Consider the following 57,671-nt stretch of genomic DNA (forward strand, 5'->3'; position numbering starts at 1 on the left):
GTCAAAACCGATCTTAAAACTAATGCTTGCAGCCATGTAATTCTGTTTTCTAGCGCAACACCACCGCCACCGCCCGTTTCTCGGTGAGGTGCAGAAATTCCAACACGCTGTCAACATTTGGCTCAATACCAGTCATCGCCACAAAAAATTTCCGCAAATCTTTCTGGTATTCGCGCCGGGTGCTGGGTGCGCGAATATTGGCGAGCATCAAAGCAATGACATCCTGTTCGTCCTCCCTTGCAGCAAAATACCGTCATGGTTTGATTTTTAATTCCCCTTTTTACTAAACTTTTGGCATATTACTTACTGAAGAACCTGAAACTCCAGTAATAAATATGAGATAATTTCTCAATAAACTTGAGAATAAACTTATATTAATTAAAATGACAAAAATTTATACAAGTTCCGAGTGGGATGAGATGTGGGAAGAGGGCTTACAAACTGGAGAGATTACCTACCATTGTGATGATGTTGAAAGCGTTTCGATCTGGCATCATCCACTTAAAAAAGGTTTATTTAATGAGACTTCACTGTGTCTGGGACTCCGAACAGAAATCTTTAATTTTGAAAATCCAGAGATTCACGCTTATGATTCGCTCAATAGCGGTTACCGCACTGTGTCTATGGTTTTTCGGAGTTTAGGGGTATGGAGAGAGCAAATCTTTGGTGTGAATGAAGATGCTTGCGAACAACCTGGAGAAAGCTATTTATTTTCCTTTGAAACAGGAACACGAGAAATTGAAAAATTTATGGCAGGACGAGATATCAATGTTAGAATCCGTCTGGAACCGCAGCTGTTGAGATTATTGAGTAAGGGTCAGGAAGTATATTTACCCTCCCTACTCAAACCATTCTTGGAAACTGATACACCGCCTTCATTTTATCAATCACTAGGCAAAATGACCCCGGAAATGCAAGTAGCATTGCAGCAACTGCTTCAGTGTCCGTTTCAGGGAATCATGCGACGTACTTATTTAGAAGCTAAAACACTGGAATTAATCACCTTACAATTTGCTCAACTGTTTCATAATGGTACACCATCCTACCAGATGATTAATTTGAAGAGCAGTGATGTTGAGCGCATCTATCTAGCGAGAGATATTATTACCCAAAATATTACCAATCCACCCTCATTGATTGAGTTAGCACGACAAGTGGAGTTAAACGATCGCAAACTCAAGCAGGGATTTCGTCAACTCTTTGGTACGACAGTGTTTGGATATCTGCATGATTACCGTTTAGAGAAAGCTTGTCAACTCCTCATGGAAGGAAAGATGAATGTCGCTCAGGTGTCCTACGCTGTGGGATTTGCCAATAGAGGTTACTTTGCTGCTGCATTCCGCAAGAAATTTGGAATCAATCCTAGCGATTATCAAGCACAGTGGCGAAAAAAGTCCGCCTAGCGATCGCAAATGACCCTGTAGAGATCACCTGAAATCAGAAAATGCTCTATTGTACCTAAAAGTTATTGAAATTTACTTGCAACTGTTGTGGGGACTTCGTGATTTTGGTGTCTAGAGCTATGGGTCAAAAATCTCACATTCTTTTCGCTATAGGTGTGATCTCAATTCTGAGAATTCAACCTGCTCAAGCAGATTCAGATATTTCTCGCCTTCAGGATATTATTCATCCTCAGAGAAGTACTGCACTACTGGCTCAAGACTCTGGTGTAACGGTAGTACAGGTAACAGAAGTCAAAGCCAATCCCACCGATAAAGGTGTGGAAATAATTTTACAAACGGCTCTGGGACAACAGTTGCAAGTCGTAAATCGCAGTGCTGGTAATAGCTTTATTGTTGAAATTCCCAACGCACAATTACGTTTACCGAGTGGTGATGCATTTACATTCCGTTCGGAAAAACCAGTTGAGGGTATTACCCAGATAACGGCAAGTAATCTGGATGCCAATACTATCCGGGTAACAGTAACGGGTGAGGCGGGTCTACCAACCGTAGAGTTGTTTGACAGTCCCGACGAGGGTCTGATCTTTGGGGTGGCAAGTGTAGCTTCCACACCACCACAGCAGCAACCTCCAACGCCACAAACGCCAGAACAAGAGCAGTCAACGAGTGAAACCCAAGCGGAGCAAGAAGTATCAGCAGAAGATGATCAGCCAATTGAGTTGGTGGTGACAGGGGAGCAAGATGGGTATCGCGTCAGAGATACCTCAACGGCCACCAAAACCGACACCCCTCTGCGCGACATTCCCCAGTCAATTCAAGTGATACCTCAACAAGTAATCCGCGATCAAAATATCACCCAACTGCAAGATGCCATTAGAAATGTTCCCGGTGTGAACGTGTTTACTCCTCCATCCTTCCCAACCGTTAATGTGAACATCCGGGGCTTCCTTGTTGGTGCTTACTCCGGAAATTATCTTAGGGATGGTCTGAGAGAGCCTTCACAAACCACATTTGACTTCGCCAATATCGAGCGAGTGGAAGTTCTCAAAGGTCCCGCTTCAGTTCTGTTTGGTCGAGGACTTCCTGGTGGCACAGTCAATTTGATTACCAAACAGCCCCTACGTGACCCTTTCTATGGTGTTGATGCCATGATCGGCAGCGATGACTTCTACCGTGGTGCAGTCGATCTGTCTGGACCATTGAACGACTCTGGAACCATTTTGTATCGATTAAATACTACTTACAAAAATGCAGGTAGTTTTGTAGATTTTTTAGAAAACAGACAACTACTCATTGCCCCCGTTCTAAGTTTGGCAATCGGCGAGAAGACAAAATTGACTCTGGAAGGAGAGTACATCGATTCTACGACTAACTCAAGTAACTTGGGTATTCCAGCTGATGGTACTATACTTCCTAACCCGAATGGGAAGATACCGCGCAACCGCAATATCAATGAACCTTCCGCTTTCTATAAACTGACGCTTGGTAGAGTTGGATACAGGCTGGAACATAAGTTTAGCGACAACTGGTCACTCCAAAATGCTTTTCGAGCAGTGTTTGAGCGTAACGAACAAGAACTCTTTCTCCCTACTAGCCTTGCGGACAATAATCAAATCGTCAATCGTCTAGCCATTAAAGACCGAAGAGTGGAGTCTGATTCCTATGACTTGGCTGTTGATTTGGCTGGTAAATTTTCAACTGGCTCAATTGAGCATCAGTTACTAATCGGCACTACCCTTAGTTTTGACAGAACGACAGACCAAAGTTTTCGGGGTACTGCTGCACCGCTTGATCTGTTTAATCCCGTATACAACAGCACAGTTGGTTCTCTTAGCAGGGCAAGCGATGCCACCAAAACAGATTCACTGGGTATTTATATTCAAGATCAAATCAAGCTGGTGGAAAATCTCAAACTGCTGTTGGGTGTTCGGTTTGATACCTTCAAGCAAACCACAGAGAACCTTGTGGCTAATACAGCGCTAGAACAATCTGATAATGCCTTCAGCCCCCGTGTTGGTATTGTCTATCAACCTGTTACGCCAATTTCGCTCTATGCTAGCTATACTCGCTCGTTCAGTCCAGTGACAGGAATTGCTTTTGGTGGCAACTCATTTCAACCAGAGCGCGGCACGCAGTATGAAGTCGGGGTCAAAGCAGATTTAAATGATCGGCTATCTGCAAGCCTTGCCTTCTATGACATCACTCGCTCCAATGTCACAACAGAGGACAATAGACCAGGTGTACCACCAGGCTTTTCCATCCAAACAGGTGAACAACGCAGCCGGGGTATTGAACTGAGTTTTGCAGGCGAAATATTACCAGGGTGGAGCATTTTTGCTGGCTATGCCTACAATGACGCTCGTATTACTAAAGACAACACGTTTGCGGTAGATAACCGGGTGAATAATGCACCAGAAAACTCTTTCAACCTGTGGACAACCTACGAAATTCAGCAAGGTTCATTCCAAGGCTTTGGGGTTGGTGCGGGATTCTTTTTTGTAGGCGATCGCCAGGGAGATTTAGCCAACACATTTACTGTGCCCAGCTATTTCCGCACAGATGCTGCCCTCTTCTACAAGCGAGATAGATTCAGGGCACAGATCAATTTTAGAAATCTATTCGATGTGGACTATTTTGAGTCTGCCGCAAATAGGGTGCGGCTTTTTGCAGGTGAACCGTTGACGGTACAAGGAACGATTTCGTGGGAGTTTTAGGAGAATTTAAGAGATGAAAAAGGGGTGATGATGTGTTGAAGCGTTTGTATGCCCACAGGGTTTTGAAGTGGTGTGTAAGGGACGGAAATTTAAACTAAGACACTTTAGAAGTCTCCATCAACTTCAACTTAAGCCCCTAATTCTTTTTTGTAAATCTCTAATTGCTATTAATTAAGAGGATTGTATTTTGGCATTAAGACTTACAATAACTTAGCCGCAATGAAAAAGTTTCTTACCGGGGTTTATGCTCAATTTGTGTGGTTTACATTATCAATATCAATGGTTATTGCAATTGTAGCTTGTAGTAATACCCTTGTTGATCAAGTTGAAAACGTGGTTTCTACAAGATTAGGATCATGCCGAGTGATTCAGCACTCAGTGGGAGAAGCCTGTATTCCCGATCAACCCAAACGTCTTGCCACCCTTTCTCACTTAACTCTGGCTAATGCAATTGTCCTCGGTGTTAAACCAATTGGTAGTGCTTCAGCATTAAACAATGAGCAAGATAATTTCCCTGCATATTTAAAGGATAAAACAGAAGGAATCAAGCAATTAGGTGAACAAACTAACCCTAATCTAGAAAAAATATTGCTACTTAAACCTGATTTAATTCTAGGTTGGCAACCTCTGAGTAAAATCTATCCTCTTCTGTCTCAGATTGCCCCTACGGCACTGGGTAAATGGCGAGGCCCGCCATCTTGGCGAGAACATTTTAATTTTGTAGCTGAGGCATTAGGGAAAAAAGAAGCAGCACAAGAAGCTTGGGATAATTATTATCAGCGAATTGAGCAATTGAAAATAGCATTAGGTAGTCGATGTCAAGATCAAACAATATCTGTTATTTCTGTTAGTGATGGTCGGGGAATTATCGTCAATACAAAAAATTCCTTTGCTGGTTCTATTCTTGATGATATTGGACTGCAACACCCGAAAGCACAAAATGTTATTGCACCAGTTGGCCGATTTAGTCTTTCTGAGGAAAAAATAGGAGAAATAGATGGTGATATTCTATTCATTTCAATTTTTGATAGTCGTGGTAGAAAAAGTCTTGAAAAACTGCAATCAAAGCCTCTTTGGAAAACACTCAAAGCGGTTCAGCAAGAAAAGGTATACCTTGTAGAACAGCTAACTTGGGGCGGGTCAAACTTGCTTGCTGCCGATGCTGTAATCGATGACTTATTCAAATACTTAGTCAACACACCCTAAACTTATGCCCAAACACGTTTTATTCGTCTGTCAATCCTGCCACTGTTCATTCAAAGAACGACCAGAAAATCAGCCTGCCGATGGTACTCTTTTACTTGACCAACTAAATACTTTGTACACTGAACAATTCCAAGCCGATGAACTTGAAATTCAACCTGTTGGTTGCTTGGGGATATGCGATCGCCCTTGTGCCGTTGCGTTCTCTGCACTTCACAAACCTACCTTCTTATTCACTCACCTCCCGTGTGCCGAAAGCGCCGTAGCCCTGCTCCAGTTTAGCGAAGTCTATTTGAGCAGCAAAACTGGCAATATATCGGGGAAGCACTTTCCTGATGTGCTGCGATCGGCAAGCATTGCCAAGATTCCACCCGTGATTTAAGAGTAATAGAGAAAATACTTGTTCCTTGAGCAATTCAACATAGAGAGCCGATACAGTAGAAGCAATTGACGTAAAATCTACAATATGCGTCTTGTTTTAACCAATCATTTAGACTTCAGCTTAAATGCGATCGTGTAGCGTCTCGTGGAGAAGAGAAGGAGAATCGCTAAAAACCAAACCTAAATATTTAGCCCAAAATAGGCGTTTTTTTCTCTCTACACATACTTTCATTTTTTTCAATACTAAGACTAGCCCTTTCAAGGTGGCCAACGAAGATACGTTGTTTCAGTGCTACCATCTTGAATCCTTCGCTCAGATTTTGGGCTTTTTGAAGGTTGAAATAACCAATTCTCGTTCTAAATCTCACCACCTTGAAAGGGCTGATAGATATTAGTGAACTGACTCTCTAGTACAACCACTCTAGTAAATGAAGATCTGACGATTGGCATCCTTAAACCCCAAAATAAGACTTTCCACCTGTGCATACCTTCATCATCATTTGGTTCGGTCAACTGATCTCCACCATCGGCAGTAGCATGAGTGGGTTTGCCCTTGCCGTCTGGGCATGGGAAGAAACAGGTCAAGCAACCACCTTCGCCCTTTGGGGCTTTTTCGACTTGCTGCCTCGCATTATCATCACCCCCTTTGCAGGCGTGATTGTCGATCGCTGTAATCGAAAATACCTAATGATGGTTGGCGATACCGTTGCCGTGCTGACAACCATTGCCCTGCTCTGGCTTTTCCTAACTAAGGACTTACACATTTGGCACTTATACCTGACAGCAGCAATTGCCGGAGCCTTTATCCAAATTCAAGAACTTGCTTACTCCGCCTCAATTTCTCTGATGGTATCTCAGCAGCAGTATGTGCGGGTTAGCAGTATGAGAGCTTTATCAGGACGCATCGCTCAAATTTTGGCTCCCCCATTAGCAGGCTTCCTCTACTATGTCATTGGGTTTACCGGACTAGCCCTGATTGACATCATCAGCTTTGCCGTAGCGATCGCCACCCTGACATTGGTCTCCATTCCCCAACCAGAGCCCCATTCTCCAGCCTCAAAAGCATTTTCTCATCCTCTTAGGGACTTCTGGGAAGATTTGCAATTTGGCTGGCGCTATATCCTTGAGCATTCTCAACTGCTGGCATTGCTGATCGTCACAACCTTGTTTTGGCTATCCCACGATATTGGTAATTACTTATATACACCGATGATTCTGTCTCGCACCAACAATGATGCGAAGGTACTGGGTATGCTTGCTGCCGCAGCTGGATTGGGTGGAATGACCGGAGCCACATTGATGAGTTTATGGGGTGGTCCTAAACGGCGAATTGATGGAGTTTTGCGCGGTATGATCGGCGCAGGAGTTAGCAAACTTGTATTTGGACTGGGGCGAGTTTCCCAAGTATGGATTCCAGCTCAGTTTTGTTCCTCCTTTCACTTTCCATTCTTGGGCAGTTGTAACACCGCAATCTGGATGAGTCAAGTAGAACCGAGTATTCAAGGGCGAGTGTTTGCAACCCAATCACTGATGTTCCAGATCGCAGGCGCAGTTGCCACCCTCATTGCCGGACCTCTCGCCGATGGCATTTTTGAACCCCTGATGATGAAGGGAAACAGGATAGCAAATGTCCTGAGCAACGTTGTTGGTAGCGGTCCAGGCGCAGGGATAGCGATTCTCTATATCATAAGTTCAGTTGGCTTGATAGCGATCGGTTTAGCTGGCTATGCGATTCCCGGCTTGCAAGCGCTTTTTGTAAGGAGCAACGCCAAAAAGTGAGATCAAATCAAAAAGAGCGATGTCTACGACGGGCTACGCCTACGCAAAACAACTCGAAGTAAGGGACTTCCAGAAAATAAATTATCATTCTTAAATAAAGCCTGTGGAATCAGGGCTATTTCATTCTAAAAAGTTGTTTGAGTGTGTCTAAACCAAAAGAGCAGAGTCGTTGGGCTTGTGCCATATTTTTAAACATCTGATCGCGGTATAAATTGAGTGTAAAATTGCGAGCGATCGCAAAATTTTGAGGGAGGGGGGTAGTGCGAATTCTAGATTTATCTTCGCCTTGGGTAACATCTCTAACATAGTGGACTTTATTTTCAACACTCCAATATCCTCTAATTCGCTCAGCTAATTCTTGAGCAGTTTCATTTAAAGATGAAATATAATAACGGGTTTCATGAGTTACTTCAATAACATTGTGTGTGAAAACCTGACGTTCTGATTTGACTTGAATCAAAGTGCTAAGTCCTGGCCAAGAGCGAATACCATCAAGATTTTGACAAATACTGACATGACGCTTTTCAATTCGACCATGCCCTTTGTTTATCTGTTCATAAGTGAATTCTGGTATAAAATTGGCTTTAACATCTTTGAATAGATTAGGTTGATTGCCTTTTAAGGCGGCAACATAATCATTTCCACTATTTATAATCAACTCACAAGTTTTTTTGAGTATTAATAGCATCAAAGGCAAAAACAACTCCCTTGAGAGCCAGTTTTGAAATCAACTCAGGTAAAGCTTTGATTTCATTAGTTTTGGCATCGACTTGAAATGGCTCTAAAATTAAGCCTCGCTCAACAATATAAGAACTAACTAACATAATCGCTGGATGCGAATCGGATTTAGGGTTATCATTTTCAATCAGATATGAACCTTTGAGAACTTTGCCATCTAACCCAACAGTTTCTCCAGTATTTGGTTGTACATTAAAGAATTTGCTCAGACACACGGAATAATCTTCGTAATCCACGTGTAATAAGGCACGACGCACAGTGCTATAAGATGGTAGTCTATTTTTCGGCGGTTGAAAAAGGTCAATCAACGGCTCACGGTAGCTTGAAATCCAGTCTCCAATTGCTAAAAATCCTTTGTTCCCTGCTGCGATCACCAATGTGAAAAGTGCCAAAGATAATGGTAGATTATGTCTCTGTCCGGCGCGGCGACGGGGGTCTTTTAGACCTGCAAAAGCTTTGATAATTTCGATTTCAGACACGGTAATAGATGCTTGAAGTAGAACTGGCGCTGCATTTTACCATATCGCGTCTACATTTAGAATGAAATAGCCCTGTACTTTCCCATTGTTGCCATATTGTCACCTCTTTGAAAATTTTGGGAAACCATCATTTTTTAATGATAAAAAAGTTCAAAAATCATCAAGCTATTTTTTAGATAACTGATAATTTGTATCATTCATCTTTCAGCTTACTTAAATTTTGAAATTCTAAAATGGTTAAGACAAATACTATAAACATAAATATGATATCTGCAATAAGTATTCCATAATATATGCCTTTTAATCCATATATTCTTGAAAAGAATAACACCATTGGTACATTTAAACCCATAGCTCTTAACAAAAGAACCACGATGACAGTTTTACCTTTACCTAGAGATTGAAAAAGAGTATTACTAAAGAATGCTAAAGGCAATATGGGTGTTGATATGCTGAGAATTCTAAAATTTAATACATCATCTTCTGTAAAATTAACATCTGGTAGAATTAGACCCAAAAATATCCTTGGAGATAGTTGTAAAGGTAGCCAAATTAATAGTAATAAAATAGTACCAATAATTGCAAAAGTTAAGTAGACTTTTTTAAGTCTCCTATAATTTTTTGCGCCATAATTCATTCCAATTATAGGTTGTAATGCATGTGCTAAACCAATAATGGGAATAAATCCCAATAAAGTCACTTTTACTGTTGCTCCAAAGAAAGCAATATCATTGTTTGTTCCGTAGTAAGAAATTGAGTTAAAAACTACAAAATCTTGAACAAATACCATAACTGGATGAAATAGTGCTGAGATTCCCACTGATAATATTGCAGGTAGTAAATCTATTGCGATCGCTAACTTTTTTAGATTAACTGGTATGGAGCTTTTACCAGACATAAAATAAGTTAAGTTTAAAATAGTGGAAACAGCCATTCCAATAACTGTAGCAAGGGCAATTCCTTGAATACCCCAATGAAAGACACTGATAAATGTATAATTTAATAAGATGTTAACAATGATATAAATAAAGGCAAATATAGTTGATAGCCTTATATTACCCTCTGATTTTATGAGTTGGCTAGAAGCTCCCGCAAGGATATAGAATAATGAACCCAGTATATAAGTCTTAAAATATGCCGTACCAGCAGAAGCAACTTCACCACTTCCTCCCATGAATACAATTAGTTTTTCACCAAAGCTATAGCCAAGGGTTGTGATTACAAAAGCGATCGCGACACCCATAACTATCAAGTTGCCAAAGATTTTCGACTGAGTTTTGATATTTTCAGAACCAATGGCTTGACTGAGAACAGAACCAGAACCGACCCCAACTAAGAGAGAAAATCCCTCAGCTATACTAGTGAGCGGCAATGCAAGGGTGATACCAGCCAGAGCTGTTTTACCAATAAATTGCCCTGCAAATAAAGCATCAAGAAAATCATTCAAGCTAAATATCAGTACTCCCAAAGTACTGGGAATTGATAATTTGAATGTTAGCTTAACGAGATTGCCTTGAAGGATTTCGTTTGTGATTTGAGATTGTTTTTGAGCAGTCATTTGTTTACTCAACCTTAACCAAACGGCTAACGCGATACTGCTTTACTGCTTCTAATTCCATCTCTTTTGCTGAGTTCAATGCACTCATAACCTCACCACAAACTTCAATTCTGGCTTCATAAGCACCTGCTGTACTGCCATCGGTCGTAATATAATCAATGCGAACTTCTGCCCAATCAACATCCTGTCCTTGGGTAACTTCTTCCATAGCAAGCACTTTGCCCGCTTTCAAGTATTTGAGCCAAGTCCAGCCAGACTGCATCCAAATTTCACGTTCAGCAATCTGCTCAAATTTGCTTAAACCAGTCTATCCTCGATAGTATTGGCGCAAACTAGAAACTGAACCATTTCGCTGCACTAGTAAATCCAATATATCTGGCTCCAAATGTCCCCAAAAGAAGCCTTGGGGTAAATCAACTAAGGTAGGAGCAAATTGATGTCCCCCAAAGTGAGTTGTTTGCCAAACTCTTAACTTTCCCTTAGGAGCATATTCCTTACGTAATTGTCGATATATAGGAGTTCCAAATCTGCCACAGGCAAGATCTACTTGAGCATGGGTACAAACCATGAGTTCACGAATGTGACTCGTTTGTTGTTGATATTGCTGAAATTGCGATAAATCGTTGGGTTGTTGGATTAACTGCTTGAAAATTGCTGTCAGTAAAGCAGCGGCTTTGTTTTCTGGAACAACAAACTCTTGTTTCTCAAACTGAGAAAACAGCTTTGCAGGTCGGTAGTAGTAAAACACACGGATAAAGCCAGGATGAGAATACTCTCGGTCAAGAGCAATTAGCATTGGTTTTAACTTAATCCCATGCTTAAAAACTAACTCTTGGAATAAACCCATCAATGATTTGATAGTTGGATTTTCTTGAAATATTTCTTGCGGCCAAGGTTGTGGAACTTCCATAATCAGCCAATGGTCGCAAGTACCTGCTGTACCAATTGGATCTTCTCCATTAGCTTTAGAAACCAATGAGCAAAAATGACAATCTCTTGTGATAAGTTGGTGAATCGCCTGATTCATATTTTCATTCAGCAACGCCTTATTTTTAATTACTTGGTTTTTTATTTGCTCAAGCTTGTAATATCTAAGTATTCAAGATGCTGACCGGATAAGACAGATTAGATAAGTCAAAAGTCCAATTATCACTATCTATCGGCATACTCTTCAACACTTCAACAATTGCATGAGTAAGTTCTTGAAATTTTTCCCTTTTAAGAGATGGAAAAGCAGTAATGGCTAAATTCTCTTCTACATGTTCTGGGGCTTTCATTCCCACAAGGGCAGTGAGGAGACCAGGGGCACTCCGGGTATACTGAAGTGCGCGTTGGCAGTCTGTTCGGAAGTTTTTACCAAAGGCGGAGGAAATCTTTTCTGGGATCTGACCCACGACTTGCGCTTGATAGATTGAACCACTAGCTATAGGGATAATGCCTAAGCGATAAGCAGCTTCCAAGAGTGATACGTGTTCTCCTTTGACATTCTGAGTTGGTGCAAGAAGTGCTTCTGGCATGACCATGTTCAAGGGAAACTGAATGAACCGGAAGCTATCTTCTTTGTTTCCAGACACTTCCTGAGCAATAGACTTCACTCGTGCTAAATCTAAATGCTCGCGTGAAGTAGGAGGTACACGGAAGCCCTCCCAAGTTGCTAGACCGTAAGCAGCAATTTTTCCAGTATCGACAGCATCTTCCATTACTTCAAAGGCCGCCCGTAACCGCTCATATAAAATATCTGGTGTAATTTCAGAGAGATGTTTTTCTGGGTTGTGGATATAGTAAACGTCGATTGTTTGCACTCCAAGATTTTCAAGGCTCCAATTGAGTTGATCTTGAAGGTATTCTGGATGTATGCAGTAACGCCTATCAATTAGGTCTGTCACGCTAATTGCAGAGATGCTTTGCTCAATGTAATGCTGGCAAAACCAATCTGCGGGATCTGAAGTTACATGTGGAAGAATGCCGCCTTTCGTACAGATGATTAATTCATCCCTCAACACTTCTCCCGACTCCAATAAATGCCTGACAGCCTTTCCTACACTACGTTCTGCTTGCCGGTCGCGATACACGATTGCGGAGTCAATCAAATTTACACCACGCCGAACCGATTCGATCACAGCTTTCGTCACGAGAGCGTTGGTCTGCTCATCGTTTTCACCAAGGTAAGTTCCTAGCCCAATAGAGCTTACAATTAACTCACCAGCTTCTCGGAAGTGATCTGGCGCACAATATTTTCTGTGCTTTTCCCTGTAACGTCGTGTTCCTTCTGCTGTAGCCTTGTATGGAATTATATTCATTGTATCTCCATATATTCTGAATTTCACTAGTAACATTTAATCAATGTTTGTAAATTTAATATATGACTGTTTTTGGTTCACCAAAAATACATCTTTTTCAGCTATTTTTTATCCAAAAAACCACTACGAATTAGGTATGAGAAGTAGGTACTCAGTAATTTGCTATCGAGTGGCGGGCAGGTTATTGAAGTTCCTGTTAATCCAGTGATAGTATTTTGGCAGTCGTACTGGTAGGTTGTTGAATCCTCAGTTGTTGTTTGCTCGACAGATTTGCTTTCAGAAAAAATTGCTATCAACGGATACAATGCATTGTCAGTTGACATCAGAGTTGCATTGATCAGCTCCTCTTGCCACTGCTCGTAGGGAATTTTCCGCAGTGGGTAACCAAATGACTGAATCCAGTTGACAAGCTCACTCCAATGAAGAGGCTGAGGATTGAGAATATGAAAAACTTTCCCTAAAGAAGATTTATGTTGCGATAAATGAACGATCGCTTTACTCATATAATCTACAGGGATTAAATTCACCATTGTGTCATGATTGGGGACGCTTCCAAGTTCGATACAGCCTCGAATCATTCTGAAAGTGTGGTCGTTAGCATTGCAGACACCTGTCTGGCTATGTCCTGAAATACGTCCTGGTCTATAAATAGATACAGGAACACCCCGCTGACGAGCAATTGTAACTAACTTTTCTGATACCCATTTACTTTGTGTGTAGCCGTTAGCGATCGCTTCCCAATGCTCTGGGTTATCTTGTTCGCAAACTATATATCCAGAGCCTTCAGCAGCAGCAGCTACGCCAATCGTGGAAATGAAATGGACTGGTTTTACTTTAATTTGAGTGGCTAATCTCAACACTTCTTGAGTTCCCAAAACATTCGCAGCTTTGAGTGCAGAGTAAGGGTAAGTAAAATTAACTAGTGCGCCATTATGATAGATAAGATCAATTTGAGTAGCCATCAAACGAAACTGCTCATCTGACAATCCCAAAAGTGGTTGAGATAAATCTCCAACAACTGGGATAATTCGTTGAGCGAAACTGTCATCCCAAAGTAAATAAGATTCCAAGCTGTCTTGCAGTCGCTGTTTGGCATCTGCGGCTGTTTCGGCACGTACCAAACAGTAAATATCTGAGTCAGGCGTTTGTTGCAGTAGTTCGGAGAGTAAAAAAGCTCCCAAAAAACCGGTTGCACCAGTCAAGAAGATAGAGCGTGGTTCACTTTGATGTCCTACAGGTACAGTTGTAGGGTGAATTGCAGGATCTAGGACAGCTTCTGCATTGAGATTAACACTTGTGGCATCATCAGCATCCAAATCTACCCCCTGTTTCTTCTCAACTGTCTTAGCTAAATTGGCTATAGTAGGGGTATCAAAGAAATTACGCAAAGACAGCTCCACCTGAAAAGCTTTTCGTACCTTGGCAAGTAATTGGGTGACTAGCAGCGAGTGTCCCCCCAAGTCAAAGAAGCTATCGTGGATACCCACCTGTTCCAAACCTAAGACTTTTGCCCAAATTTCAGCTAGCTGTTTTTCTATTAGAGTGCGTGGTGCTACATACAGCTGTTCTAACTCAGGACGAGTGTGTTCAGGTGCGGGTAGTGCTTGGCGATTAACTTTGCCATTAGATGTCAATGGTAGCGCTTTCAAGAACACGAAAACTGAGGGGATCATGTACTCAGGTAGTTTCTGCAAACAAAAACTGCGTAGTTCACTTATAAGTGTTGAGTGAAGATTTTGTTTGAGGACTTGGAACTTAGAAGTGAGAACTATATATGCTACTAAGCGCTTGTTATCAAGAGCCTCTTGTGTTACTAAGACTACAATTTCCTGCACTGCTGAATGTTGCTGTAGTGTTACCTCAATTTCTCCCAATTCGATACGGAAGCCGCGAATTTTTACCTGGTGGTCAACTCGTCCAATAAATTCTAGGTTTTTATCGCCTAAGTAGCGAACTAAGTCCCCGGTTTTGTACAGCCGCGCCCCGTTTTCCTGACTAAAAGGATTTGTCATGAACCTTTGTGCTGTTAATTCAGGGCGATTTAGATAGCCCCGCGATAAGCCTGTACCGTTGATGTAAAGTTCACCAGGCATACCAATCGGTACTGGTTGCAACCGCTCATCTAGCACGTAGATTTGTGTATTGGCTAAAGGACGTCCTAGTGGAACTGTCGAGGATTTGAGATTTTGGATTTGAGATTTTGGATTAGTGGAAAGCTCAACCAGATAAGTTAGGGCACCTACAGTAGTTTCTGTTGGGCCATAATGGTTGAGAATCTGGCAATTTGGTTTTCGTCGTTGGATAGTCTCAATCAAGTTCCAGCTTAAGGGTTCACCACCAAGGATGAGGCATTGGCGAGGCAAAATAGACTTTTGTGGGGAAGATGCTAGAAGAGCGGCCAGGTGAGAGGGAACAATCTTGAGACAGTCGATGGGATGACGGTGAAAGTAGTCCGCAAGTGCTTCTGGGTCAGATGCCCGCTCCTGAGATATTATATGAAGGCATCCTCCTGTAGATAAGGCGGGAAAAATCGCGGTGTTACCTAAGTCTGCTGCGAAGGTAGAAACAGTAGCGAAATTGGCATCATTGGGCAGGTTTAATTTCTCCAAGATGCCGTGCAGGTAATTGACGAGTTGCCGATGCTCAATGGCAACCCCTTTGGGTTTACCTGTGGAGCCAGAGGTAAAAATTACGTAGATTAAGTTTTCACTTGTTACCTCGCTATTCGGATTAGTATCGTGCTTTTGCAAATTCGCTTCCCAATCTCTGTCTAAGCAAAATACCTGCACGTTTGTATCAGGCAGTGTTTCCATCAGTGACTGTTGTGTTAAGACTATTGGTGCTTGGACATCTTGCAATCGAAAGGCTAAAGCATCTTTTGGTAGCGCTGGGTCTAGTGGTACGTATGCTCCACCTGCTTTGAGAATGCCAAGCATAGCGATGATTGTATCCAGCGATCGCTCTACACATATCCCCACCAGCACTTCTGGTCCCACACCAACAGCCTGTAAGTGATGAGCTAATTTGTTTGCACGAGTATTTAGCTGGCGGTAGGTCAGTTGCTGGTCTTCAAAGACAACAGCAATGTTGTTAGGTGTCCGCTCCACTTGTTTTTCAAATAGCTGGTGAATGCACTTGTTTTGTGGGTAGTTGGTCTGCGTATTGTTAAATTCAACCAACAATTGCTGTCGTTGGCGATCGCTCAGAATTTCTAACTCGCTGATTGTAGCTTCTGGGCTGTTAGCGGCACTTTCTACCAAAGTCTGAAATTGTTCTGCCAAGTATTCAATATCTTCTAGTGAGAATAAGTTGGCATCGTAGTGAAATTCTGCTGATAGAGAGTCTTCTGTTCGCACGCAGGAGAGCTTTACTTGAAATCGGTCAAAACAGATGTACTGCTTGTACAGGGAAAATAAAACTCCACCAGCGCAAAGTTTTGCAGGCCATTCCTCAAATTCAAAACTCAGTGGGAAGTTCACAACATTGACAGCTGTTTCTGTGCTTTCTTCCCAGATGAAGTATTCTTGCCATCTGTGATTATTGCGTAAAGTCTCGCTATTGTGACACAAAATTTCACTGAACTTAAAATCATCCTGTAAAGTACAGCGAGTTGGTAGCCATTTAGCCAATAACCCCATCGTTGTATGTAGTTCTTCGTACTTCCTGCCACTATAGACGGTGCTGATGACAATATCTGATCTTTTTAGTATCCGGTAAAGTAATGTCTGCCAACAGCCAAAGAGAAATTCAGCAATTGTAGTGTTATGTAGAGGTGTGATCGCTTCTAACTTTGGTACTAAATCTGAATCTATTCTCAAAGCATGAACGTCAGGAGAAAATTTCGTTTGTTCATTGAACTTGCGTTCAAAGGGAAGGTTCAGTGCTGGAAGCGACCAGAGGTATTGCTGATGCCAGTATGCTTTTCCGGTTTCTGCATCCTTTTCTTCTAATAGTTCGTTCTGCCATTCAGAAAATTGGATGTATTGTACTGGTTCATTAGATAATTCTTCACCTTTTAAAGATGCAGCATAGCGATCGCTAATTTCTTGAACCAGATTTTTGAGCGACCAGCTATCCGCACATAGCGATGGCAGGGTAATAAGTAAAATATGCTGGGTTTCTGACAAAGTTAGTAGAGATGAACGCAAGAGTGGGTCTTGCTCAAAATTGCAACTAAAGTACTTTTCTGCTTGAAATTCTTGTTCGATTTTGGCTGACTTGTCTTCGAGAGAAAAATCGCTAATATCAATATTTTTCCATAAAATTATGCTGCTTTCAGCTATCACTTGAATAGGTATTTTTATTCCCGGTCGTTTAAGAAAGTTTGTCCGAAGAATTTCATGGCGATCAACAAGTTTTTGTAAAGATTCTTTTAAGATTTTTGTATCCAGTTTACCGTCAAGACAAATAGCATATTGAGCGCGATAAGCAAAACTATCTTGTTGTAATAAACAGAGATGCTTTTGCTGTGGGGAAAGCCGAAACCCTTCAATAGTATGATTTTGCATAGATTATTCAAATTATTGAAATACCTTTAAATGTCTTCACTACGAATCATTTCACCCATCGCCACGAGAATTTTGCGTGAACCCTCATAGGGATTGCGTCCATGCGCGGTCAACATATTGTCTAGCATTAATACGTCCCCTTTCTGCCAAGGGAAACTGATTGTGGCTTGCTGATACACTGTCCCGATTTCTTTCATAACCGAGTCTTCAATAGCAGAGCCATCACCATAATAGACATTACGCGGCAGTTTTTCCTCACCAAACATTAACAACAAAGATTCACGGATACTCGACTCTAAACATGATATATGGTGCAATTGCACTTGATTGAAAAACACTAATTCCCCAGTCTTTGGATGCTTAGAAACTGCTGGTCGAACTTTACGGGTCACAAGACCATTACCTGAGAGCCACTCGAAATCTATTCCAGCTTGGCAGCAATAATTTTCAACAACTGTTTTATCAGTAGTGTGAAAAAAATCTTGCCAACTTACGTCTAGGCCTTCAGTGTAGTTGCGGATGTACATTAATTGCTTTTGCTCAAATCTTGCTCGCAGTTTTGGGTCGAGTAGTTGGTAAACTTTTCGACAGTCCACAATTGGTGTTTCGCCGCCAAGTTTAGCTGGTTGTATGCAGAAAAACCAGATTTTTAAAGGCCAACAGTGCATATGGGAACTTTCGTTATGAAATAGAATAGCTTGGTCAGGTGGATAAGGGGTGGAACCATAGACTTTATTACTGATCCCAACTCTAGGCAAGTCCCCATACTCACCAAACAAACTTGGACAAATAGCCTGAGCCAGATTTTCAAATGTTGACACAGAATCTAAATTGAAACCTCTCAAGAGGATAGCACCATGCTTTAGCAACTCAGTTTCTATAAATTCCCGATTGCTTTGAACCCAATCTATTAAATCGAAATCGTTTAACTCAGGTTTGAGTACCAAAGGAAGTGTTTCTCCAGGACGCAAATAATCTATCTTGATTAATTGTCCTTGTGGTAACTTCACCGCTTTAGGTTTGAAGTTTTTGAAATTTTTCAACTTGCTCTTTTCCTGTTTAACTTCTGTCTCCATTTTTTCCCTCTTTTCAGCTTCAGTAAGCATTTCCAAATTGTTAATCCGAGTATCAGGCTGTGCCACAATGCTGTTTAACAGCGCTTCAAAATGCCCGGACATACGTGTGATGGTGGTGGCATCAAAAAGGTCAGAATTGTAGCGCCAGTTTCCCTTGATTCCCTGTTCTATTTCTGTCAGAAATAGAGATAAATCAAACCTTGCCGTATTGTTTCCCCAAACAAACTGGCTAAGGGTCAGTCCTGGAAATTCTAAAACAAGTCTCTGAGTATTTTGGAGGACAAATAACACCTGAAATAGCGGTGTGTGGCTAGAATTGCGTGCAGGTGCGAGAACCTCTACTAATTTCTCGAAGGGCAAGTCCTGATGATCGTAGGCTTCTAATGTTATCTTCCGCACCTGTTTAAGCAACTCCCTAAAAGTTGGATTGCCTCCAAGGTAGGTGCGTAAGACAAGCAGATTTATAAAAAAACCAATTAGTAACTCTGTTTCAGGCTGGTTACGGTTAGCAACATCAGTACCAACAACAATATCATCCTGGTTTGTGTAGCGCTGTAGCAGGATTTGAAAAGCTGCTAGTAAAGTCATGAACAAAGTCACATCTTCCTGGCGCGAGAGCACTTGGATATTTTTGGAAAGATTGCAAGGAATTACGAAGGAATTAGTTGCCCCTTGGTTGGTTATAACTGTCTCTCGTGGACGAACTGTTGGCAACTGTAGCACAGGGAGGTTAGTACTTAGTTGCCGTTTCCAGTAGGTTAGTTTTTCTTCTAGCACTTCTCCTTGCAGCCAATGTCTTTGCCAGACACAAAAGTCTGCGTACTGGATAGGAAGTTTTGGGAGTGGGGAGGGTTTTCCGGCACAAAAGGCTTCGTACAGTGCTGCCAACTCACGTACAAACACGCCCATTGACCAGCCATCTGAAACAATGTGGTGTGTTGTTACTAATACTACATTATCTTTTTCACCGAGGTGCAAGAGAGTTACTCGCAGTAACGATTCCCGTGTCAGGTCGAAGGGCAGCTGTGCCTCTTGTTGAGCTAGCTGTTGAACAAGAGCTTCCTGCTCAACTTTTGGTAAATCGCGCAAGTTTACCATTGGTAATTTTATACTTCCGGTTGGGGCGATCGCCTGAACAGGTTGTCCATCTACTGTGGGGAAAGTGGTGCGAAAAACTTCGTGACGACGCACGATTTCAACAAAGCTCTGTTCCAGTGCGGCGATATTGAGATCCCCAACAAAGCGTAATGCAGCTGGCTCGTTGTATGTGAAGCTTCCAGGATATAGTTGCTCTAATAACCACAGTCTTTGCTGGGGAAAGGACAAGGGAAAACAGTTGGACTTTCGACTTTGGAACTTTATTTGTTCTTGTGAAAAGATATCCCTCTCATTTTTGTTAAGCCTTTGCAGAAAAAGCTCGCGTTTCTTAGGGGAAAGATTGGCAATCCGTTGCGAAAGGTCACTCATTTTAATCTTCTGCCTCAACCAATTGCTCTTGGGAGACAAGTATTGTCTGTACTTCATCCTCTGAGAGGTTCTCAATTTCTGCTAGCATTTGAGCCTGCTGCTCTCGATCTGTCTGTTCAGCCAGTATTCGTGCAATAACCTCAGCGAGATCGGCCACACTAGGTTTGTCAAAGAAGGCTTTATAAGGCAGTTCGATCTTGAAGGTTTTGCGTAACCGAGAAAGGACAATAGTCGCAACTAAAGAGTCTCCTCCTAACTCAAAAAAGTTATCGTAAATGCTTACCTGTTCAATACCAAAGGTTTCTTGCCAGATGTCAGCCAGGGTAAGCTCGATTTCGTTACGTGGAGAAACATATGAATTCCCTAAGTTAGGGCGCTTGTGAGTTGGTTTGACTGGAGCAATTTTACTAATTTGCTCTGACAAAGAATTGAGAGTATCTTTGAGATTAATCAAGTTCCGATTAATTAAGTTATTCAAATCGGTATTTGAAACAACAACTTGAGGCGCTGTGCTACTCAACAAAATACGTCTAAACGCTTCCATGCCCTCTTCAGGTGTTAATGCTGCTTCTTCGAGCGTTAATCCTGAAACACGCTGTATATTTGTTTTAGCTATCCATTCTGGAGTCTTCCATCTATTCCAGTTCATAGCTTTAATGAACCTGCCATGTTTTCGAGCACTGTAGTGAGCGAATGCGTCAAGAAAGGCACATGTAGCGGTGTATTCTACTTGCCCGATTCCACCTGTGATTGAAGCTTGTGATGAAGTCAGTACAAAGAAATCTAAATCGGCATCTTTGAAGAGATCGTGGAGTATTAACGTTCCCATAACTTTAGGTGTAAAAACAATTCCTCCTGTTAAAAGCGTTTTTTGTGCAATCCATTCTTGTTTGTTTTCTGATGCATTATGGATCACCCCATGAATTTGACCAAATCGATTTTTTACCTGAGCGATCGCTGCCTTCATTTTTTCTGGATTAATCACATCGGTGTTGATCACCAGAACCTCTGCGCCCAAAGTCTCAAGTTCTTGTAATTTACGGATTTTATGGCTGACGCTATCTTCTTGATCGTGAGCTGACGACCATTGTGACCACTCGTCTCGATTAGGAAAAGCCGAATGTCCTATTAGTACTAGTTTGGCGTGTACAGTCTTTGCCAGATATTCTGCATTCAATAGACCAACGCCTCCCAATCCGCCTGTAATCAGATAGACTCCCTCTTCCCTTAAGCGTGGTTTTCCTTCCACGGATTCATCCAATCGGACGGGTTCAAAGGTTTGCGCCCAGCGATGATTTCCACGGTAAGCTACAACCCGGTCAGACGTTTGGGTATGTAGCTCATCCAGCAACTGGTCTGTAAGTTTATCCTCTTGCCAACTTTCTGAAACAGGAATAACAACATCAATGCTACGACAGATTATGTTCGGGTACTCTTGGGAAATGACCTTACAAGGTCCAAGCGCCATCGCCTTTTCAGGGTATAGCATCTCTTCACCTGTTACTTCATGCATATTATCTGAGACAATCGTAATTCCAAGGGAATGTGTCTGGTTATTTTCACTGAGTGCTTGCGCCAGAAACACTAGGCTGTAAAAGCCCAAGTATTCGGACTTTTTAAGGGACTCAATTGATAATTCTGCATGAAGATTTGATGTAACAGTCCATAGATGAACAATTGTTTTTGGGATCTTCTTCAGTGCAAGAAGTTCTTTCAAGAGTGCGTCGTAATCATCCCTTTGTCGAGGATTGATGGTATATACCTGTTGAGGTGATTTGTTCTCCCTACCAAATCGCTCTCCAACCTTGACTACAATCACATCGTGACCATCAAGCTCGAGTTGTTGCACCATTTTCTCACCTAAGCCGCACTCATCGGCAAACACTAACCAGCATCCCGGCTGAGTTGTTCTAGCTTTTGAGTTAAAAGGCTGCGGTGCCATCGAGCGTTTCCATGATGGAATGTAGAACCAATCGGCAATGTCGGGCTTTTTATCTAATGATAGTTGGCGCGTATTGCTAGGATCTTTTTGCTCCAAGGTTGCGGTAAATGCTGAAGCTAATGGTAGTGCTGCTGACGAAGGAGCTTGAGCCACCAAAATATGCTGCCCTAAAGCTTCAGTTTCAGGGAAAGCTGCTACTTCAACAAACCCATGAGTACGAAGTGCCTCATACCACTGCTCCTTTGATAAAAATGGATTACCTCGGCTGCGTTCATAGTCCTCCAGGGGATTCATCAACAAACCCCAGCTAATATCGAAAGCTGGTTCAGGTTGAGTTGACTCCCAGATTAGGAGCAAGCCTTCGGGAGCCAGTAGAGAGCGAATATGCTGGAGAGTTTTTCCTATGTTCTGGGTCACATGCAGCACATTGTAAGCTATGACTACATCAAAATTATGGCTCTTGTACCCCTGCTCTTGAGGTGGCTGCTCAATATCTAGCAAGCGATATTCGACAAACGGATAGGTATTAAACTTTTGTTGGGCTTCGTCCAAAAACAAAACACCTACGTCAGTGAAAGTGTAATTGGTTTGCTCGGACGGCAAGACAGGTAACAATTCTGCCGTAGCGAGTCCCTGTCCAGCCCCAATTTCCAGAATTCTTAGGTTCACTTCTGGTGGTACTAACCTCACTACCTGTTGCAGAATAGTCTGCATGATTCCCTTGTAGTACTTATCCAAACTAAATTTTGGATTTGAATTTTCCGATTCCTTATTTCTCAGAGCAACAAACAACTCCAATGGTTCTTTTTCACCAATCATTACATCTGCCAGATTTTCGCCACAGATTTGGAGTTGATCTATTACTTGGGGTGTGTTTGCCCATCTGACTCTAACTTCTTGTGCAAGAACATTTATAGAGTCCGTTGAAAATGGAAGCAGGTTTGTAAAAATTCCTTTATCTTGCTGCAAGTGACTTTGCTCTACCAGTACATCTAGCCAGCGACATAACAATTGTCGGTATTGAGGAATAATCTGGCATTGCTCAAATAACTCCTGAATAGAATACCTTTGGTCGAGATTGTTAAAAGCTCCTAAACGCCTGAGCGTAAGATTTATGTAACCAGCACATAAACGATCTAACCACTGTTTGTTCGCCAAATAACTTTGATGCTCGAATTCCTTAATGCCGTCAGTTTCTTGTATGAGAGCAGCTTCTACCAGAGATTTCCAAAGTTCTGATGCTGTTAACCTTGGCTTAAACTGTCTTTCGGAAGGTGCTAGCTTTTGTGGTTCAATCCAGTACCTTTGTCGCTCAAAAGGATAGGTAGGCAAAGGCAAACGATGACGCTGTTCATGGATATAAAATCCTGACCAATTTATATCTACACCAGCAAGCCACAATCGACCTAAAGTCTCCAACAACCAAGCAACATCCGATTGTTGTTCTTTGACATGGCGTAACGAAGTTAATACCTGTTGTTTGGCAGTTTTATCTAAATGCTGTTTTGTTAATGTGCTTAAAGTTCGTCCTGGCCCCACCTCGAGAAAAACACCTTCAAACTGCTCTAACAGTTGCGATATTCCATCTGAAAATCTCACAGTTTGTCGCAAATGTTGACACCAATAATTAGGATTTGTCGCTTGTTCTTGAGTAATCCAACTACCTGTTAAATTGGAAATAAAGCGAATGCATGGTGAATTCAGTTGGAATTTTTTCACCAACTGCACAAACTCCTCTAATATTGGTGACATCATCTGTGAATGGAACGCATGAGATGTATGCAATAGTCGGCATTCAATCCCTTGAGAGGATAATTGATCCTGGAAGGCTGCGATCGCCTCACAGCTACCAGAAACCACACATGAAGATGGGCTATTAATGGCTGCTATTTGCACAGATGCATCATCAGCCAAGAGCGATCGCACATTTTCTGCTGGCAATGGAATTGCTAACATACTACCTTTAGGCAACTGCTGCATTAATCGTCCCCTAGTGGCGACCACAGCTAAAGCATCTTCTAGGGAAAATACACCAGCAATGGTTGCAGCCACATATTCCCCAATGCTGTGACCAATCATTCCCTCTGGATGTACTCCCCATTCCATCCATAATTGAGCAAGGGCATATTCGATGACAAACAATGCTGGTTGGGTGATTGCGGTTTGTTGCAGTTGTTGACTAGCTGTTTTTTGCTCTTGTTCTTGGGGAAAAAGTACCTTGCGGATGTCCAGAAGAAGATATGACTGAAGAATCTGGGCGCAAGTATCTACATGTTGACGAAATGTCGGTTCAACTTCGTACAGTTCCCGTGCCATATCCACATATTGCGCCCCTTGTCCAGAAAACATGAACACGACTGGACAGTGTTTGGGTTTGTGGTGGTGAGTTAAAACACGTTGTGGATTTTGACTACTCAACACTTCCACAGCATCGTTTAGGTCACAGCATACTACTAGACGACGATGCTCAAATGCTTGACGACCTACTTGTAGGGTGTGGGCAACATCCGCTAGGTCAATTTTCGGGTGTTGCTGGAGGTGCGCTAGTAGGTTATCTGTGGCTGTTTCTAACGCTGTGCTGGTTTTGGCACAGAGGAGTAACAATTGCCACGGGCGAGATGCACTAGACTTTTCAATGACTGGCGCTTGTTCTAAGATGATATGGGCATTTGTGCCGCCAATGCCGAAGGAACTGACTCCGGCGCGGCGTGGTGTGCCGTTGGTTTGCCACGATGATAATTTGGTGTTGACGTAGAAGGGGCTGTTGGCGAAATCTATTTCTGGGTTGGGTTGTTCAAAGTGCAGGCTGGGGGGTATTTGTTGATTTTTCAGGGCAAGAACTGTTTTGATTAAGCCTGTGACTCCTGCGGCTATGTTCAAATGTCCGATGTTGGTTTTTACTGAGGCGATCGCACAAAAGCCCTTTTTGCTTGTGCTAGCACGAAAAGCTTGTGTCAAAGCCTTGATTTCAATGGGATCGCCTAAAGCAGTTCCAGTACCATGTGTTTCTACATACGTGATAGTCTCAGATTCAACTCCAGCTAAGGCAAGGGCCTCTAAAATGACCTCCCTCTGACCATCAACACTGGGGGCTGTATATCCAACTTTTAAGGAACCATCGTTATTAACAGCTGAACCTTTGATAACTGCATAAATCAAGTCACCATCAGCAATGGCATCCTCTAATCTTTTCAAAACTACTACACCTAAACCATTGCTACCATTAGTTCCTTTAGCTTTGGCATCAAAAGCTCGGCAGTGTCCATCAGGAGAATGAATTCCGCCTTCTTGATATTGATAACCAGATTTTTGCGGCACTAGTATAGAAACGCCACCAGCCAAAGCCATATCACTTTCACCATTGAGTAAACTTTGGCAGGCTAAATGGACAGCAACTAACGATGTAGAACAGGCAGTCTGAACATTGATGCTTGGCCCCTTCAGGTTTAACTTGTAAGAAACTTGTGTGGGCAGAAAATCCTTGTCGTTTCCAATCAAAAGTTGGAAACTGTCTACTGATTTCATCAAGTCCCGGTTGGGATATAAGTTAAAAAGTAGATAGTTACTTGCAGCGACACCAGCGAAAAGACCAATTTGACCATCATAGATTTGAGAGTTATAGCCAGCATTTTCTAGAGCTTCCCAAACACATTCCAAGAAAAGACGGTGTTGTGGATCTGTAATTTCGGCTTCTTTAGGAGGAAAACCAAAAAATGAAGCATCAAATAACTCTATATCTTCCAGTACACCACCTGCTTTGACGTAACTAGTTTGATTCAGCAATACTGGATCTATCCCTGCCGATACTAATTCCTCATCAGTGAAAAAAGAAATAGACTCTATACCATCTCGAATATTTTGCCAAAAAATATCAACGTTTTTAGCTCCGGGTAAACGCCCTGCCATACCGATGATAGCTATTTCGTCTTGCTTGTTTAACATATTCATCGTGAAGTTGAGATAAACTGTGCTGAAGAAATCAAAAACTTGTTAGTTGTTGCATCTAGTTTTTATTCGAAATTCTTGCTTTGTTATAGTAAACAAATAATTCTAATAATTATTATTCGGATTAACTAGAATACTTTTTTGATCTCAAATAAGTAATTAATTATTGAGACATTTGGTTTAACTGGTGTCATTTTACGTCTTGAAATAATTGGATTTTTGGCGTTGTTGAATTTAGGGATGAATGTCTTACGCAAAGGCGCAAAGGAAAATCTATAACCTACATTCCGCATTTATACGACACCGGATTTTTTAGCTCATCATTGTAATGAAACACCCTTTTGCTTTGTCGCTGCTCGATGTTTTTTTCTAGCTTGTTTGCGTTGCTGTACTGAAGCACTTCTGCTTTCATGGCGATGAGAATGTTGTGTAAAACCTGCTTGTTCGCTTGACTCTTGAATCAGATATTTAGCTAAGTAACTGATGGTAGGATACTGAAACATTTCAATCATAGAGAAATCTCGCTGAAATGTTTTTTGCAATTTGCTATAAACTTTAACCAAGAGTAATGAATGACCGCCAAGTTCAAAGAAGTTATCATGAATTCCTACATTTTCAACTTGGAGTATTTCTTGCCAAATATCAGCAATAGTTTTTTCTACCTCGGTTTGGGGTGGCTGATAAACTGCTTGCAATTGAGGACGTGCGGTATCACGTGCTTTTAATGCTTTGCGATCGACTTTACCATTTGGTGTCAGTGGCAATGCCTCTAATATCACAAAAGCCGTTGGCAGCATATAGTTTGGTAAATTCGACTCTAAAAAGCCCCGCAGTTCAGTAATCATCAGTGTTTGCTCTGTGTGCGGGACTACATAAGCTACTAAACTCTGAGCATCTGCTGCCACAACCACAGTTTCTCGTACCACTGGGTATTGGCTAATAATTGCTTCAATTTCTCCAAGTTCGATGCGGAAACCACGAATCTTCACCTGATAATCAATACGTCCCAGGTATTCAATATCTCCATTAGGTAAATAGCGTGCTAAATCGCCTGTTTTGTACAAACGCGCTGCTGAGTTATTGCTAAAGGGGTTGGGGATAAATTTCTGGGCGGTCAGTTCCGGACGGTTGAAATAGCCTCGTGCCAGTCCTTGTCCACCTATATGCAATTCGCCTGCTATACCTACAGGAACTAACTGGCTGTATTGGTCTAAGATGTAAAGTTGCGTGTTAGCAATTGGGTGACTAATGGGTACAACTTTGCTATCAGTTTTTATCTGAGATGCTGCTGACCAAATGGTGGTTTCGGTAGGACCATACATATTCCATAGTGAGTGACACCGTTGCCGTAATTGATTGGCTAGATGTGCGGGTAAGGCTTCGCCACCACAGAGGATTTTTAATTGATCGTTACCACCCCAGCCTGTAACCAGAAGTAACTGCCATGTCGCTGGTGTGGCTTGCATGACTGTAGCTTTTGAATCAGCCAGTGTTGCTGACAACTGCGTTACGTCCAAGGCTACTTCTCGACTAACAACTACTAACCGACCACCTACTATGATTGGCAGGAAAAGCTCTAATACCGCAATATCAAAGGAATTGGTAGTGATTGCCAGTAAAGTATCCTCCTGGGTTAATCCTGGGGTTTGCTTCATAGCGAACAAAAAGTTGCTCAAAGCGCTGTGGGGAATTTGTACACCTTTTGGTTGACCTGTGGAACCAGAAGTATAAATGATGTAAGCTAGATTTTCAGTAGTTAACTGACACAATAAATTTTCTTTGCTTTGTTGGGCGTTCGGCGTTCGCGGAGCGTCTCGTTGGTGTAGCCTCTCGTAGAGAAGAGAAGCCGTGCCGTAGGTATTCGCCTGCCAATCAGTATCCAAACAAATGACTTGGGCTTTGTGTTGAGGCATTGCTGACAAGAGGGAAGCTTGAGTCAGCAATAATGGTACTTGAGCATCTTCTAGTATGAAAGCTAATCGTTCTTTGGGATATGCTGGATCTAGTGGTATGTATGCACCACCTGCCTTGAGGATGCCTAAAAGCCCGACTACCATGTAGAGCGATCGCTCTACACAAATCCCTACCAATACCTCTGGTTTTACTCCCAGCTTTTGCAAATAATGCGCCAGTTGATTTGCTTTGGCGTTCAGTTCCCGATAGCTCAACTGTTGGTCTTCAAAGACAACTGCGATCGCATTTGGTGTTTTCTCTACCTGCGCCTCAAACAATTGATGAATGCACTTATCTTGAGCATAGTCTGTCTTGGTATCATTCCACTCAACTAATAACTGTTTTACTTCAGATGGGGTTAGTAATTGCAAATCTGAAATCCGTTGTTCGGGATTACTAACTATGCTTGACAATAAAGTCTGGAAGTGTCCCAGCATCCGGGTAATAGTAGCACTATCAAAGCGACGGGTATCATATGAAATGCACAGATTCAATAAGTCTAATTTAGGCACTACCTTTACGGTGAGAGGGTAGTTTGTCCAGTCAAATAATGACCGAGATTGATCCAATAACTGAGATTCAACAACCCCTATGCTTTGAGCAAGCATTCCTTGATTGTAATCTACTAACTCATTATCAAAAATTAAAATACTATCAAATAATTGTAGACCACGAGGTATCTCACTCCATTGTTGAATTTTGAGTAACGGACTATATTCATACTCACGCATCTGAACTTCTTCGGCTTGAAGCTTTTTCAGCCAAGGTGAGAGATAAGCATTACTCTGCACTTGTACTCGTAATGGCAGTGTGTTGATAAAGAGTCCGATCATAGACTCTGCATCTGCTAGGGCAGTGGGTCGCCCTGAAGATGTAGATCCAAAAACTATATCTGACTCTTGGTTATAACGATTTAAAAGTAAAGCCCAAGCTCCTTTAATTAGGATATTTAAGGTAATCTGATGCTTACGTGCAAAAGATTTTAAGGCAGTTGTCATAGTAGCCGACACTGAGACTTCTTGCCTTTGATAATTTTCTTTTTGGTCAGAAAAGCTAGCAGAAGACTTACCCACAATAATTGGTGTTGGTAGTGTGAATCCTTTGAGTTTCTGCCGCCAAAAAGCCTCTGCCTGATTCAGGTCTTGCTGCTGTAGCCAAGCAATATATTCTCGATAGGGACGGGGAGCTTCCAGATATAAATCTTGGCCTTGGCAAAAAGCATTATAAAACTCATAGAATTCCTTCCACAACCAATTTATAGACCATCCTTCCATTAATATGTGGTGAAAGCTGAAAACAAATTCATAAGTGTTATCAGCTACTTGAATCAATGTTAGGCGGATTAATGGAGCTTGAGAAAGTTCAAAGCCGCGATCACCATCTGCTTTTAAGAAAGCTTTTAGCTGCTTTTGTTGCTCTTGTAAAGATAATTGCCGCCAGTCTTGGAATTCCCACGGCAAGTCCACTTGTTGATGAACGACCTGATAAGGTTTATCAAGATTATCCCAATAGAAAGAGGTACGCAAAATTGTATGGCGATCTACAATTCGCTGCCAAGCTTTCTGAAAGGCTAAGACATTAAGTTGAGTTTGCAAACTGAAGCAAGCTTGCTCAAAATACACTACAGAATTAGGTGCAGCAATCTTGTGAAAAAGCATCCCCTGCTGCATGGGTGAAAGTTCATATATATCTTCAATATTATTTTGTATCATTGAAAATTTCTCCTACCTGATTGACCAACCTGAGCTAGCAACTTACTCAAGTTTTCTTGATTTATATTTGCTACTGAAAAATCTGAAGGGGTATACTCTACTGTTTCCAGGGACTGACAATGGGTGATGAGAGACAAGAGCGCTTTGACAAAATTATCTGATAACTTTTCTATTGTCTGACGTTGATGGAGATTTTTGCTGTAATACCAATCTAACTGCAACTGACCTTCAGTAACTGTCCCAATCAAATGTAACTTATGAGGCTGAGTTGCTTCGAGACTGCGCGTCGCGTCAGGCAATTCTTCAGTCAATTGGAACAAAGAATCTTGAGGCAAACTTTTAGCAATCTGACCAACGTAAAGAAATGCCACCTCTGCTTGAGGAAGTGACCGAATTTTATCTTGAAGTACCGTATCCTGACTCAGATAGCGTAATACTCCATAGTCAAGACCCTCACTAGAAATGCTACGCAGTTGCTCCTTAATCACTTTTAAGGCATCGCCTGGATTGTCAGTTTTTTCTAAGTCCAAAAGTACAGGATAGGTAGTAGTAATCCAACCTACTGTCCTTGATATATCGGCATTATCTATACCACTTGTACTGACTTCTCGCCCATTTTCTTCAAGGTCAACCAGGAGCAAATTTCCGCCTGTCCATCCTGTAAAAGCCTGTACAAGAGCAGTGAGCAGAACTTCTTGTGTATTAGTTCGATAAACTGCTGGAACTTCTTGAAGCAGGACTTGAGTATCTTTAGCACTCAGTGTTACTGAAACAATTTGCTCTGATGCTACATTGTTGATGCTACCAGAATAATCTATTGGCAGAGGAGAAACTTGCTGGTGGCGATCGCTCAACCAGTAATTTTGAGCTTTCTGTAAATTTGCTGAGTGAGCATATTCCTCTAGCCGCAAAGCCCATTGTTTATAAGAGGTTGTTTTTGGTGGCAGATCAATTGCCTTACCCTGACGGAGTTGCTGATAAGCCGTTTGCAGATCCTCTAACAAGACTCGCCAAGAACCGGGATCTACTCCCAAGTGATGGATAGCGATGAGCAAGCGGCTTGATTTATTTGCACCAAAGTCAAAAAGCGCTACCCGCACAATCGGACCTGCTGACAGGTTGAGACTAGCTTGTAATTGACCAGCAGTTGTCTCCAGTGCCAGTTTTTGAGCATCAGATGACAATGCTGACAAATCTATGTGTGTAAATGGTACTTCTTCAAGGCTAGTGATAATTGCCTGCCAACCACATTCTGACAATCTGAACCGCAGGCGAAGTGCATCATGATGTAAGAATAGTTGCTGCCATGCTTGCTCTAACACGACGGGATCGACAACTTCTGTGGCTTCTAATAAAATTGACTGGTTCCAATGGTGTGGTTCTGATATATTACGTTCAAAGAACCTGTGCTGAATAGGCGTCAGAGGCAGTGAACCAGTTACTAAGCCTTGTTCAGCCTGGACAATTTGGGTTGTGCTTGCTACCTTTGCGAGTTTGGCAATTGTCTGATGTTCAAATAATTGCTGAGGAGTTAGTCGAAAACCAGCTTTAGCAGCTCTGGCACTGACTTGAATGCCAAGCACAGAGTCCCCACCCAACTCGAAAAAGCTATCGTGAATACCTATTTGCCCAATACCAAGGAGTTCTTGCCAGATATTGGCAATAGTTTGCTCTACCTCACTTCTCGGAGCAACATAGACATTATCTAAATTAGGTCTTAAATAAAATGAAGCGGAACTGGTTTTTGAGGCAAGTTGAGAATCTTGAGGAATTTCCAGTTTAATCCATCTCTTGATGCTAGCTTGCAAGTCTACCGTTGATGTAACTATCTGAGTAAATTTACTTGTAGATAAAGCACGTTTAAAAACCTCCAGACCTTCTTGCCGCGTCATCATCGAGTCCGCACCTTTGAGCACAGTCATCGATTCAGAGGATTCTTGAGTGATCCAGTCGCCATAATTGATGCTCAACCAAGGAATAAGACTTGTTTGATTGTGTTTGTGTACAAAAGCATCCGTGAATATGTGCGCTGCTGGATAGGCAGCCATGCCCAGTACACCCAGAACAGATGCTAATGACGATATGACTACGCAGAAATCGAGTTGTTTTTCCTGTAATATTTTTTTTAATACAAATAATCCATAGCCTGTGGAGCGTAATTGAGTTTCACACTCAGTTTTACTTATCTGCTGAACAGTGTTGTACACTCTCACAGTTGCAGTATGAATGACACCATGAATCTCACCAAAGTGGTTTGATGCTTGAGTCATTACTGCTTGCATTTGTTCGAGATTAGCAACATCGGCGCGGCAAATTAAAACTTCAGCACCCAATGCTTCTAATGCTTGCACTTTCTGGATTTTGCGACTGATATTGTCGTTTTCATCATGAGCTGCTAGCCATTGTGACCACTCTTGTCTTGTGGGCAAACCTGAACGCCCTGTGAGAATTAGTTTGGCATGTGCTGTCTGGGCTAAATATTCTGCTAGAACCAAGCCAACATCCCCCAAACCACCAGCGATTAAGTACACTCCCCTTTCCCTGATGGAAATTTTTTCTTGAGTTGGTTCCTCAAGTTGTATTGGTTCAAAAGTTTGCACCCAACGATGTTTGCCACGGTAGGCAACTATATTTTCAGATGCCGTTTGAGTGAGTTCTGTTACAAGTTGGTCTATGAGTTGATTTTCTTGGGGTGTCCCTGATTCAGGAATGACTACATCAATATGACGACAGGTGACATTGGGATATTCTTGAGGAATTACTTTACACATTCCCATGACAGTTGCTTTTTCTGGACACAACTCTTCATCGCCATTCACCTCTTGCACATTGTTAGTTGCAAGCAGAATTTGCAGATCGTTGGTAACTTCTTGTTTTCCCAATGCCTGCGCCAGGAAAAGTAGACTATAAAAACCATTATTTTGACATTCTTCAAAAAACTGATGAGGTGATTCTGCGTGTGCGTTGGGGATCAGACTCCAAAAATGAGCGATCGCATTTGGTTTTAAATCCAATGAGTCAAGTTCCTTCAGTAAGGTATCATAATCACAGCTTGCTTGGGGATTAATTGCGTAACGGCGTTGGCGCAGCCTGTCTGTAGTACATTCGCCTAACTTGGTAAACTGTTCTCCAACCGTCACAGTGATGACATCATGACCCTGTAATTCTAGCTGTTTGGCAACTTGGGAACCAACTCCAATAGTATTAACAAAGACTAAGCAACATAACTTTTGTACTGATTTTAATGGTATGGGAGAGCGCTTCCAGGAGGGGATGTAGAACCAGTCGGCAATATTTGGGTTTTTGTGTAATGCTGGTTGCGATAGGGCCTTGCGCGGCTCACCTTGGAAGCATCGCGTAGCCAAGTTAGCTTCAGGATTGGCATCAATCCAGTAACGTTGGCGTTCAAAAGGATACGTCGGTAAGGGGATGCGATCACGTTGTTCATCGGCGTAAAAACCAGACCAGTCTACTTTTGTCCCTGCCAACCAAAGGCGACCCAATGTGTTCATTAAGAAGGCGACATCTGACTGTTGCTCGTAGGAATGCTGTAGGGAAGGGAGCATTACAGATTTAGCTCTATCGTCACTTTCTAAACATTGCGATGCAAAACTACTCAATGCCTGACCGGGCCCAACCTCCAGTAAAATGGGATTGTCTTTTTGGCATAACTGTTGCACTCCCGAAGCAAAGCGCACTGCTTGGCAGAGGTGCTTCACCCAATAACTGGGATCTGTTGCCTGGTCGGCTGTAATCCAAGTTCCCGTAACGTTGGATAAATAGGGAATTTTCGGGGGTTTGAGGCTAAAGGTTTGCACTAAATCGTGAAAAGTTGGTGCGATCGCCTCCATCATCACAGAATGAAAAGCATGAGAAGTCTGTAAACGCTTCCCAACTAAACCCCGTGTACTCAACTGTCTTTCCAATTTCTCAACAGCATCTGTGAAACCTGCAATCACACACAACGATGACCCGTTGATTGCAGATATGGAGATTTGATCGTTCAACAGAGGTTTTATTTCCTCCTCTGAGAGAGCGATCGCCAGCATTGCCCCACTTGGTAACTCTTGAATCATTTGCGCTCTTTTAGCTACCAAAGTTAAAGCGTCTTCTAGACACAAAACCTCTGCTAGAGTTGCTGCTACATATTCACCAATGCTGTAGCCAATCATTGCCGAAGGACGAATTCCCCATGATATCCACAATTGAGCTAAAGCGTATTCAATGACGAAGATAGCTGGTTGGGTGAGAAAAGTTTGATTCAGCTTTTGAGTGCTTACATCTGCTTGTTCTGTTCCACGACCTAGCATTTTTCGGAAATCTAGCCCAGCAGCAAGGGTATTTGGTTTATTTTCATTCTTACTGTTTCTCTTGGGATACAGAATATCTCGTAAATCAAGACCAAGCTGGGGTTTGAGGAGTTTGCAGCATTGGTCAACACAGGTGCGAAATGTTGGCTCAGTTTGGTAAAGTTCAAGAGCCATATCAATGTAATGGGTTCCCAATCCAGAAAACATGAAGGCAACAGGGCGTTCCTGAGTTTTCTGAGTACTGCTGAAAACTCGTTTAGGATCTTGAAGTGCGTTGACAGCATCTTGAATATCTCGGCAGACAACTGCACGCCGATAGTCGAAGTTTCTGCGCCCAACCTGCAATGTATAAGCCACATCAGCAAGATTTAAATCAGGGTATTCTTGCAAATAATTAGCTAGATTTGTTGTAGCCGTTTCCAGTGCTGAACTAGTTTTGGCGGATAACGTTAACAACTGCCAAGGGCGAGAAGAACTGGAAGCTTCGACAACTGGGGCTTCTTCAAGAACTACATGGACATTAGTTCCCCCTAACCCAAAGGAACTAACTCCTGCACGTCGGGGAGTGCCATTTGTTTCCCATTCCGAAAGTGTGGTATTGACGTAGAAAGGACTATTGGCAAAGTCAATTTCGGGATTAGGGGAAGTAAAGTGTAAGCTGGGAGGTATTTGTTTGTGCTTGAGTGCCAGAACAGTTTTGATTAATCCCGTTACACCAGCCGCAGTATCCAAATGCCCAATATTGGTTTTGACAGAACCAATGGCGCAGAATCCAATATTTTGGGTACTAGAGCGAAAAGCTTGTGTCAGGGCCGCAATTTCAATGGGATCTCCTAAGGCTGTTGCTGTACCGTGAGTTTCAACATAAGTGATAGTTTCTGGTTCTACTTCGGCTACTACTTGGGCTGTTCTAATTACTTTTGCTTGGGTATCGATGCGGGGAGCTGTATAGCTGACTTTAAGTGAACCATCATTATTGATAGCCGATCCTTTGATTACAGCATGAATGCGATCGCGATCGTTCAAAGCATCTTCTAATCGTTTTAATACCACAATACCTACACCTTCACCGCCCACAGAACCCTGTGCCTTAGCATCAAATGCACGGCAATGTCCATCGGGAGATAATATTCCCCCTTCTGTGTACATATACCCGTCTTTTCTTGTGGCACTTATGGCAACTCCACCAGCTAAAGCGATATCGCATTCACCATTCAGCAAGCTCATAATCGCTAAGTGAACAGCAACTAATGAAGTGGAGCAGGCAGTTTGCACGGCATAACTAGGGCCTTCTAAGTTAAGTTTGTAAGAAACGCGTGTGGTTAAATAGTCCTTATTAGCTGCTATTGTGAGTTGCTGAGGATCAATAGAATTGACGATATTTTGATTTAAATAAATATTAAGTAAGTAACTGCTCAGACTAGAACCGCCATAAACACCAATAACACCTTTATAAGTTTGTGAATCGTATCCAGCATTTTCCAGGGCTGACCAAGCACACTCTAGGAAAATTCGGTGTTGCGGATCTGTAATTTCTGCTTCTCTGGGATTAAAGCCAAAAAACTCTGCATCAAATAATTCTGCATCTTCTAATACAGCCTGTGCTTTTACATAATTATGCTCATTTAATATAGATGAACTTACACCTGCTGACAATAATTCTTCATCAGTGAAAAAAGAAATTGACTCCACGCCCTTTTGGAGATTATCCCAGAATTCATCAATGTCTTTCGCTCCCGGAAAGCGCCCTGTTAAGCCGATAATTGCTATTTCTGAACCAGTGAGAGAATTTGCTGCTGTGGTAATAGTCATAATTTTGAATAATACTTAAATATTTTCAAGAGATTTAATTTTTTGCCGCCGCTTTCTTTGTTGAGCTTTGCCATCGGCAATTCTTTCAGATGCAATGTGTGTCACATAAGAGGATGCTTGTTGATTTTTATCTTGATTCAAAGAATTTGCTAAAGAGTTTATAGTGGGATATCTAAATAGGTCGATAACAGATAAATTCTTTTTAAATATTTCACGTAGTTTGCTATGAACTTGAACTAAAAGCAATGAATGACCACCGAGCTCAAAGAAGTTGTCATAGATTCCTACATCTTCAACTTGAAGTACTTTTTGCCAAATATCAGCAATAGTTTCTTCTATTTCAGTTTGGGGTGGTTGATAAACTACCTCTAATTGGGGACGTGCGGTATCAGGTGCTGGCAAAGCTTTGTGATCGACTTTACCATTTGGCGTGAGAGGTAGTGCCTCTAGGATCACAAAAGCTGTTGGCACCATGTAGTTTGGTAACTTCAACTCTATGAAGTTACGCAGTTCAATAATTGTCAGTGTTTGCTCTCTGTGCAGAACTACATAGGCGACTATTCGTTGAGCATCTGCCACCACAACTACAGTTTCGCGTACTACTGGGTGTTGGCTAATAATTGCTTCAATTTCTCCTAGTTCAATGCGAAAGCCCCGAATCTTCACCTGATCATCAATACGTCCTAAGTATTCAATGTCTCCATTGGCTAAATAGCGAGCTAAGTCGCCTGTTTGATAAAGGCGTGCGTTTGGTTGATTACTAAAGGGATGAGAAATAAATCTTTCAGTAGTTAGTTCTGGTCTATTTAAATAACCTCGTGTCACACCAGCACCACCAACATACATCTCACCTTTAACTCCAATCGGTACTGGTTGTTGATATTTATCTAACAAATAAACTTGCAAGTCAGGAATTGGACGACCAATAATGCTTCCTAGTCCTACTTCCAAGTCTGCCTTTGTCAGTGGACGATATGTAACATGAACGGTTGTTTCTGTAATGCCGTACATATTGACTAACTGGGGAAACTGGTCGCCATGACGCTCAAACCAAGGTCTTAAACTCTCAAGTTGCAATGCTTCTCCACCGAAGATGACCAATCGCAGATTTAGCCTTTTGGCATTTCCTAAAGATTCCTCCACCTGTATGAGTTGGGAAAAAGCGGAAGGCGTTTGGTTAAGTACCGTAACTTGCTGTGTTAACAACAATTTGTAAAAGTCTTCGGGTGAACGACTCAGCCAATACGGTACTACTACGATTTTTCCACCATACAGCAGCGCTCCCCAGAGTTCCCAAACGGAAAAATCAAAGGCTATGGAATGGAACAGTGTCCAAACATCATCTTGAGTAAATTTATACCAATATTCCGTTGCTGCTAACAAACGAACCACATTGCTGTGATTGACTAACACGCCTTTGGGCTGACCTGTTGAACCTGACGTATAGATGATATAAGCCAAGTTATCACTTGTACATTCGCTGATTGGGTTTTGTGGGCTTTGCTGAGTGATACTTTCCCAGTCAGTATCTAAACAAATAACATTAGTTTGATGTTGTGGTAAATTCTTTATCAGGTGGTGCTGCGTTAGTAATACTGATACCTGAGCATCCTGCAATATAAAGGCTAAACGTTCTGCTGGATACGCTGGATCGATTGGTATATAAGCACCACCCGCTTTCAGTATGCCTAATATTGCAATCACCATAGAGAGCGATCGCTCTACACAAATCCCTACCAATACCTCTGGTTTTACTCCTAGCTGCTGCAAATAGTGGGCTAGTTGATTTGCTTTGGCGTTCAGTTCCCGATAGCTCAACTGCTCATCTTCAAATACTGCTGCGATCGCATTGGGTGTGCGTTCTACTTGAGTCTCGAATAACTCATGGATGCATTGCTGTCCAGGATATTCAACTTTTGTATCATTCCACTCTAGCAGTAATTGATATTTCTCCGGTTCTGTTAGCAGTGATAATTCTGAAATCCGTAGCTTTGGATTTAAAGCAATTTCTTCAAGCAAGGTCTGGAAATGTCCAGCTATCCGCTTGATAGTACTTTCCTCGAATAAATCTGTATTAAACTCCAAATTAACAAGAAGTTTTTGTGCTTTTTCTGTGATCTCTAGGGTCAAATCAAACTTTGCTGTGCCATTGTCAATATCTAGAAGACTTAAAGTCAAACCAGGTAATTCTAACGCAGACATTGGCGAATTTTGAAGCACAAACATCACTTGAAATAGTGGTGTGTGGCTTAAGTTTCGTTGTGGTTGCAGTTCTTCTACTAGCTGCTCAAAAGGTAAATCTTGATGGGCATAAGCTGCTAATGCCACTTTCCGCACACGAGTTAGTAACTCCTCGAAGGTAGGATTACCTGCCAAATTAGTTCGTAGTACAATCGTATTGATAAAAAAACCAATTAATCCTTCTAACTCTGTGCGATTGCGGTTAGCAACGGGTGAACCAACTACAATATCTTCACTACCTGTATAACGCCATAGAAGTGTTTGAAAGGCTGCCAGCAGAGTCATAAATAAGGTGCTTTCATACTGCTGGCTCAATTTATTTAAAGCTACAGATAACTCATAAGATAACTCAAACGAATAGGTGGCACCCCGGAAACTGCCAACAGCAGGTCGTGGGTAGTCAGTGGGTAACTCTAATAATTTGGGTGCGCCCTCTAACTGGTTTTTCCAATAAGATATTTGTGATTGCAGTATCTGTCCTTGTAGCCATTGCTTTTGCCATGCTGCAAAGTCTACATACTGTATTGGCAATTCCGAAAGCGGAGACGGTTGGCCTGTCGAGAAAGCTTCATAAAGTGCTGCGACTTCTTTAATCAGTACTCCCATTGACCAACCATCGGAGATAACGTGATGCATTGTGAATATTAGAACATATTCTATGTTGCTCAGTTGCAGCAAAGTAGCTCGGAGTAATGGAGCTTGACTCAAATTGAAGGGTTGTTGTATTTCTTGTATAACTAACTTTTTAACTTCAGCTTTTTGCTGAATATCAGGTAACTCCTCCAGATTGATAGTAGGTAAAGTCAAGCTTAAATTAGGAATAATTACCTGAACAGGTTTTTCTTCTATCGTTTCAAAAGTAGTTCGCAAAACTTCGTGGCGTCGGACGATTTCATTAAGAGTCTGCAAAAATGCAGCTTGATGAAGGAAACCCGTAAGACGCAAAGCTACCCAGATGTGATTAGCAAAATTACCAGGTTGTAATTGGTCTAAAAACCAAAGTCGCTGTTGACCAAAAGACATTGGATAAATGTGAACTTGGTTAACATCTTCTTGAAGTAGTTTCGCTAAAATTTCACGTTTTTTATCTGGTGAAAGTTCATTAATATTCTCGTGAGTATTGCTCATTGCTCAGACTCCTTTCCTGCTAACATTTTATTCAGCAGTAATTCAACTTCTTGATCTGAAATTTTATCGAGCTTTGCTAATACCTGTTGCCCATTAGTTCGTTCGAGTCTTTCAATCATGTTGATGTTATATTTTTCTCCAGAACTTTGGATATGTTCAATTATCAATACTTGCTCTATGATAGTAGGTGCTTCAAAAAAACTTTGCAGGGATAGGTCTACTTTAAACTCTTCGCGCAATCTAGAGAGAAGTTGAGTAGCTAATAGAGACTGTCCTCCCAAATCCAAAAAGCTATCATGAATACCTACTAGATTAATTCCCAGGATCTGTTGCCAAATTCGAGCAATAGTTGCTTCAATTTCATTACGAGGAGCAACATAATCATGACCTAGATTTGGGCGAGGATGGCTTGCTTGGGAGATACTAGCTGAAGCTGAGTTATCTTCCAAAATTTTTAATCCTTCTTCCAGATAGTTTAAAGAATTACTACGCTCAATTAAAGCTTGGAAATTTTGTGATGATACAATAACATGAGGTAAGGCACTTCCCAAAATCCGCTCAAAAGCATCGATACCTTCTTGGGGCATTATTCCTTTTTTTAGATGTTTTTGAAGTACATGTTGGATTTTATCTGGTAATATACTCTCCGTCTCCACTGACATCCCTATTTCTTGCCAAGCGCCCCAATCGATTGATATTGTTAATCGTTCAGAGGTGAAAGCGTGATTATATGCATATACATCAAGAAATGCATTAGCCGCACAGTAATCTACCTGTCCAAATTCACCCAATATAGAACTTTGTGATGAACACAATACGAAGAAATCTAGATTAATATTCTGAAAAACTTGCTCTAGTAATATCGTTCCTGTGACTTTTGGTGCTAAGACTTTGCTTGCTATATCCTGCGTTTTAAATTGGATGAGACCACCACCAGCAATACCAGCTGAATGGATAACACCATTAATGTGACCAAATTTTTCTATTGACTGAGTAATCACAGCGTGCATTTGTTCGGAATTAGTCACATCAGCGCTGATTACCAAAACTTCTGCGCCGAGAGCCTCCAATAATTGCACTTTACGAATTATAAGGCTAACTCTATCTTGTTCATCATGAGTTGCTAACCATTCAGACCAATTATCTTTTTCGGGAATACTCTTTCGCCCAACTAGAATTAACTTAGCCTGTACTGTTTTTGCTAGATGTTCTGCTAATACTAAACCAATACCACCTAGTCCACCAGTAATTAAGTAAACCCCTCCTTCCCTTAACTTAGTTTTATCAGCTATACTCTTTTCCAAACGTACCTTCTCAAAGGATTGAATCCAGCGATGATATCCACGATAGGCAACTATGTCATCGGTTTGGTCTGCTGTAAATTCTGTTATGAGATTGTCTAAAACTTTTTTTCTTGGCAGGGTTTCTGAAGAAGGGATTATTATATCGATAGTGCAGCAATTTATATTTGAATATTCTTTTGGAATTACCTTACATGGGCCTAATACAGTTGCCTTAGAGGGGCATAATTTTTCTGAGCCAGTTACATCATATAAATTACTGGTTACAACCATCAGCTTCAGAGAATTGCTAATATCTTGTTTTCCTAATGCCTGCGCTAAAAAAAGCAGGCTCCAGAAACCGAGATACTGACAATCTTCAAAAATTTGATGTTGTGTTTGTTTGTCTAGCTCTTGAGAGAGTAAGATATCGTTAGGAGTAACGCTCCAAAAATGAGCAATCCCTTCTGGAGTCCAATTCTGCTCTCGTAGTGCTTGAAGCAAGGCATCATAGTCATCTCTTTGTTGAGGATTAATGGCATATCTACAGTCACTGAGTTTGGCAAAATTGTCTCCGACCTTAACGGTAATGACATCCTGACCTTGTTGTTTGAGTCGTTCGGCAATTTCTGCTCCAACTCCATAGGTATCGACAAACACTAGCCAGGATGACTGTTGCTGTACCAGTTTTTCCTTTCCAAAAAGCTCCAGTAGTGTAGATTGCTTCCAGCGAGGAATGTAGAACCAGTCAGCAATATCTGGTTTCTTGTCAAAGTCTAAGGTTTTTTGCGATGTCATTGTCAGAGGTGCATTTCGATTTCCCTCAAGCCAGTAACGCTTGCGCTCAAAAGGATAAGTAGGTAAGGGTACACGATGACGCTTTTCATCTACGTAAAAACCAGACCAATTAATTTGAACTCCTACTACCCAAAGCCTACCCAAGGTGTTGAGTAAAAATGCTACATCTGATTGTTGTTCTTGAGGATGCCGTATAGAGGTTAGTGTTATTAGTTCATCTGCTTGATGTTGTTTAGCCAAACTACTTAGCGTCCGTCCCGGCCCAACTTCCAACAGTATTCGCTCTGACTGTTCGAGCAACTCACTCATCCCTTGACTGAAGCGTACTGGTTGCCTTAAATGCCTCGCCCAATAGTTAGGGTCTATTGCTTCGGCTGCGGTAATCGAAGTTCCGCTGACATTGGACACAAACGGAATTTTCGGGGGATTAAGTTTTACTTTTTGCAGCGACTGCATGAAAGTCTCAATGATGGGTGACATCATTTGAGAATGAAAGGCATGGGAAGTATCCAAGCGCCGACAACCGATACCTAGTTGTTGTAGCTTTTGTTGTAATTGGTCTATTGCTTCTTCTGAACCGGATACCACGCAGGAAGAAGGTGCGTTACTCGCGGCTAAAGAGATTTCCTTTTCTAGCAGTTGTTGTACCTTTTGTTCTGGAAGTTGAACCGAGAGCATAGCACCACTCTTGCACTGCTGCATGAGTTTTCCTCGGGTAGCTACTATTGCCAAGGCATCTTCCACAGAGAAAACTCCTGCCACTGTGGCAGCTACATACTCTCCTACACCATGACCAATCATAGTCTCAGGATGCACACCCCAGGCCATCCATAACTTGGCTAGAGCATATTCAATTACAAACAGTGCTGGTTGAGTAATTGCTGTTTGCTGCAACTTTTGTGCTGCTTGTTGAGCTTTTTCTTCATTTGGATAGAGGACTGTACGCAAGTCTACTTCCAAGTGAGGTTTGAGCAGCTCGCAGCAGTAATCAACTTGCTCTCTAAATACTGTTTCAGTTTCATATAATTCCCGACCCATATTTACATATTGCGAACCTTGTCCAGAAAACATAAATACAACTGAACGATTACAAGGTTCTTGGTAATGGGTGAAAGCTCTTTGAGGGTCTTGCAGTGCCTCGATTGCATCTTCTTGGTTTTGGCAAACTACCATTCGGCGATGGTTCAAAGTCCAGCGACCTATTTGTAAGGTATGAGCAACATCAGCAAGATTTAAATCTAAATGCTCCTTGAGATGATTAGCCAAATTTTCTGTAGCAGTTTCCAGTGCAGTGCTAGTTTTAGTTGAGATTAATAATAACTGCCAGGGTCGAGAAGAACTAGAGGGTTTAATTATGGTTGCTTCCTCTAAAATTACATGGGCATTTGTGCCGCCAAAACCAAAAGCACTAACTCCAGCACGGTGAGGAGTGCCATTGCTTCTCCATTCAGACAATGTGTTGTTAACGTAAAAAGGACTATTAGCAAAATCTATCTGGGGTGATGGTTCTTCAAAGTTTAAGCTAGGTGGTATCTGTTTATGTTTGAGAGCTAAGACGGTTTTGATTATACTTGCAACTCCAGCAGCTTCGTCCAAATGCCCAAGGTTGGTTTTCAAAGAACCGATCGCACAAAAGCCCTTTTTCTGAGTTTTACTCCGAAAAGCTTGTGTCAAAGCTGCAATTTCCACCGGATCACCAAGAGTTGTTCCAGTCCCATGAGCCTCTATATAGGTAATTGTTTCGGGATCAACCTCAGCCATAATCTGAGCGGCTCTAATCACTTTTGCCTGACCATGAATGCTGGGTGCAGTGTAGCTAACTTTGTTAGCGCCATCATTATTAATGGCGGAACCTTTGATGATCGCATGGATGCAATCTCCATCTGCGATCGCTTCTTCTAAACGTTTTAAAACTACAATACCCAGACCCCTTCCTCTCGGACATCCCTTGGCTTTTGCATCAAAAGCACGGCAATGTCCATCAGGAGATGCAATCCCTTCTTGCTGATATATATAACCAACTGCTTCTGAAATTGAGACTCCTCCAGCCAAAGCAACATCACACTCGCCACTTAGCAAACTTTGACAGGCTAAATGTAAAGCAACCAATGAACTTGAGCAGGTGGTTTGAACTGCATAACTCGGTCCTTGTAAATTTAATTTGTAAGAAGCAAGTGTAACGGAAGCTGGAGAGACTCCTTTCTCTATTTGTTGTTGACCAACAGAGTCTACAATCTCGGAATTTGAATAAATATTAGGTAAATAACCGCCAAAACCAATACCAGCGTAAACTCCTATCGGCTTATTGTAAGCTTCGGAACTGTAGCCAGCATTTTCAAGTGCTGTCCATGCATATTCCAAAAAGAAACGGAGTCCGGGGTCCATAATTTCAGCTTCTCTAGGATTTATGCCGAAGAATGAAGCATCAAACAAATCTATACCCTCAACTACACCCTCTGCCTTGACATAATAAGGGTTTGCAAGGAGAGCCGAATCTACACCTAAATCTTTTAGCTCTTGGTCAGTGAAAAAATGAATTGACTCTACTCCGTTTCGGAGATTTTGCCAAAATTGTTCAATATTTTGAGCTTTTGGGAAACAGCCACTCATACCAATAATAGCTATTTCTAAACCTGTTTTTTTGCTTGAATAATCTACTGAAATTCCCATTGTTTTTCTAGCTTTTTAAATTATTTCAATATTTTGATGTTGTTTTTTTACTAAACGTTGTTTGAATCTAGCTTTACCAGCTTCTAGCTTTTGATTTAGTTCATTACCTTCAGCAGCAAATGCTTCATCCGGCTTTTCTCCTTGACTGAAATATTGTGATAAAGAACTGATGGTTGGATACTTGAAAAGGTCAGTTATTGCTAAATTCGCTTTCAAAAGTTCACGTAGTTTGCTATAAACCTGAAGGACATTTAACGAATGACCGCCGATATCAAAAAAGTTATCTTGGATACCTACTTTTTTAATATTCAGTGCATTCTGCCAAACCTCAGCTATTATCCGTTCCACGTCATTTCGCGGCATCACATAAGTAGTTTCCAATTCCGGGCGCAAATCATCCGGCTGAGGTAATGCCCGACGGTCTAACTTTCCACTGGGAGTTAAAGGTAGTGACTCTAACAGCATGAAAGTAGAGGGTAACATATAGTCTGGTAATCTTCCTTTCAAATAACTTCGTAGTTCTGAATCATAAATTTTGAATGCTAAACTCTCCTGAAAATCTGCATACTCAGCACTGGGAACAATGTAAGCAATTAAGCGTTTGTCGCCTGGAATATCCTCTCTGACAACAACTACATTTTCACTCACAGCCGGATGCTGACTCAGTAGCATCTCAATCTCTCCTAATTCGATTCGGAAACCACGAATCTTTACCTGATGGTCAATCCGTCCCAGAAATTCAATATTTCCATCAGGAAGCCATCTCCCTAGATCTCCAGTTTTATAGATTAAATCTTTGCGATTTCCTGGTAATTTCTGACTCGCATCTGTAAAAGGATTAGGAACAAAGCTTAAATTGGTTTTTTCTTGATTTTTCCAGTATCCATCACCTACACCAATTCCCGATACACAAATCTCTCCAGCAGCACCAATAGGTAATAGTTGCATTTGCTTATCAAGAATGTATAGATTTAAGTTTGCTAATGGTTTACCTATTGGAACTGTTCGCTGATTTTCATCAAAAGGCTTGTCAACAATAAACTGGGTGATATCATCAGCAGCTTCAGTTGGGCCATAGGCGTTAACAATTTTGATAGAGGGATAGATCTTCAGCCACTTATTTACCCAACTAACCGATACTGATTCTCCTACAACCATCATCCATTTCAAATCAGGTAATTCTCTTTCGGTAATCGGTAGTTGGAAAGTATATTCAAGTAAGCTCCCAAATAATGCTGGTACTAATTCAACGACTGTAATTTTTTCTGATTTCAGTACTTTAAATAGTTTATCAGGAATGGCAACGGTTTCAATATCTACTATTACCGTCTTTCCTCCAATTAAAAGCGGAGCTAAAAATTGCCATACAGAAATATCTGTGGAAGCAGGAGCGCTTTGAAGAAAACAAAAATCTGGGTTTAAATGTAACTCATCAAATTGAGCATAGATATGATTTACTGCACCATCATGTCTGACAATTGCCCCCTTTGGTAATCCTGTAGACCCTGAAGTATAAAGCATATAAGCTGGGTCATTAGCATCATTAATATGTTGGATGTTATTAATCGTTAGATTATCAAAAGCAAGTTTATTATATACCTTTAAGCCTGTTTCATTTATAGGTTTTATTTGGTCAGATAAAATATCATCTAAACAAATAATTGATTCTAAGTTTAAACAATCCTCTACTAAGCTAGGTAATAAATTTATTAATGAGTAATCTGTGGCGATAAATCTAACTTCGCTATTAGATAGCATATATTTAATTCGATTTGGTGGGTAAGTACTATCAATGGGTACATACGCTCCACCTGCCTTATATATCGCCAGGATAGCAATGAGAAAATTGATATCGCGGTCTTTAAAAATTCCTAAAAACTCTCCTTTCCGAACTCCTAATTTTCGCAAAAATTCTGCTAACTGATTAGCTTTATTATTGAGTTCCTGATAGGTTAATTTAGTTTGTTGATGAATTACAGCTATATTGTTCGGACTTTGAGATACTTGTTTTTCAAATAATTCATTTATTGTTTGCTCAACTGGATATTCTTTAACTTTATTATTGTATTCCTTGAGAAGTTGTTGCTTGTCATTATTTTGCAATAAAGCAATATCCGATATTTTAGTATCAATGTTATTAATAATATTTTCAAGCAGATTAATATAATATCTACTCATTAATCTGATATTTTCGGCTTGAAATAGCTGTTCGCTATATTCAATAGTAGCAATAATAATTTTATCATCAGCCTTAAAAGAAATGGTTATATCATTATTTAGTTCAGTTAAATCTGTTTGAGAATGGATATTTTCTAATAAAATTACTATGTCATAAATCGCAGAGCGGTTAGGATTTTTTGGTATCTCTAACAATTTAATTAATTCATCAAAATCATAATTCTGATGACTATAAGCACCTATTATAGAACTTTTGGCTTGAAAAAGAAAATCTTTGAATGAAATTTCAGGTGTAACCTGATTACGTAAGGGAAGAATCTTACTATTTATGCCATTCTTAGCGATTTTGTCCGATAAAGGGATTCCGATAATAACATCATAATTCCCAGTATATTTTTGCAAAAATATATTTAATGTAGATATAAGTATTATATAAATTGATAAGTAAGAACCCTTAGATAGCTTAATAATTGCTTGAGATAAATCCTTTGTTAACTTAAAGCTAAAAGATTGATTTTTGCCACTATAAACCAAAGGTCTCACATAGTCGAGCATGAGATTTGTTTCTGGCAATTCTCCCGATAGTTGGTTTATCCAATAAATTTTTTGGCTAAATAAGTTAGTTGGCTCTAAATCTCTGCTCATACCTTTCCTTAAATTTAATTGATTACCGGATAATAAGTTCTAGTACCTCAATATAGTTTTATACACATTCACTAAAAGCTTTTTCAATGACTGAGCAACCATTTTGTAATGTAGACATATCTATTACTAACGGAGGCAATATTTTAATGACAGTATCATTCCTACCCGCTAATTCAACTATTAATCCGAGTTCAAAACAACGCGATGTTATGCTTCTAGCAAAAGTATTACCACCAAAATTTTTCACATCAATCCCCCAAATCATGCCGATTCCCCGGATTGTTAAGTTCTCACTAATTGATGCTATTTTCTCAGTGAGAAAGTTTTTCAAAAAAAGCTCTTTAGTTTTGACATCCTGTTCCAGATTACTACTTTCTCTATACTCTAAAGCAGCAGTCGCTCCGATAAATGCTAATTGATTACCTCTAAAAGTACCATTATGCTCACCCGGTTCCCATATATCACACTCTGGCTTAATTAATAATAGCGACATGGGAAATCCATAGCCACTAATAGATTTAGAGAGTACTACAATATCAGGAACTATACCTGCTCTTTCAAAAGAAAAGAAAGACCCTGTTCTACCGCAGCCCACTTGAATATCATCGCAAATTAATAAGATATCATGATCGTTGCATAATTTTCTGAGTCGTTGCATCCATTCAATAGGAGCTACAACAACTCCACCTTCAGCTTGGACTGTTTCAAAGATGATTGCTGCTGGTTTTTCAATTCCCGAATTTACATCATTTAATACTGTTTCTATATATTCTATTGTGTCAAAACTTTCCATAAATCCATAGGGATAAGGCATGAAAGTTACATTACTTGCTGTACCAATTGCCCCTGCTCGAATTCCTGTATTGCCACTAATGGATAGGCTACCTAAAGTCATTCCATGATATGCCCCCATAAAAGAGAATATACCCGATCTTTGCTTGACTTTTCGTGCTAACTTTAAAGCCGCTTCAACCGCATTTGTTCCTGTCGGCCCACAAAATTGAATACGATAATCTAATTTTTTAGAACTTAGTACTAACTCATCAAACTTAGCTAAGAACTTCCCTTTAGCTGAAGTATACATATCCAAGCCATGTGCGATTCCATCGGCATATAAATATGACATGACTTTTTGTTTTATATAGTCATGATTATGTCCATAATTTAAAGCTCCTGCTCCGGCAAAAAAATCAATATACTCTTTACCTGAGTCAGAATAAATGATAGAACCTTTAGCTCTATGAAATATATCAGGAAAATTACGACAATAGCTTCTGACGTTGGATTCACACTTCTCAAATATATTCATGAGATTCTTTTGTTAGAATTACAGATTGAGGATGTACACTTCATATCTTTGGCATAATCTTTTTAAGAAACATAATTTAGATAAGATTTATAAAATTTAAAAATAATTTGAGGAGGTACTTTGAATACTAAACCCATAGTTAGTAAAAAGTTATAGTATAAGTTTTGAACTGGCATCCCTTTTTTGATAGCTGCCATATAGTGGCAAGTCATGACAATAGGGTGGTAAATTAGTTTTTTGATTGCTTTTTTCATATTCTTTAATTAATTCTACATATTTTCCCATTGTTAAACTACATAATTCAATTCCCTTCTTGTTACTAAATTTTTTTGCATATATTTTTAAATTAGGGGATAAGTTTTGCAAATATTCTAAAGACCATTTATCAAAGCTCTCCCAATTTTTAATCGCTCCTGAGATAACAACTGGTTTTCCACAGTTAACATAATTTGACTTAAATTCTTGGCTAGTTAGCTTATATCTTCGCTCTATGTTATTTTTATTTAAGATGATCATGCTTTCTACCTTTTCTTGTTTACAATTATTTAATTTTTAATTTAATTTGTGACGATGCAAAAAAGAATATTATCTAGATAAAGAATCTTTACTTCTCAATACAGTTCAGTTAAGGGCTACTGACAAAAGTTTTGGGTTTTTAAGACGCGATAAATCGCCGTCTATACAAGTGTTTTGGTCTTATCCGAAATGTATTGCTTTACCTTTTTTATTTATTACACTGTGCTGGAATAATTTAATTTGATAAGGCAAAAGCCCAATCAAACGATGCTTCTTGTTCTACAAGTGAAGCGATTTGCTCTTGCTCTGGTGTCAACAAAGGTAAGTTTTTAATTTTAAAGTGAGGGTTAGTTATCAAGCCTTGCAGCAGCATTTCAATATCTTTGAGGATGCCAGTAATTGTTACAGTATCAAATCTTCTAGAATCATAGGAAATAGCGATTAATAACTCTTTATTTGGATAGACAACTAAATTCAGAGGATAGTTATTTCGGTAATACAATTCTGTGTGTTGAAATTCTATGTTTCCCTGCCAATCTCGGATAAATTCGCTGACTGGGAAGTTTTCAAGCACCACAATACTTTCAAATAGAGTTAATTTTTTAGGAATTTCACTCCAGTTGTGAACTTCTGTTAATGGAGTATATTCATAATCGCGTACCTCAACTAATTGAAGCTGAAAGCGTTGTAACCATGATAGAAAAAGCTGCTCAGGATCTATATTTACATGGATGGGCAAAGTATTAACAAACATACCAACCATTGATTCCACTCCATGCAAATCTGCTGGTCGTCCGCTAACAGTGCAGCCGTACAATATATTATTGCGACAAGTGTAGCGACTAAGAAGAATTGCCCAAATACCGTTAATTATGGTAGCAAGCGTAAGACGGTTTTGTTTAGCAAAAAACTGTAGGGCTTGTGTATTAGTTGATGATAACTGAATTATTTCTTCACTATACCTTACTTCCTGGTTAGATGATTGGTCAATTTCATCTATTTTTTCTATATAAGTCAAAGGAGTTGGTGCTTTGATACCCTGTAATGCTTGCCGCCAAAAAAGTTCAGCTTTCGATATATCTTGTTGCTGTAACCAATCAATGTAGTCCCGAAAAGGACGAGTAGGCGCTAAAGAAATTTCTTTATCTTGACAAAGCATTCCATAAGTTTCCACAAACTCTTGGAATACTAGCGAACCACCCCAACCATCAATAATGATGTGGTTAAAACTCCAAATATATATATACTTTTCATCCGTAGAACGAATTAAAGTATGACGCATCAAACATGGTTGGGAAAAGTCCAAACTTTTTTGGCGATCACTAACAATAAAAGCGTCAAGTTGTACCTTTTGTTCAACTGAATTTATATTAGACCAGTCATAAAAACTTAGGGGCACTTTTACTTGATTGTACACAATTTGTAGCGGATTTTCAATTTCTTCCCAATAAAATCCGGTACGTAAAATGGGATGACGATCCATTACAAGTTGCCAAGCTTTTTCAAATGCCTCTATATTCAGATTGCCATTCACTGTAAAGACATGCTGGAAAAAGTATAAGGACAATTCGCTATCAAACAAACAGTGAAATAGCATCCCCTTTTGTACAGGCGTTAGTTCGTATATGTCTTCAATATTTTTTGTTTCCATTCCGTTGTTTTCTACCTTTTTTGGTTAATTTTTAAGAGTAAATTATCCAATTGTTGTTGGTTCAATTTGGCTCTGGGGAAATCAGATGGTGTATATTTTTCGGACTCTACAGGCTGATCCTGAATCTGTGTGAGGTGTACCTCTTTTACTACTAAGTCCTGTTCAGGTTGGATAGTGTCAGTAATACACAAATCTATTGCTAATTCAGTAATTGTCTGGTAATGAAAAAACTGTTGAGATGTTAACTTTAAACCTGCTTGGTTAGCTTTGGCAGCAATTTGAATTGTATTGATTGAATTTCCTCCCAACTCAAAAAAGTTGTCGTGGATACCTATCTTGTCAATTCCCAAAATTTCTTGCCAAATATCAGCTAGTATTTGCTCAATTTCGTTTTCGGGAGCAATGTAATCATTACCTAAATTCGGGCGGGGGTGTTTGGCTTTAGAAAGATTCACTGTAGATAATTTTGAATCTAAAAGCCTTAATTTTTCTTGTAAATACTGAGGAGAATTATTTTGCTTAATTAAAGCTGGTAAATCTTGGGTTGAAACAACAATATGAGGTAGCCTAATCCCCAGAATACGATTAAAAGCATCGATACCTTCTTGAGTTAATATGCCTTTTTTTATACTTTCGGCACGTTCTTGTTTAATATTATCTGGTAATACAGTTTCTACTGCAAACCCAACTTCTTGCCACGTATCCCAACTGATGGATGTTGTTAATCGGTTGGAGGTGGAATTATGATAGTGAGCATAAGCATCTAGAAAGGCATTAGCTGCACAATAATCTATCTGTCCAAATTCACCTAAAATAGAAGTTTTAGACGAACAAAGTACAAAGAAATCTAGATTTATATTCTTGAAAGCCTCTTCTAATATGAGTGTACCTTTGACTTTTGCAGCTAAAACATTGCTGGCTATGTCCCGTGTTTTGAGTTGGGTAACGCCACCACCAGCAATACCAGCCGCATGGATTACACCATTAATTTGACCGAATTTTTTTAATGATTGAGTAACTACTAATTGCATTTGTTCAGAATTAGTTACATCAGCAGTTTTAACTTCCACCTCTGCCCCCAATTCCTCAAGCGATCGCACTTTTTGGATCTTCCGACTGATAGAATCTTGGCTATCATGGGCTTCTAGCCATTTTTCCCACTCACCGCGCTCAGGAAGCCCCCTTCGTCCGATGAGGATTAACTTAGCTTTTAGTGTCTTTGCAAGATGTTCTGCTAATACTAAACCAATTCCCCCAAGTCCCCCAGTAATTAGGTAAACTCCGCCTGGTTTTAACTTAGTGTCTCCAGCAATGCACTTATCTAATGGTACTGCTTTAAAGCTTTGAATCCAACGATGAGAACCACGGTAGGCAACAATTTCATTACTTTGTTGTAGTGTTAATTCTGCTACCAAACTATCTATGATTTTTTGGGATAAAGGAGTTTGAGCAGAATGAATTACTAAATCAACACTACTGCAATTGATATTCTGATATTCCTTGGGAATTACTTTGCATGGCCCTAATACTGTAGCTTTCTCTGGGCATAAATTTTCATCGCCGATGACATCATGTATATTACTAGTTACAACCATCAGCTTGAGGGAATCCCAAATATCTTGTTTTCCTATTGCTTGTGCTAAAAATAGCAAGCTATAAAAGCCGAGATCCTGATAATCTGCAACCTCATTGTTGAGCAAAGAATCATTTGGTGTAAGACTCCAAAAATGAGCGAAATGCCATCCGGCACGCTCCGCGAACGCATTTGGCTTAAAATCCTGCTTTTGCAGTTCTTGAAGTAATGTATCGTAATCATCTTGTTGTTGCGGATTGATGATATACATCCGTTCATTGAGCTTGTTAAAGTGTTCACCCACCCGTACAGTAATTACATCTTGATGCTGTTGTTCAAGTCGTTGGGCAAATTCAGTTCCTACTCCATAATTATCCACAAAAACTAAGCAACGCAACTTTTCTCTAGTCGCTTCTTTTTCTTGGAAAAACTCAATGTTAATAGATTGTTTCCATACCGGAATATAAAACCAGTCAGCAATATTTGGCTTTTTATCTAATGATTGCTGTGATGCTGTTGGCGAAATGGAATCTAGTTCAATAGAGTAACGCTGATTTTCGACGGGATGAATTGGTAAATTTTTATCTAACGATATTGAGTCAATCCAGTAACTCTGACGTTCAAAGGGATAAGTTGGTAAGGGGAGACGATGACGGCGTTCCTTGTCGTAAAAACTTGACCAATCTATCTTAATTCCCAACATCCACAGGCAGCCCAAGGTATTAAGTAAAAATGCTATATCTGAATGCTGCTCGTGAGGATGAAGTATTGAAGTCAGCACAGTTAATTCTTGAAGAATCCAAGCCTTTCTACAACCAATTTCTAGTAGAATTCGTTGATTGTCTTTGAGTAACTCTGGAATTTCTAGATTTAAATTGATTGGTTGCTGTATTTGTGCCCAATAGTTAGGATCTATTGCTTCAGTTTGAGTAATCCAAATGCCACTAATATTGGATATAAATGGAATTATTGGAGGATTGAGTCTGACTTTTTTTAATAACTCTGTAGAAGACTCACTTGCCACTAATGCTAAGGCATCTTCAAGAGAAAAAACACCGCCTAAAGTAGCAGCAACATATTCACCAATACCTTGCCCAATCATTGCTTGAGGAGAAATCCCCCAGGATATCCACAACTTAGCTAAAGCATACTCAATAACAAACAGGGCACTTTGAGCAAAGCGAGTTTGTTGGAGTTTCTCTACTGCGGTTTTCTGCTCAGATTCGTTAGGATAAATTACGGAACGCAAATCTAACTCTAGATGTGGTTTTAATATCAGGCAGCACTGCTCTACCTGCTTGCGGAACATCGGCTCAGTTTCGTAGAGTTCTTTGCCCATGTCTGCATACAGCGCACTTTGTCCAGGAAAAATGAAAGCAACGGAACGAGTTCCTAACTCTTGAAATTGACTTATAACTCGTTCTGAGACTGGCTGATTCAATGCCTTAATTGCATCCTGGGTATCGGAGCAAACTAATATTTGCCGATAATTAAAGTCTCTACGCCCCACTTGCAAGGTATAAGCTACATCTGCAAGATTCAAATCGGGATGTAGCATCAGATGTTGGCTTAGATTCTGCGTGGCAGTTTCTAACGCAGACTCGGTTTTTGCAGAAACTACTAACAATTGCCAAGGACGGGAAGCACTAGAAGCTGGAAGGGTTGGGGCTTCTTCTAGAACTACGTGGGTATTGGTTCCGCCCATTCCTAAAGAGCTAACACCCGCACGGCGGGGAGTCGAGCCTGTTTTCCATGCAGTTAACTTGGTGTTGACGTAAAAAGGACTATTGGCAAAATCAATTTGAGGATTAGGCTGTTCAAAGTTTAAGCTTGGCGGAATTAACTGATGCTTGAGAGCCAATGCCGTCTTGATTAATCCTGCAACTCCGGCGGCGGCATCTAAATGACCAATATTCGTTTTGACTGAACCAATGGCGCAGAAATTCTTTTTCTCGGTACTAGCACGAAAAACTTTAGTCAGGGCAGCAATTTCAATCGGATCGCCCAAAGCTGTACCGCTACCATGAGCTTCAATATAGCTGATTGTCTGCGGTTCTACCTCTGCTAACATTACCGCTTCAGCGATCGCTTCTGCTTGACCATCTACACTAGGCGCTGTGTAGCCAACTTTCATCGAACCGTCGTTGTTAATTGCCGCACCTTTAATGACAGCATATATGCAATCGCCATCTGCGATCGCATCTCTGACTCGTTTGAGAACAACTATCCCCACACCATTACCAACAGTTGTTCCCTGCGCCGCAGCATCAAAAGCATGACAACGACCATCAGGAGATAGTGGCCCTCCTGGTTCATATAAATAACCAGTTTTTTGAGGCAATCGGATAGAAACCCCTCCCGCCAAAGCCATATCACATTGATAATTTTGCAAACTTTGGCACGCGAGGGTAGTAGCAACTAATGATGTAGAACAAGCTGTTTGAACAGTAATACTTGGGCCAGTTAGATTTAATTTATAAGAAACCCGTGTAGAGAGAAACCCTTTATCATTTCCAATCAACTTTTGGTATGATTGCGCTGACCCTAATTGGTCATTTTTTAAATCAAAGAATAAATAATTATTTAAGCTAGCACCAGCATAAACACCAATTCTGCTTTCACACTTACTTGAGTCGTAACCAGCATTTTCTAAAGCTGACCAAGCGCATTCTAAAAACAGGCGATGTTGAGGATCTGTTACTTCCGCTTCCTTTGGATTCAAATCAAAGAATGCAGCATCAAATAAATCAATATTTTCTAAAACACCACCAGTTTTAACATAATTACTATCATTAACAACCCTCGGAGGTACACCAGCATTTATTAACTCTTCATCTGTAAATAAAGATAACGACTCCACGCCATCTTGTAAATTTTGCCAAAAAGATTCTATGCTGGTGGCTCCAGGAAAACGCCCCGCCATCCCGATAATAGCAACTCCTTCCATTAATTCATAATTTTTTTCAGTATCATCTTGTTTATTCATATCATTAAACCTTTATTTTTTTCCCTGGTTTAGAAACCAAATTAAAATCGAATACCAATTATCTCTCTTACTCTGCGTTCTCTGCGCCTCTGCGGTTCGTCTAAGAGACGCGATAAATCGCTACAAGTGTTTTGGTTTTACCTTAACTGGATGGAACAACAATCTAATCGATTACTTGAAATTGTACATACCCAGGAACAGCCTGAATTCGAGTTAAATCATTTTCAAAAATAACTGAATTGCCATTTTTATCAACTTCCTTAAACCCAGCAAACTTATAAGATATGTACATCATTCTATTGCGATCGTTTGGTACAAACTCAGCCAAAAGACGAACATCATTACTTTGAGCCAAACTCACAACATGATTCAACATAATTGTCCCCACCCCTCTTGACATAACGCGACAAGACATTAGCAAAAGCTTTATCGTCCATGACTGAGGCTGACATTCAATCAGAATCAAACCGATTTTTCCATAGCTTCCATACTTATCTTCCAGACTTGCAATTAGCAGTTTATGGTTTTCTGATTGGCGAAAATGATTGAGTTCGTCATAAGAGTAGGTATAACCAGTTGTGTTTAATTGGTTGGTTCGTAGTGTTAACTCTTCTGCACGCTGTAAATCTTCTTCTTGAGGAGAAGAGATAGTAAAATTCATATTGAGAGTAGCCAAGAATTCGTCTGTTGTGCCAATAAATTCTTTCTCGGCATTTTGCCGCTCAATATCACTAATATACATCAACCTTCTAATCCGTGAATCGTCCGTAATAAAACGGGGATTCATGATTGGCATATCTAGAATATTGTTGATCTCATCTGCATTTATACACAGGATTTTTGGGCAGGTAAATTTAACTTCTTCTAGTTCAAATAATTGATCGTCGATAAATGCGATCGCATCCATTCCAATATTAAGTAACTTAGCAATTTCTTGTAAAGAAGAAGCCTTAGAATTCCAATTTATTTGGGGATATAAAAAATACTCTTTTAAACCAAACTCTTCTAATTTAGCTATTGTTGTAGCGTAATCATTCTTACTAGCTATAGATTGTAGTATACCACGATTATCTAACGTGTGAATAAGATTTATGATATTTTCTCGCAAAGATACTTCCTTATCTTCCAGCAAAACTCCATGCCATAAGGTGTTATCTAAATCCCACACGACACATTTAACGAATTTTTTGTCTTTTTGTTTACTATTTAAATCTTGTTCTTGAATACTAATCATATCTTACACTTTCTCAGCTAATTTATTACCTAAACTACTAGTAACACTTGCAAAAAGATAATCTTGATAACCTGACTCTGCAATAGTAATTTCTTGAATTTGAGTACTACCTTCAATAATTTCCATAATTTTAGAGTCTCGTAGATACCTCTCAACTGGGTAGTCACTACTACAACCATTACCACCATGAAGTTGGACGGCATCATTAGCTATTTTCGTAGCCACCGTGGATGCAAAATACTTAGCAATAGAAGTCTCTGTAATCGAGTTAGGATCGTTAATATCTTTGAGATAACCAGCTTGATAACATAACAATCTTGCTGCTTTCACGTTAGTTATCATCTGAGTTATCTTTTGGCGAATTAATTGATGTTCTTTTAGGTAAACGCCAAACTGTTTACGTTCATTTGTATACTTGATACAAGCTTCTAAACAAGCTTGAGCAATACCTACACAACCAGATGCCACGCTATATCTACCATAATCAAGCGCAGTAGAGGCAATGTAGGAAAATCCAAAACCTAATTTCCCTACTAAATTTTCTTGAGGAATTTGACAGTTATTAAACTGCAATTCTGCTGACATTGAAGCCCTAACACCTAAAATGCCAGACATTGCTTTGACTGAAAACCCTGGAGTATTTTTTTCAACTAAAAAAGCAGTGGGTTTACCGTCGTATTTTGCAAAGACTAAAAAGATATCTGCTATTTGCCCATAGGTAATCCATTTTTTATGTCCATTTAATATATAAGCATCACCGACAAGTGCTGCTGTTGTTTCTACACTTTTAGCATCGCTACCTACATTGGGTTCGCTTAGTGCAAAAGCAGCGATAATTTCTCCAGATGCAAATTTGGGCAGCCAATACTGTTTTTGAGATTTATTACCCCATTTACACAAAGCATGAGAAACCATGTTGTGAACTGTCAACAAACTCCGCACAGAAGAACATCCCCGGCCAATTTCTTCGTTAAGAATGCCATAGGTAATCATGTCCATCCCTATGCCGCCATATTCTTGAGGTAATATGGCACCGAGGAAACCACGTTGAGCTATTTTCTTAATTAATTCTGGCGGAGTAAATTCTTTCCTATCCCATTCGCCAGCATTAGCAAATATTTCTTCATTAACAAAAGCTTTAAATTCAGCTTGAGCGTTTTTTTGTTGATCAGATAGTTCTAGTTTCATAATATGATTATTTTCAATAAATCGAGCGATATTAAGAAATAGCAAACTTAGAAAATATTGATAAAAAATCTAAATATTTAGGTAGTAAAAACCAGCTATTTATAAAAAGTTTAAAGAATTAACTTTGCAATTTATTCAAGATGTTATTGGCAATAATCTAATAAGTTAAGGTACCTATAATTCATAATATAAAAATAATTTTTATGTTAATGCATGAAAATATACTATTAAATAATACCTTTAAAAAAGTTCATAGTATGCATTAGAGATTCTCCAGAAGAAATTGCATGATAGAGATAATGAGGTGCGATGTTTAAAAAAACTTTTAACATATTTTTTTGACTAAAAAAATCTTGAATTTTAACATCATACCAAAATGATAATGATATATTTTCATCTACTGCTGTAACATGATGCCACCAAAAAGGTGGTATGTAGAGCATTTCTCCGGGTTGAAGTACAACTTCAATTTTTTCTTCCCAAGGAAACTTTGGAAATAATTCTAAATTTAGGATATCCGGGTTGACCTTACTATTATGTCCTATACCAGAACTATCTTCCAGAGGCGGATAGAATGACAAATAATTTGAAGGTGGAAATAAAAGTATTCTTTTTTTACCTCGAACTTGAACAAAAATATTATGGATTCGGTCAAAGTGAAGGGTACTAGCTGAAGTAAAATTTTTAGTTGAGAACCCATGCCAAAAGCTAATAAATGGTTTACTGTCTAAGTATGCTGGATAAGTTATATCTCCAACAATTTCCGGAAAACACTCTTCAAAATCTACCTGAGATAAATAACATTCTAAATCATAATTATTCTTATTTTCATTAACTTTATCTTCTATATAGTCCTTTATATACTCCTTGTATTTCATTTTTTTTGTAGCAACAGAACCATCTTCATAAGCAAATTTTTTATAATCATCTAAAAAACCTTTTTTAAAAAACCATATAGGAACAATACCCCTGCCAATTTACGAGGTTACAGCGT

Annotated in this window: 23 protein-coding genes and 3 pseudogenes; 5 read left to right on the top strand and 21 right to left on the bottom strand. The window is 40.3% G+C overall.

The genetic code is table 11. The features are described from left to right. Positions 1–49: 49 nt before the first annotated feature. Positions 50–211, bottom strand: coding sequence for a hypothetical protein (locus tag RMY63_RS29145; RefSeq protein WP_322732044.1), 162 nt, complete (start codon positions 209–211; stop codon positions 50–52). A gap of 172 nt (positions 212–383) precedes the next feature. Between RMY63_RS29145 and RMY63_RS29150 the strand changes: the two genes are divergently transcribed. From RMY63_RS29150 to RMY63_RS29170, 5 genes are all read left to right on the top strand, one after another. Continuing rightward, a complete protein-coding gene (locus RMY63_RS29150; protein WP_322732045.1) occupies positions 384–1,403 on the top strand; it encodes an AraC family transcriptional regulator in 1,020 nt (339 codons plus the stop codon). A 119-nt stretch (positions 1,404–1,522) separates the two neighbouring features. Continuing rightward, on the top strand, positions 1,523–4,117 hold the full coding sequence (locus RMY63_RS29155; RefSeq protein WP_322732046.1) for a TonB-dependent siderophore receptor: 2,595 nt from the start codon (positions 1,523–1,525) through the stop codon (positions 4,115–4,117). Between the two features lie 279 nt (positions 4,118–4,396). Next, positions 4,397–5,323: an iron-siderophore ABC transporter substrate-binding protein gene (locus tag RMY63_RS29160; RefSeq protein WP_322732047.1), complete on the top strand. Its 927-nt coding sequence runs from the start codon at positions 4,397–4,399 to the stop codon at positions 5,321–5,323. A 4-nt stretch (positions 5,324–5,327) separates the two neighbouring features. Beyond that, positions 5,328–5,702 carry a DUF1636 family protein gene (locus RMY63_RS29165; protein ID WP_322732048.1) on the top strand — a complete coding sequence of 125 codons (375 nt, stop codon included), beginning with the start codon at positions 5,328–5,330 and terminating at the stop codon, positions 5,700–5,702. Positions 5,703–6,181: 479 nt separating this feature from the next. After that, on the top strand, positions 6,182–7,480 hold the full coding sequence (locus RMY63_RS29170; RefSeq protein WP_322732049.1) for an MFS transporter: 1,299 nt from the start codon (positions 6,182–6,184) through the stop codon (positions 7,478–7,480). A gap of 115 nt (positions 7,481–7,595) precedes the next feature. On the opposite strand, the pseudogene RMY63_RS41935 reads toward RMY63_RS29170, so the two are convergent. From RMY63_RS41935 to RMY63_RS29270, 20 genes and pseudogenes are all read right to left on the bottom strand, one after another. Then, a pseudogene (locus RMY63_RS41935) lies at positions 7,596–8,697 on the bottom strand (ISAs1 family transposase). 193 nt (positions 8,698–8,890) lie between these two features. Beyond that, entirely contained in the window at positions 8,891–10,255 is a 1,365-nt protein-coding gene (locus tag RMY63_RS29185) for an MATE family efflux transporter (protein ID WP_322732052.1), read from the bottom strand. A 4-nt stretch (positions 10,256–10,259) separates the two neighbouring features. After that, positions 10,260–11,282, bottom strand: a pseudogene (locus RMY63_RS29190) (sucrase ferredoxin). A 64-nt stretch (positions 11,283–11,346) separates the two neighbouring features. Beyond that, positions 11,347–12,555, bottom strand: a complete 1,209-nt coding sequence (locus tag RMY63_RS29195) for an aldo/keto reductase (RefSeq protein ID WP_322732053.1) — start codon at positions 12,553–12,555, stop codon at positions 11,347–11,349. 101 nt (positions 12,556–12,656) lie between these two features. After that, positions 12,657–17,063, bottom strand: a complete 4,407-nt coding sequence (locus tag RMY63_RS29200; RefSeq protein WP_322732054.1) for an amino acid adenylation domain-containing protein — start codon at positions 17,061–17,063, stop codon at positions 12,657–12,659. Positions 17,064–17,089: 26 nt separating this feature from the next. After that, a complete protein-coding gene (locus RMY63_RS29205; protein WP_322732055.1) occupies positions 17,090–19,606 on the bottom strand; it encodes a condensation domain-containing protein in 2,517 nt (838 codons plus the stop codon). A 1-nt stretch (position 19,607) separates the two neighbouring features. Next, positions 19,608–21,701: an SDR family NAD(P)-dependent oxidoreductase gene (locus tag RMY63_RS41940; protein WP_416212561.1), complete on the bottom strand. Its 2,094-nt coding sequence runs from the start codon at positions 21,699–21,701 to the stop codon at positions 19,608–19,610. 60 nt (positions 21,702–21,761) lie between these two features. Continuing rightward, a pseudogene (locus RMY63_RS41945) lies at positions 21,762–25,496 on the bottom strand (beta-ketoacyl synthase N-terminal-like domain-containing protein); the annotation flags it as partial. Between the two features lie 317 nt (positions 25,497–25,813). After that, complete coding sequence (locus RMY63_RS29215) at positions 25,814–29,158, bottom strand: amino acid adenylation domain-containing protein (protein WP_322732057.1); 3,345 nt, start codon at positions 29,156–29,158, stop codon at positions 25,814–25,816. Further along, positions 29,155–35,280, bottom strand: coding sequence for a type I polyketide synthase (locus tag RMY63_RS29220; RefSeq protein WP_322732058.1), 6,126 nt, complete (start codon positions 35,278–35,280; stop codon positions 29,155–29,157). Before RMY63_RS29220 ends, RMY63_RS29215 begins: the two co-directional genes overlap by 4 nt. Positions 35,281–35,295: 15 nt before the next feature. Next, complete coding sequence (locus RMY63_RS29225) at positions 35,296–38,649, bottom strand: amino acid adenylation domain-containing protein (protein WP_322732059.1); 3,354 nt, start codon at positions 38,647–38,649, stop codon at positions 35,296–35,298. Further along, entirely contained in the window at positions 38,646–43,397 is a 4,752-nt protein-coding gene (locus tag RMY63_RS29230; RefSeq protein WP_322732060.1) for a type I polyketide synthase, read from the bottom strand. Before RMY63_RS29230 ends, RMY63_RS29225 begins: the two co-directional genes overlap by 4 nt. A 15-nt stretch (positions 43,398–43,412) precedes the next feature. Further along, the gene (locus RMY63_RS29235) at positions 43,413–46,220 is read right to left on the bottom strand and encodes an amino acid adenylation domain-containing protein (protein ID WP_322732061.1); all 2,808 of its coding nucleotides are present in this window, start codon (positions 46,218–46,220) and stop codon (positions 43,413–43,415) included. Between the two features lie 58 nt (positions 46,221–46,278). Then, a complete protein-coding gene (gene ectB / locus RMY63_RS29240) occupies positions 46,279–47,529 on the bottom strand; it encodes a diaminobutyrate--2-oxoglutarate transaminase (RefSeq protein ID WP_322732062.1) in 1,251 nt (416 codons plus the stop codon). A gap of 150 nt (positions 47,530–47,679) precedes the next feature. Continuing rightward, positions 47,680–48,045, bottom strand: a complete 366-nt coding sequence (locus RMY63_RS29245) for a cupin-like domain-containing protein (protein WP_322732063.1) — start codon at positions 48,043–48,045, stop codon at positions 47,680–47,682. Positions 48,046–48,280: 235 nt separating this feature from the next. Then, positions 48,281–49,696 carry a condensation domain-containing protein gene (locus RMY63_RS29250; protein ID WP_322732064.1) on the bottom strand — a complete coding sequence of 472 codons (1,416 nt, stop codon included), beginning with the start codon at positions 49,694–49,696 and terminating at the stop codon, positions 48,281–48,283. A gap of 11 nt (positions 49,697–49,707) precedes the next feature. After that, positions 49,708–54,255 (bottom strand): polyketide synthase, encoded by a 4,548-nt coding sequence (locus tag RMY63_RS29255; protein ID WP_322732065.1) that lies wholly within the window; start codon positions 54,253–54,255, stop codon positions 49,708–49,710. Between the two features lie 163 nt (positions 54,256–54,418). After that, positions 54,419–55,489 (bottom strand): HAD-IIIC family phosphatase, encoded by a 1,071-nt coding sequence (locus tag RMY63_RS29260; RefSeq protein ID WP_322732066.1) that lies wholly within the window; start codon positions 55,487–55,489, stop codon positions 54,419–54,421. Between the two features lie 3 nt (positions 55,490–55,492). Next, the gene (locus RMY63_RS29265) at positions 55,493–56,677 is read right to left on the bottom strand and encodes an acyl-CoA dehydrogenase family protein (RefSeq protein ID WP_322732067.1); all 1,185 of its coding nucleotides are present in this window, start codon (positions 56,675–56,677) and stop codon (positions 55,493–55,495) included. Between the two features lie 227 nt (positions 56,678–56,904). Continuing rightward, the gene (locus tag RMY63_RS29270; RefSeq protein WP_322732068.1) at positions 56,905–57,654 is read right to left on the bottom strand and encodes a cupin-like domain-containing protein; all 750 of its coding nucleotides are present in this window, start codon (positions 57,652–57,654) and stop codon (positions 56,905–56,907) included. Positions 57,655–57,671 lie beyond the last annotated feature (17 nt).

Origin of the sequence: Nostoc sp. ChiQUE01b (assembly GCF_034531255.1) — a bacterium.
Lineage (GTDB): Bacteria > Cyanobacteriota > Cyanobacteriia > Cyanobacteriales > Nostocaceae > Nostoc.

Coding starts and splice junctions, on each gene's coding strand:
- RMY63_RS29150 (WP_322732045.1), top strand. CDS start 384: ATGACAAAAATTTATACAAGTTCCGAGTGGGATGAGATGTGGGAAGAG.
- RMY63_RS29155 (WP_322732046.1), top strand. CDS start 1,523: ATGGGTCAAAAATCTCACATTCTTTTCGCTATAGGTGTGATCTCAATT.
- RMY63_RS29160 (WP_322732047.1), top strand. CDS start 4,397: ATGGTTATTGCAATTGTAGCTTGTAGTAATACCCTTGTTGATCAAGTT.
- RMY63_RS29165 (WP_322732048.1), top strand. CDS start 5,328: ATGCCCAAACACGTTTTATTCGTCTGTCAATCCTGCCACTGTTCATTC.
- RMY63_RS29185 (WP_322732052.1), bottom strand. CDS start 10,255: ATGACTGCTCAAAAACAATCTCAAATCACAAACGAAATCCTTCAAGGC.
- RMY63_RS29195 (WP_322732053.1), bottom strand. CDS start 12,555: ATGAATATAATTCCATACAAGGCTACAGCAGAAGGAACACGACGTTAC.
- RMY63_RS29200 (WP_322732054.1), bottom strand. CDS start 17,063: ATGCAAAATCATACTATTGAAGGGTTTCGGCTTTCCCCACAGCAAAAG.
- RMY63_RS29205 (WP_322732055.1), bottom strand. CDS start 19,606: ATGAGTGACCTTTCGCAACGGATTGCCAATCTTTCCCCTAAGAAACGC.
- RMY63_RS29215 (WP_322732057.1), bottom strand. CDS start 29,158: ATGATACAAAATAATATTGAAGATATATATGAACTTTCACCCATGCAG.
- RMY63_RS29220 (WP_322732058.1), bottom strand. CDS start 35,280: ATGACTATTACCACAGCAGCAAATTCTCTCACTGGTTCAGAAATAGCA.
- RMY63_RS29225 (WP_322732059.1), bottom strand. CDS start 38,649: ATGAGCAATACTCACGAGAATATTAATGAACTTTCACCAGATAAAAAA.
- RMY63_RS29230 (WP_322732060.1), bottom strand. CDS start 43,397: ATGGGAATTTCAGTAGATTATTCAAGCAAAAAAACAGGTTTAGAAATA.
- RMY63_RS29235 (WP_322732061.1), bottom strand. CDS start 46,220: ATGAGCAGAGATTTAGAGCCAACTAACTTATTTAGCCAAAAAATTTAT.
- ectB (WP_322732062.1), bottom strand. CDS start 47,529: ATGAATATATTTGAGAAGTGTGAATCCAACGTCAGAAGCTATTGTCGT.
- RMY63_RS29245 (WP_322732063.1), bottom strand. CDS start 48,045: ATGATCATCTTAAATAAAAATAACATAGAGCGAAGATATAAGCTAACT.
- RMY63_RS29250 (WP_322732064.1), bottom strand. CDS start 49,696: ATGGAAACAAAAAATATTGAAGACATATACGAACTAACGCCTGTACAA.
- RMY63_RS29255 (WP_322732065.1), bottom strand. CDS start 54,255: ATGAATAAACAAGATGATACTGAAAAAAATTATGAATTAATGGAAGGA.
- RMY63_RS29260 (WP_322732066.1), bottom strand. CDS start 55,489: ATGATTAGTATTCAAGAACAAGATTTAAATAGTAAACAAAAAGACAAA.
- RMY63_RS29265 (WP_322732067.1), bottom strand. CDS start 56,677: ATGAAACTAGAACTATCTGATCAACAAAAAAACGCTCAAGCTGAATTT.